This window comes from Chromobacterium sp. Rain0013 (assembly GCF_015291765.1).
Taxonomy (GTDB): Bacteria; Pseudomonadota; Gammaproteobacteria; order Burkholderiales; family Chromobacteriaceae; genus Chromobacterium; species Chromobacterium haemolyticum.
Map to the genome: position 1 here is coordinate 224178 of NZ_CP031514.1, position 57671 is coordinate 281848.

The 57671-nt window shown below is 63.6% G+C and carries 54 protein-coding genes (2 of these 54 cut by a window edge); 15 read left to right on the plus strand and 39 right to left on the minus strand.

Annotated elements, in window-relative coordinates; genetic code table 11:
- On the plus strand, positions 1-515 hold the 3' portion of the coding sequence (locus DXT74_RS01155; RefSeq protein ID WP_194427118.1) for a YceH family protein. 127 nt of this gene lie to the left of the window's left edge; the window shows 515 of its 642 coding nt (coding positions 128-642); its start codon lies beyond the left edge, outside the window; the stop codon is at positions 513-515.
- Positions 516-607: 92 nt separating this feature from the next.
- Positions 608-1144, plus strand: coding sequence for a YfaZ family outer membrane protein (locus DXT74_RS01160; RefSeq protein WP_043635523.1), 537 nt, complete (start codon positions 608-610; stop codon positions 1142-1144).
- 68 nt (positions 1145-1212) lie between these two features.
- On the opposite strand, the gene DXT74_RS01165 is transcribed toward DXT74_RS01160, so the two are convergent.
- Positions 1213-1593 (minus strand): cupin domain-containing protein, encoded by a 381-nt coding sequence (locus DXT74_RS01165; protein ID WP_194427119.1) that lies wholly within the window; start codon positions 1591-1593, stop codon positions 1213-1215.
- A 68-nt stretch (positions 1594-1661) separates the two neighbouring features.
- Positions 1662-2834, minus strand: a complete 1173-nt coding sequence (locus tag DXT74_RS01170; RefSeq protein WP_194427120.1) for an MFS transporter — start codon at positions 2832-2834, stop codon at positions 1662-1664.
- Between the two features lie 94 nt (positions 2835-2928).
- Here DXT74_RS01170 and DXT74_RS01175 point away from each other — a divergent pair, with 94 nt between their 5' ends.
- A complete protein-coding gene (locus DXT74_RS01175) occupies positions 2929-3705 on the plus strand; it encodes a helix-turn-helix domain-containing protein (RefSeq protein WP_194427121.1) in 777 nt (258 codons plus the stop codon).
- A 150-nt stretch (positions 3706-3855) separates the two neighbouring features.
- On the opposite strand, the gene DXT74_RS01180 is transcribed toward DXT74_RS01175, so the two are convergent.
- From DXT74_RS01180 to dsdA, 4 genes are all read right to left on the minus strand, one after another.
- Entirely contained in the window at positions 3856-5880 is a 2025-nt protein-coding gene (locus tag DXT74_RS01180; RefSeq protein WP_231138252.1) for a M13 family metallopeptidase, read from the minus strand.
- A gap of 51 nt (positions 5881-5931) precedes the next feature.
- Positions 5932-6630, minus strand: coding sequence for a glutathione S-transferase family protein (locus DXT74_RS01185; RefSeq protein WP_081574407.1), 699 nt, complete (start codon positions 6628-6630; stop codon positions 5932-5934).
- Between the two features lie 101 nt (positions 6631-6731).
- Positions 6732-7658 carry a DNA-binding transcriptional regulator DsdC gene (gene dsdC / locus DXT74_RS01190; protein WP_194427122.1) on the minus strand — a complete coding sequence of 309 codons (927 nt, stop codon included), beginning with the start codon at positions 7656-7658 and terminating at the stop codon, positions 6732-6734.
- A gap of 14 nt (positions 7659-7672) precedes the next feature.
- A complete protein-coding gene (gene dsdA / locus DXT74_RS01195; RefSeq protein WP_194427123.1) occupies positions 7673-9031 on the minus strand; it encodes a D-serine ammonia-lyase in 1359 nt (452 codons plus the stop codon).
- 171 nt (positions 9032-9202) lie between these two features.
- Here dsdA and DXT74_RS01200 point away from each other — a divergent pair, with 171 nt between their 5' ends.
- Positions 9203-10144, plus strand: a complete 942-nt coding sequence (locus tag DXT74_RS01200) for a bile acid:sodium symporter family protein (protein WP_114152707.1) — start codon at positions 9203-9205, stop codon at positions 10142-10144.
- A 30-nt stretch (positions 10145-10174) separates the two neighbouring features.
- On the opposite strand, the gene moaC is transcribed toward DXT74_RS01200, so the two are convergent.
- The 21 genes from moaC to gatC all read right to left on the minus strand — a co-directional run bounded on the left by moaC (position 10175) and on the right by gatC (position 32726).
- Complete coding sequence (moaC, locus tag DXT74_RS01205) at positions 10175-10654, minus strand: cyclic pyranopterin monophosphate synthase MoaC (protein WP_194427124.1); 480 nt, start codon at positions 10652-10654, stop codon at positions 10175-10177.
- Between the two features lie 167 nt (positions 10655-10821).
- Complete coding sequence (locus tag DXT74_RS01210; protein WP_019102328.1) at positions 10822-11004, minus strand: hypothetical protein; 183 nt, start codon at positions 11002-11004, stop codon at positions 10822-10824.
- A 2-nt stretch (positions 11005-11006) separates the two neighbouring features.
- Complete coding sequence (gene lpxC / locus DXT74_RS01215) at positions 11007-11918, minus strand: UDP-3-O-acyl-N-acetylglucosamine deacetylase (protein ID WP_043635701.1); 912 nt, start codon at positions 11916-11918, stop codon at positions 11007-11009.
- 111 nt (positions 11919-12029) lie between these two features.
- Positions 12030-13220, minus strand: coding sequence for a cell division protein FtsZ (gene ftsZ / locus DXT74_RS01220; protein ID WP_039755403.1), 1191 nt, complete (start codon positions 13218-13220; stop codon positions 12030-12032).
- Between the two features lie 232 nt (positions 13221-13452).
- The gene (gene ftsA / locus DXT74_RS01225) at positions 13453-14664 is read right to left on the minus strand and encodes a cell division protein FtsA (protein WP_196783868.1); all 1212 of its coding nucleotides are present in this window, start codon (positions 14662-14664) and stop codon (positions 13453-13455) included.
- A gap of 46 nt (positions 14665-14710) precedes the next feature.
- Positions 14711-15436, minus strand: coding sequence for a cell division protein FtsQ/DivIB (locus DXT74_RS01230; RefSeq protein ID WP_019102324.1), 726 nt, complete (start codon positions 15434-15436; stop codon positions 14711-14713).
- Positions 15426-16337, minus strand: coding sequence for a D-alanine--D-alanine ligase (locus tag DXT74_RS01235; RefSeq protein WP_194428022.1), 912 nt, complete (start codon positions 16335-16337; stop codon positions 15426-15428). Before DXT74_RS01235 ends, DXT74_RS01230 begins: the two co-directional genes overlap by 11 nt.
- A 23-nt stretch (positions 16338-16360) precedes the next feature.
- Positions 16361-17752 carry a UDP-N-acetylmuramate--L-alanine ligase gene (murC, locus tag DXT74_RS01240; RefSeq protein WP_043635495.1) on the minus strand — a complete coding sequence of 464 codons (1392 nt, stop codon included), beginning with the start codon at positions 17750-17752 and terminating at the stop codon, positions 16361-16363.
- A 37-nt stretch (positions 17753-17789) separates the two neighbouring features.
- Positions 17790-18872, minus strand: coding sequence for an undecaprenyldiphospho-muramoylpentapeptide beta-N-acetylglucosaminyltransferase (gene murG / locus DXT74_RS01245; protein ID WP_194427125.1), 1083 nt, complete (start codon positions 18870-18872; stop codon positions 17790-17792).
- Between the two features lie 134 nt (positions 18873-19006).
- Positions 19007-20164: a putative lipid II flippase FtsW gene (gene ftsW / locus DXT74_RS01250; RefSeq protein ID WP_052370435.1), complete on the minus strand. Its 1158-nt coding sequence runs from the start codon at positions 20162-20164 to the stop codon at positions 19007-19009.
- Positions 20161-21540 carry a UDP-N-acetylmuramoyl-L-alanine--D-glutamate ligase gene (murD, locus tag DXT74_RS01255; RefSeq protein WP_194427126.1) on the minus strand — a complete coding sequence of 460 codons (1380 nt, stop codon included), beginning with the start codon at positions 21538-21540 and terminating at the stop codon, positions 20161-20163. The genes ftsW and murD overlap by 4 nt, the downstream gene beginning before the upstream one ends.
- A gap of 8 nt (positions 21541-21548) precedes the next feature.
- Positions 21549-22634 carry a phospho-N-acetylmuramoyl-pentapeptide-transferase gene (mraY, locus tag DXT74_RS01260; protein WP_043635488.1) on the minus strand — a complete coding sequence of 362 codons (1086 nt, stop codon included), beginning with the start codon at positions 22632-22634 and terminating at the stop codon, positions 21549-21551.
- A 1-nt stretch (position 22635) separates the two neighbouring features.
- Positions 22636-23997, minus strand: coding sequence for a UDP-N-acetylmuramoyl-tripeptide--D-alanyl-D-alanine ligase (murF, locus tag DXT74_RS01265; RefSeq protein ID WP_194427127.1), 1362 nt, complete (start codon positions 23995-23997; stop codon positions 22636-22638).
- Positions 23994-25475 (minus strand): UDP-N-acetylmuramoyl-L-alanyl-D-glutamate--2,6-diaminopimelate ligase, encoded by a 1482-nt coding sequence (locus DXT74_RS01270; RefSeq protein WP_043635481.1) that lies wholly within the window; start codon positions 25473-25475, stop codon positions 23994-23996. The genes murF and DXT74_RS01270 overlap by 4 nt, the downstream gene beginning before the upstream one ends.
- A 7-nt stretch (positions 25476-25482) precedes the next feature.
- Entirely contained in the window at positions 25483-27231 is a 1749-nt protein-coding gene (locus tag DXT74_RS01275; protein WP_043635478.1) for a penicillin-binding protein 2, read from the minus strand.
- A complete protein-coding gene (ftsL, locus tag DXT74_RS01280) occupies positions 27231-27503 on the minus strand; it encodes a cell division protein FtsL (protein ID WP_019102080.1) in 273 nt (90 codons plus the stop codon). The genes DXT74_RS01275 and ftsL overlap by 1 nt, the downstream gene beginning before the upstream one ends.
- Positions 27500-28462 (minus strand): 16S rRNA (cytosine(1402)-N(4))-methyltransferase RsmH, encoded by a 963-nt coding sequence (rsmH, locus tag DXT74_RS01285; protein WP_194427128.1) that lies wholly within the window; start codon positions 28460-28462, stop codon positions 27500-27502. The genes ftsL and rsmH overlap by 4 nt, the downstream gene beginning before the upstream one ends.
- On the minus strand, positions 28459-28905 hold the full coding sequence (gene mraZ, locus DXT74_RS01290) for a division/cell wall cluster transcriptional repressor MraZ (protein WP_043635472.1): 447 nt from the start codon (positions 28903-28905) through the stop codon (positions 28459-28461). The genes rsmH and mraZ overlap by 4 nt, the downstream gene beginning before the upstream one ends.
- A 375-nt stretch (positions 28906-29280) precedes the next feature.
- Positions 29281-30708: an Asp-tRNA(Asn)/Glu-tRNA(Gln) amidotransferase subunit GatB gene (gene gatB / locus DXT74_RS01295; protein ID WP_194427129.1), complete on the minus strand. Its 1428-nt coding sequence runs from the start codon at positions 30706-30708 to the stop codon at positions 29281-29283.
- A 166-nt stretch (positions 30709-30874) separates the two neighbouring features.
- Entirely contained in the window at positions 30875-32326 is a 1452-nt protein-coding gene (gene gatA, locus DXT74_RS01300) for an Asp-tRNA(Asn)/Glu-tRNA(Gln) amidotransferase subunit GatA (protein ID WP_194427130.1), read from the minus strand.
- 112 nt (positions 32327-32438) lie between these two features.
- Entirely contained in the window at positions 32439-32726 is a 288-nt protein-coding gene (gene gatC, locus DXT74_RS01305) for an Asp-tRNA(Asn)/Glu-tRNA(Gln) amidotransferase subunit GatC (RefSeq protein WP_043592439.1), read from the minus strand.
- 366 nt (positions 32727-33092) lie between these two features.
- On the opposite strand from gatC, the gene DXT74_RS01310 reads away from it, so the two are divergent.
- From DXT74_RS01310 to DXT74_RS01335, 6 genes are all read left to right on the plus strand, one after another.
- Positions 33093-34136 (plus strand): rod shape-determining protein, encoded by a 1044-nt coding sequence (locus tag DXT74_RS01310; protein WP_043592385.1) that lies wholly within the window; start codon positions 33093-33095, stop codon positions 34134-34136.
- 139 nt (positions 34137-34275) lie between these two features.
- Positions 34276-35181: a rod shape-determining protein MreC gene (gene mreC / locus DXT74_RS01315; RefSeq protein ID WP_043635462.1), complete on the plus strand. Its 906-nt coding sequence runs from the start codon at positions 34276-34278 to the stop codon at positions 35179-35181.
- A 6-nt stretch (positions 35182-35187) separates the two neighbouring features.
- Positions 35188-35691: a rod shape-determining protein MreD gene (gene mreD / locus DXT74_RS01320; RefSeq protein WP_019101651.1), complete on the plus strand. Its 504-nt coding sequence runs from the start codon at positions 35188-35190 to the stop codon at positions 35689-35691.
- A gap of 15 nt (positions 35692-35706) precedes the next feature.
- The gene (mrdA, locus tag DXT74_RS01325; RefSeq protein WP_043635458.1) at positions 35707-37647 is read left to right on the plus strand and encodes a penicillin-binding protein 2; all 1941 of its coding nucleotides are present in this window, start codon (positions 35707-35709) and stop codon (positions 37645-37647) included.
- On the plus strand, positions 37628-38722 hold the full coding sequence (rodA, locus tag DXT74_RS01330; RefSeq protein WP_043635455.1) for a rod shape-determining protein RodA: 1095 nt from the start codon (positions 37628-37630) through the stop codon (positions 38720-38722). The genes mrdA and rodA overlap by 20 nt, the downstream gene beginning before the upstream one ends.
- Positions 38723-38911: 189 nt before the next feature.
- Positions 38912-41647 (plus strand): pitrilysin family protein, encoded by a 2736-nt coding sequence (locus tag DXT74_RS01335; protein ID WP_194427131.1) that lies wholly within the window; start codon positions 38912-38914, stop codon positions 41645-41647.
- A 40-nt stretch (positions 41648-41687) separates the two neighbouring features.
- On the opposite strand, the gene dinB is transcribed toward DXT74_RS01335, so the two are convergent.
- The 3 genes from dinB to DXT74_RS01350 form a co-directional block, all read right to left on the minus strand.
- Complete coding sequence (gene dinB, locus DXT74_RS01340) at positions 41688-42827, minus strand: DNA polymerase IV (RefSeq protein ID WP_194427132.1); 1140 nt, start codon at positions 42825-42827, stop codon at positions 41688-41690.
- Positions 42828-42840: 13 nt separating this feature from the next.
- Positions 42841-43146, minus strand: a complete 306-nt coding sequence (locus DXT74_RS01345; RefSeq protein WP_043635691.1) for a SelT/SelW/SelH family protein — start codon at positions 43144-43146, stop codon at positions 42841-42843.
- Between the two features lie 325 nt (positions 43147-43471).
- Positions 43472-43945: a copper chaperone PCu(A)C gene (locus DXT74_RS01350; protein WP_043592390.1), complete on the minus strand. Its 474-nt coding sequence runs from the start codon at positions 43943-43945 to the stop codon at positions 43472-43474.
- Positions 43946-44133: 188 nt separating this feature from the next.
- Here DXT74_RS01350 and DXT74_RS01355 point away from each other — a divergent pair, with 188 nt between their 5' ends.
- The 4 genes from DXT74_RS01355 to DXT74_RS01370 all read left to right on the plus strand — a co-directional run bounded on the left by DXT74_RS01355 (position 44134) and on the right by DXT74_RS01370 (position 46802).
- Positions 44134-44778, plus strand: coding sequence for a MarC family NAAT transporter (locus tag DXT74_RS01355; protein ID WP_043592391.1), 645 nt, complete (start codon positions 44134-44136; stop codon positions 44776-44778).
- A 21-nt stretch (positions 44779-44799) separates the two neighbouring features.
- Complete coding sequence (locus tag DXT74_RS01360; RefSeq protein WP_194427133.1) at positions 44800-45633, plus strand: AraC family transcriptional regulator; 834 nt, start codon at positions 44800-44802, stop codon at positions 45631-45633.
- 156 nt (positions 45634-45789) lie between these two features.
- A complete protein-coding gene (locus tag DXT74_RS01365) occupies positions 45790-46494 on the plus strand; it encodes an AzlC family ABC transporter permease (protein WP_194427134.1) in 705 nt (234 codons plus the stop codon).
- Positions 46491-46802: an AzlD domain-containing protein gene (locus tag DXT74_RS01370; protein ID WP_114152696.1), complete on the plus strand. Its 312-nt coding sequence runs from the start codon at positions 46491-46493 to the stop codon at positions 46800-46802. Before DXT74_RS01365 ends, DXT74_RS01370 begins: the two co-directional genes overlap by 4 nt.
- 79 nt (positions 46803-46881) lie before the next feature.
- On the opposite strand, the gene DXT74_RS01375 is transcribed toward DXT74_RS01370, so the two are convergent.
- The 3 genes from DXT74_RS01375 to DXT74_RS01385 all read right to left on the minus strand — a co-directional run bounded on the left by DXT74_RS01375 (position 46882) and on the right by DXT74_RS01385 (position 51518).
- Positions 46882-48195: a sodium-dependent transporter gene (locus DXT74_RS01375; protein ID WP_194427135.1), complete on the minus strand. Its 1314-nt coding sequence runs from the start codon at positions 48193-48195 to the stop codon at positions 46882-46884.
- Between the two features lie 216 nt (positions 48196-48411).
- Positions 48412-49788: an amino acid permease gene (locus tag DXT74_RS01380; RefSeq protein ID WP_043638128.1), complete on the minus strand. Its 1377-nt coding sequence runs from the start codon at positions 49786-49788 to the stop codon at positions 48412-48414.
- Positions 49789-50141: 353 nt separating this feature from the next.
- Positions 50142-51518: an amino acid permease gene (locus tag DXT74_RS01385; RefSeq protein WP_052052110.1), complete on the minus strand. Its 1377-nt coding sequence runs from the start codon at positions 51516-51518 to the stop codon at positions 50142-50144.
- Between the two features lie 514 nt (positions 51519-52032).
- On the opposite strand from DXT74_RS01385, the gene DXT74_RS01390 reads away from it, so the two are divergent.
- Entirely contained in the window at positions 52033-52755 is a 723-nt protein-coding gene (locus tag DXT74_RS01390) for a glycine zipper 2TM domain-containing protein (protein WP_081555196.1), read from the plus strand.
- Positions 52756-53047: 292 nt separating this feature from the next.
- On the opposite strand, the gene DXT74_RS01395 is transcribed toward DXT74_RS01390, so the two are convergent.
- The 6 genes from DXT74_RS01395 to bioH all read right to left on the minus strand — a co-directional run.
- Positions 53048-53905, minus strand: coding sequence for a sterol desaturase family protein (locus DXT74_RS01395; protein ID WP_043638130.1), 858 nt, complete (start codon positions 53903-53905; stop codon positions 53048-53050).
- 123 nt (positions 53906-54028) lie between these two features.
- Positions 54029-54682: a glutathione S-transferase family protein gene (locus DXT74_RS01400; protein ID WP_043638132.1), complete on the minus strand. Its 654-nt coding sequence runs from the start codon at positions 54680-54682 to the stop codon at positions 54029-54031.
- A 90-nt stretch (positions 54683-54772) separates the two neighbouring features.
- On the minus strand, positions 54773-55672 hold the full coding sequence (locus DXT74_RS01405) for a patatin-like phospholipase family protein (protein WP_043638134.1): 900 nt from the start codon (positions 55670-55672) through the stop codon (positions 54773-54775).
- A 15-nt stretch (positions 55673-55687) separates the two neighbouring features.
- A complete protein-coding gene (locus DXT74_RS01410; protein WP_114152694.1) occupies positions 55688-56233 on the minus strand; it encodes a GNAT family N-acetyltransferase in 546 nt (181 codons plus the stop codon).
- Between the two features lie 4 nt (positions 56234-56237).
- On the minus strand, positions 56238-57140 hold the full coding sequence (gene bioC, locus DXT74_RS01415; RefSeq protein ID WP_043638138.1) for a malonyl-ACP O-methyltransferase BioC: 903 nt from the start codon (positions 57138-57140) through the stop codon (positions 56238-56240).
- On the minus strand, positions 57137-57671 hold the 3' portion of the coding sequence (gene bioH, locus DXT74_RS01420; RefSeq protein WP_019101747.1) for a pimeloyl-ACP methyl ester esterase BioH. It continues 230 nt past the right edge of the window; only the last 535 of its 765 coding nucleotides appear in the window; the start codon falls outside the window, past its right edge; the stop codon is at positions 57137-57139. The genes bioC and bioH overlap by 4 nt, the downstream gene beginning before the upstream one ends.

Genomic DNA, 57671 nt, shown 5'->3' on the forward strand with positions numbered 1-57671 from the left:
CCAGCCGCGAGCCGGTGATGCAACTGTCCGAGGCCGACATCAGCGCGGCGCTGGACAGCCTGATCGCCAAGAAACTGGTGAACGAGCGGCTGCCCGCCGGCAGCCGGGTGGCCAAGTACGAACACAGGCTCAATTACGAATGGAATATCGAAGGCGCGCGGCTGGCCGCGCTGGCGCTGCTGATGTTGCGCGGGCCGCAGACAGCCGCGGAGATCCGCACCCGCTCAGGCCGCATCTACGGCTTCAGCGGCATGGAGGAAGTGGAAACCGCGCTCAACGCGCTGGCCGACAAATACCCGCCGCTGGTGCTGAAGCTTGAACGTCAACCCGGCGAGCGCGAAGCGCGTTGGGCCCACTTGCTCAGCGGCGAACCGCCGTCTTTGCCGGCCGCCGGCGACAACGGCTGCGGCGTGATCGAAGTGGGCATGGCCGGCCGCGTCGCCGCGCTGGAAGCGGAAGTGGCCGCCCTCAAGACCCGACTGCTGGAACTGGAAAACCTGCTCGCCAGCGAATGATTCGCGCGTGAATATTTGGCGGCGCGTCGAACTTGTTACTTAAAAAGCGGTCACTTCCCTTGTTGTCTAACTCACCCAAGAGAAGTGACCCCATGAAAACTCTGCAACTGGGCGCCGCCGCCGCTCTGCTCTCCCTGGCCGCCGCCGCCCACGCCGCCGACTACAGCTTCATCGCCGGCAAGGATTTCCAGCAATTCAGCCGCACCCCGCAAGGCCTGGGCCTGGGCCTTTCCATCGACTACCTGAACAGCGACCACAAAGGTAACGCCGGCGGCGCCGGCTTGGAGTTCGCCATTCCGCTAGGCCCCGTCACCCTGGCCGGCGGCGGCAAGCTGATGGGCCTGAACCCGGATAGCGGTTCCGGCACCGCCGCCTTGCTGGGCGGCCGCGCCAACATCCAGCTGGCGCCCAAGGTCAGCCTCTACGGCCAGGCCTATTACGCTGGCGACAGCATGGCCAGCGGCAGCGTCAAGAACGTGAGCGATCTCGCCGCCGGCGTGCGCTGGAATCCGATCGGCCCGTTCACCGTCGAAGCCGGCTACCGCTACTTCGATATTGAACGCAAAGACAACAACCGCAACCGCCGGCTGGCCGACGGCATGTACATCGGCGCCGGCTTCACTTTTTAAACTCAGCGTTTCCCCCACGAAAAACAGCCCCGCAACGCGGGGCTGTTTCGCCTTTCCGGGCAACCGCCCTATTCCCGGTCCCGCGGCTGCCGCGGCTCGAACACCGCATACGTCTTGCAAGCCGGCTCGAGCACTTGCCAGGTGCCTACAAAGCCGGCGGGGATCACAAAGTGGTCGCCCTGCGCCAACTCCACACTGTGCCCGGCCTCGTCGCTGACCCGCACCCGGCCTTGCAGCAAGGTGCAGAACTCATGTTCGCTGTAGCGCACTTTCCAGCAGCCCAGACCACCGCTCCAAATGCCGGCGTGAAACTGGCCGCTGGGATCGGAATAATGGTTGGCCACGCTTTGCCGGCACTCGCCGGCGATGCGGCGATCTTCGGCCGCCACAAACGATTCCAGCGCCACGTCGTGGCACTGGAACACAATGATATCGCTGGCCTGCTTCATCGCGCTGCTCTCCATTTGTGTTTGAAATATTTAACACAATGCCATGGATCACACGAAATATTCAACTCCTAGCGCTCCAATCGCCGCGTCGCCGGCCACATCGCCATGCAAAGCAGCACCATCGCCAAAGGCTGGTAACCAACATAAGGCTGGTAGGCCACACTGATCAAGGCCAACCCGCCGGCGATCAGCAGGTAATACATCAGGCCCAGCAAGGCGCCGGCCGTGCCTTGCACCTGGCGGTAGTCCCTCAACGCTTCAGCCAGCAAAGGCGGAATCGCGCAGCCGAAGGCCGCTGCGATCGCCAGTTGACTGGCCAGCAGTACGCCGACGGCCACAGGCGGAGACCATCCCGGCCAAGCGCTGGACAGTTGAACCAGCGCAGCCGCCCCGGCCGCAGCCAGCGCCGCGCGAGGCAAGCGTGCGCCGCCGCCGCGCGCCGCCAAGCGGCGGTTGACGAAGGCTCCGAACAAGCCGCCGGTGGCCACCAGCAAACCGCTGAGGCCGAACAGCCAGGCCGGCATGCCCAGCAACCGCAGCGTGAACGGCGCCAGGGTGTAAAAGCCGAACAACAACAGATTGAAACCCGCCACCAGCCACACTGTGGCCAATACCCGCGGATCGCGCGCCATTCTGACCGCCACCGCGCATAGCGCCGCCGGAGGCGGCAAATCCGCCGGCCGGGTCTCGCCGGCCAGCCTCCAGGACAGCAGCAGCAACCATGCCGCCAAGCCGCACAAGGCCGTGAACACGCCAAGATGACCGAAACCGGCCACCAACAGCGCCCCCAGCGGCGGGCCCAAGGCCGGAGACAGCGACAAGGCGGCGCTGACGGTGGCGAACACCGCCAGCAAGGCCGGGCCCTGATAGCGATCTCGCAACATGGTCTGCACCACCACCGAACCGGCGCTGGCGCCGAAAGCCAGCAATAGGCGCGCCAGCAACAGCACGGCGAAATCGCGGCTCAATACGGCCAGGACCGCGCCCGCGCCGTAGCACCCCAGAGCGGACAGCAAAGCCGGCCGTCTGCCATACACGTCGGCGCAGCGTCCCCAGCACACCACGCCGAAGGCGAAAGCCAGGAAGTAGACGCTCATCGTCAGTTGCGCCTGGCCTGGGCTGACGCGGTAAGCCTGGGCGATCTCGGTCAAGGCCGGCGCGTAAATGGTTTCGCTCAATTGCGGAAAACCCAGCAATACAATCAGCAGCGCCAGCGGCGCCGCCCGAGTCGCGGATCTCATTTTGTCCTCCTTCAAACATTGAGCACGGATTGTAGGAGGATGAAGACCTGACTATTATCGATGGATAGCCATGAAACATTGATAATCGGACAATATGCCGCGCTACCAGCCCGCCACGGCCCCGGACCCGGACCAGCTGGCCGACCCCATCGTGGGCATGGCCATAGACGCGCCGGCGCCGCACGATTCCGGCCTGCATCGCCATTGCCGCGCGCAACTGATGTACGCGGTCAGCGGCGTGCTGCAAATCCGCATCGGCCATACCCGCTGCGTGCTGCCCCCCACGATGGCCGCCTGGATTCCCTCGGGACTATGGCACCAGGCCGAAACCGGCAAGCCCTTCGCCTACCGCAGCCTGTATTTCGACCCTGCGGTCTATCCCTCTCTGCCGCGTCGGCCGCAGATCATCGCCGTCAGTCCATTGCTGCGGGAGCTGATCGTGCGGGTGGCGGAGTGGCCGTTGTCGCCGTTGGAGCCTGAGCAAGAACGGCTGGTGGAGGTATTGCTGGACGAAGCCGGCCGCGCGCCGGAGCAGGCGCTGAGTTTGCCGCTGCCGCAGGACCGACGGCTGCTGCGCATTGCCGAGCAGCTCTTGCAGCAGCCCGGCGGCGAAGCCACTTTGGAACAACTGGCGGCTCAGGCAGGCGCCAGCAGCCGCACCGTCAACAGGTTGTTCCAGCAACAGACCGGTCTTGGCTTCAGCGCCTGGAGGCGGCAACTGAAAATAATGGAAGCCAGCCGGCTACTAGCCGAGGGGGAAAGCGTAAGCAGGGTGGCGACGGAACTGGGCTATGCGCAGGACAGCGCCTTCATCGCCATGTTCCGCCGCCATGCCGGGCTCACACCCGGCCAACTCAAACGTTTACTCTGAGAATGTCTTAGAGCCTGTTCAAAATCTTGCGAGCAAGAGCGAGACAAGGCGAAAACGGCTGAGAAAGCGGAATGGTCAAGTGGTACATGAGCATTTCGAAGCGGTTTTTAACGCGGTATCGCCGCAGCGCAGCAGATTATGAACAGGTTCTTACCACCACAAATGGAAACGTTGCTTAGGCGGCAAATACATCTTGTCGCCCGGCTTGACGTCGAAAGCCTGGTAAAACGGCTCCATATTGCTGGCGGTGCCGATGGGGCGCCACAAGTCCGGCGTGTGCGGATCCGACACTAGTTGCTTGAGCGTGGCCTCGTCGCGGGTTTTGCTGCGCCAGGATTGGGCGAAGGCGATAAAGAAGCGCTGGTCGCCGCTCATGCCGTCCAGCACTGGAGCCTCCTTGCCACCCAACGCCAAATGGTAGGCTTTGTACGCCACTTCCAGGCCGGCGTTGTCGGCGATGTTCTCGCCCAGCGTCAGCTCGCCGTTGACGTAATGGCCGGTCACCGGCTGGTAACGGCCGTATTGCTTGACCAGCTTGCGCGTGGCGGCCTTGAAGCGCGCGTTGTCCGTGGCGGTCCACCAATTGCGCATATTGCCGTCGCCGTCGAATTGGCTGCCTTGGTCGTCGAAACCGTGGCTGATTTCGTGGCCGATGGTGGCCCCTATGCTGCCGTAGTTGACCGCCGGGTCGAAGCCGGGATCGAAATACGGCGCTTGCAGGATGGCGGCTGGAAACACGATCTCGTTATTGGCCGGGTTGTAATAGGCGTTGACCGTCTGCGGCGTCATGCTCCATTCCTTGCGGTCCACCGGCTGGCCTAGCTTGCCGATCATATACCGGTAGTTGAAGCTTGCGATGCGCCGCGCATTGCCGGCCAAATCGTCCGGGGACAGCTCCAGGCCCTCGTAACTCCTCCACTTGTCCGGATAGCCTATCTTCAAGGCGTATTTGGACAACTTGACATGAGCCTGCCGCTTGGTGGCCTCGCTCATCCAGTCCAGAGTGTCGATGGACTGGTCATAGGCTTTTAGCAGATTGCGCACCAGTTCGTCGGCCTGGCGCTTGGCTTCCGGCGTGAAATAGCGCGCCACGTAAAGTTTGCCCAGCGCCTCTCCCAGCCCGCTTTCCACCACGCTCACGCCGCGTTTCCAGCGCGGCCGGTTTTGCTTGCGGCCTTCCAGCGTCTTGCCGTAGAAATCGAAGTGGGCATCGACGAAGGCCGGCGTCAGGCTGGGCGCGTAGGCGTCCAGCGTGCGCGCCAGCAGATAATTGCGCAATGTGGCCGCCGATGTGGTCCGCAGCAGCGGCGCCAGCTTGCTCAGATAGCCGGGCTGATCCAAGTTCAATTGCTTGGCCGCGCCCAGGCCGGCGTCGCTCAACAAAGCCGACCAATCATAGCCCGGCTGCCGGCGAGCCAGCTCGGCCAGGCTCAGCTTGTTGTAGGTTTTCTGGATGTCGCGGTTCTCGACATTGGTCCATTGTATTTTCGCCAAGCGCGTTTCGAAAGCCAGCACATCGCGAGCGCGGCTTTGCGGCTGGTCCAGTTCAGCCAGCGCGAACAAGCGCTCCAGATACTTCAAGTAAGCCTGACGCGCGGCGGCGAAATCCGCGGATTTGCCCAGGTAGTAATCCTGGTCCATCGCCAGGCCTGACTGACCGACTCCGGCCAGATAGACGGCGGAGTCCTTGGGGTCCTGGCTGACATAGAAGCGAAACGGCGTATCCACTGGCTGATCCTGCAACCGACCCATATAACGCACCGCCTCCTCCGTCGAATTCAGGCCGGCCACCGCCCGCAGCGATTCGCGCAGCGGCTCCAGCCCGCGACGGACAATGGTGTCCTCGTCCATAAAGCTGCGGTACAAGGCGGCTATCTGACTCGCCTCCTTGCCGACGTCCGCGCCCTGACCGGCCTGCTCTATCAACTGTCGCAGCCGTTCCAGATTACGCTCCGCCAATACTTCCGCCACGCCGATAGAGGAACGCTCGGCCGGAATCTCCGCGTGCTTGAGCCAGCCCCCGTTAGCGTGCAGCGACAGATTATCCTGCACCCGCACCGCCGGATCGATGCCGTTCAAATCGATGCCGTAGCGGCCGTAGTCCAATCCGCTATCCGCCCATGCGCCGGCCGCGCACAACCAGGCCCCCAAAGGCAGCAGTCTGTTCATCTTCATGTTTTCCCCTTTGCTTTTATCGTGTTGCCTCGCGGCGGACCCTCTAACTTATCAAGGGTAAAACTCGGCCCGCAGCCTCTCCGCATACGCCACCAGATTGGGGCGCGCCGACACCAGCGCCCGCGACGGCGTTTCTCCCATGGCGTCGGTCAGCGCGCCGCTGACGAAGGCGTAGACGCTGGCGTCAATCCATGTGGCGGCGTCGCCCATGAAATAACGCCGCTCGCCCAACAAGGCTGACAGCGCCTCCACATCCGCTTCCAGCAGCCGCAAGCGCTCCGCCTCGCTGAAACGTCCCATGCCCTGCCCCCACAGATTGGCGCGCACTTTACGCCGCACCAGCGCCACCACCAATCCGCGCAGCAACGACGGCACGCCCTTGAAGAATACGCCGGGGCCGCGCTCGAAATGCGCGTCCACCATCCAACGCTCATGCACGATGCCCCAGTAGAAATGCTCTCCCAGCATACAGTCCACGCTCCAGGCCAGCGCTTTCTGCTCGGCGTTCAGGCCGGCGTCCAGCGTGATGCCATGCTTGTCCGCCAAGTGCAGGCGGATCAGCGTGGAGTCCGGCACCATCTGGCCGTCGTCGTCGATGCAGGGCAGTTTGCCCTTGGGGGCCTTGCGCATATCGCCGCGCACGCGGCGGTACGGGAGGCCGGACAGCTTAAGCAGCAGATCCGCCTTCACCACAAAGGGGCTGGGATCCATCAGGCCCATGGCCGGGCCAAACTGGTACAGGGTGATCATCAAGCGCCTCCCGCGGCCAACATGACATTGAACTGAGGCAGACTAGCACGCCGTCGGGAGCCCGCGCGAGAGGGCTGCGTGAAAAGGGGGAAGGAAGAGAGTTAATCCGCCGCGCAACGACGCAGCCAGTCCATGACCGCCCGCACCCGAGGGGACGGCGCTTGCGGCGCGCGCACCAGATAATACGCCTGTGGTCCCAGCGGCTCGAACGGCCCTAGCGGCAGCATCAGTTCGCCGCGCTCCACCCGCTCTTGAACCAGACGCCGCCGGCCCAGCGCCACTCCAGCGTGATGCGCGGCCGCCTGCGCGCACAAATCGGAACGGTCAAAACTCATGCCGCGCGACGGCAGCGCCACGCCGCGGCGGCGCGCCCACTCGCGCCATTCAGCATCGTGAGCCGCCCGCTCCCAAGCCTGGGCGTCGTGCAGCAGCAAACAATCGGCCAGGGCCGCCGGATTGCCGCGCAGGCCATGCCGGTCCGCGTACTCCGGGCTGCACACCGGCGCCACTTGCTCGTCCATCAGGCGCTGCGCATCCAGGCAGGGAAACTCGCCGGCGGAGTAATACAGCGCCAGGTCGATGTTCCAGGTGCGAAAATCCACCATCTCGTTGCCGCTGCGGATATCCAGCGCGATGCGCGGGTGGCGCTCGGCGAAATCCGCCAGCCTCGGAGCCAGCCAGCATTGCGCCAGCGAGGGCCGTGCGTACAAGGCCACCGCGCCAGCCGGTTCGGTCTCGTCCCGCGGGTTCAAAGCCGCCTCCAGTTGCGCCTGGCCGGCCAGCCAAGCCTGGTAGATGCGTTCGCCGTCCTCGCTCAAGCGCAGACTACGGGTCAGCCGCAGGAACAAGCGGGTGCCCAGCGCCCGCTCCAGCCTGGCGATGCGATGACTGACCGCGCTGGCGCTCAGGCACAATTCATCGGCGGCGCGGGCAAAGCTCAAATGCCTCGCCGCCGCCGCGAAGGTGTGCAGGTTGGACCATTGTGCGCCGTCCAGCCGAACGCCGGCGCGTGGGGGAAGGTTCAGCATGCCGCCATTATCGTTCACGCAGGCAGCCGCCGCCGGCCTTCCGCCAGATAGGCGTCCATTTCCGCCGGCGGCACCATGCCGCCGCCGGTGCCCCATACCAGATGCGCCGCGCGCGCCAGCCTCTCCGCGTTCAAGCCCATCCGCTGGCGGTAGCCCTGGGACTCGCCTAGCACCCTCAGCGGGCCCGGCATGCCGGCCAGCGCCGACGGCTCCAGCTTCAACCCCTGCTCCCGCTCCAATAAGGCCAGTAAACGGTACAGCTCGCCATCGTCCACCGTGTAATAGCCGTCTATCAAGCGTTGCATCGCCCGGCCGACAAAACCGGATGGACGCCCCACGGCCAAGCCATCGGCTGCGGTCAGATTGTCGATGCCGAAATCCTGCACCGCCACCGCCTCATGCAGCCCGGTGTAGACGCCCAACAGCATGCAGGGCGCCTGAGTGGGCTCAGCGAACAGGCAATGCACGGCGTCGCCGAAAGCCAGTTTGAGGCCGAAGGCCACCCCGCCCGGCCCGCCACCCACGCCGCAGGGCAGATACACCAGCAACGGGTGTTCCGCGTCCACCCGGACGCCCTGCTCCGCCAATTGGCCGCGCAGGCGCTCCGCCGCCACCGCGTAGCCTAGAAACAGGTTCTTCGAATTCTCGTCGTCGACAAAATGGCAGCGCGGATCGGACGCCGCCTGCTTGCGGCCTTCGGCCACCGCCACGCTGTAATCGGACGGGTACTCAACCACATTGACGCCGTGGCTGCGCAGCAAGTCTTTCTTCCACTGCCGCGCGTCCGCCGACATATGCACGCTGGCCTGGAAACCCAGCTTGGCGCTGATGATGCCGATGGACAGGCCCAAATTGCCGGTGGAGCCCACCGCCACCCGATAGCCGCTGAAGAAGGCTCGCGCCTCATCGCTGTCCAATCCGGCATAGTCGTCGCCCTCCCGCAGCAGGCCGTGACTGAGCGCCAAGGCTTCCGCGTGTTTCAGCACCTCGTAGATGCCGCCGCGCGCCTTGATGGAGCCGGAAATCGGCAGCAAATTGTCCGCCTTCAGCCACAGGCTGCCGCCCGCCTCCAAGCCGGCCTCGGCCCATAGCGCCGCGCGCATCGCCGGAATCGGCAACAGCGGCGACTCTATGATGCCGCCGCTGGCGGCAGCGTCCGGGAACACCCGCGCCAGATAGGGCGCGAAGCGGCGCAGCCGCGCGTCGGCGTCCTCGACGTCGGCCCGGCTCAAGCCCACGTCGGCCAATGCTTCCGCCGCCGGCGCCCGTGCGGGATTGAACCAGCTCAAAGGCTGCAAGGCCATCAAGGGCGTCAATAAGGGGTGGCTGGCCTGCCAGTCGGCCACGGTCTTGCCGGCAATCGTCGCTTGCATCGCGCGCTCCATGGAATCGAAGACCCGATTAAACCGCGCCGCGCCGCCGCTGGCAAAAGACGATTGCGCAAGCGACGGCTGACGCTGGATCAGCCATGCGGACTCGGGGACTTGCCACGCGCCGGGGTCCATCGCCTATGATGTGCGGATTATCCGCCGTCAGGAGTCGCCGTGCTCGCCAAGATCACCCGCCTGTTTCCGCTATGGGCCTTGCTGCTATCCGCCATCGCTTACCAGCGGCCGGCGGCGTTCACCCCCTTGCTGCCACATACCGGCCTGATGCTGGCGGTGATCATGTTCGCCATGGGACTAACGCTGACGCTGGACGATTTCAAACGGGTGCTGAGCCGGCCGGCGCCGGTATTGGCCGGACTCGGTCTGCACTATCTGGTGATGCCGCTGGCGGCCTGGGCGCTGGCGCGGCTGTTCCAGATGCCGCCGCAACTGGCCATCGGCATGATTCTGGTGGGCAGCGTCGCCAGCGGCACCGCGTCCAATGTGATCATCTATCTATCGCGCGGCGATGTGGCGCTGTCGGTCACCATCTCTTCGCTGTCCACGCTGGTGGGCGTGGTGGCCACACCCTTGCTGACCCGGCTGTACGTGGACGCGGCGATCAAGGTGGAAGTGGCGGCGATGCTGCTGAGCATTCTCCAAATCGTCATCCTGCCGATAGGGCTGGGCCTGCTGGCCCACCGTTTCTTCGCGCCTCAGGTCCGCCGGCTGGAGCCGCTGCTGCCGCTGTTGTCGATGCTGGCCATCGTCGCGCTGATCGCCGCCATCGTCGCCGGCAGCAAGAACCACATCGCCGCGGTGGGCGCGCTGACCATTGCGGCGGTAATGCTGCACAACGCCATCGGCCTGTTGGGCGGGTATTGGGGAGGACGCTTGCTGGGCTTCGACGAATCGGTATGCCGCACGCTGGCGATTGAGGTGGGCATGCAGAACTCCGGCCTGGCCGCCCAGTTGGGCAAGGCCTACTTCAGCCCGCTAGCGGCGCTGCCGGGGGCGCTGTTTTCGGTCTGGCACAATATTTCCGGCTCGCTGCTGGCCGGCTATTGGCGGGACAAGCCCGCCGAGCGGACGCCGGCCGGTGCGGAACAACACGGGTAACGATGAGACTGCGCGCGACATCGCGCCGGATCAGCTTTCCACCCGCCAATGCCCGCTCTTGCCGCCCTCTTTCTCCAGCAGCCGCACGCCGTCGATGACCATGCCGCGGTCCACCGCCTTGCACATATCGTAAATGGTCAACAGGCCGACGTTGGCGGCGGTCAGCGCCTCCATTTCCACCCCGGTCTGGCCGCTGCATTCCGCGGTGACTTCGATGCGCACGGTGTTGTCGGCCTCCAGCAGTTCGAAGTCCACCGCCACGCGGGTCAGCGCGATCGGGTGGCAGAGCGGGATCAGGTCGGCGGCTTTCTTGGACGCCATGATGGCGGCGATGCGAGCGATGCCGAGCACGTCGCCTTTTTTATGGCCGCCGCCCTTCACCAGAGCGAAGGTGGCGGGCAGCATGCGGATATGGCCTTCGGCCACCGCGCGGCGGCGGGTGTGCGCCTTGGAGCCGACGTCGACCATATGGGCCTGGCCGCCGGCATCGAAATGTGTCAATTTGGACATGGGTTCATCACTCCTCCGGCCCGCTTAGAACCTGTTTACGATCTGCTGCGCTTCGGCGATACAGCGTTGAAAACTCCCTCAAAATGCTCATGTACCACGAGTACATTCCGCTTTTTCGCTAGTTTTCGCCTTGTCTCGCTCTTGCTCGCGAGATCGTAAACAGGCTCTTAGGACAGTAGCCGGTAAATCAGCCAGAAGGCGCTGACCAGTACCACCAGGCCGCCGCTCCAGCGGGCGATTCGGCCAAGGTAGCGCAGGTAGAGCGGATTGCGGGTCAATAGATAACAGACGCCTGCCCAGCCCAACAACAGGATGGTGACGAGCAGCCACAAGCGCCAGAAGCCGAACACCGCTAGGCCACCTCCGGCAGCCGGTGGAAGCTGGACGGCGCGTCCAGCGGATCGTCGTAGCTGACGTATTCCCAGGCTTCCGGCGTTTCCAGCAGCTTGCGCAACAGCTTGTTGTTCATCGCGTGGCCGGATTTGTGGCCGGAGAAGGCGGCGATCAACGGGTGGCCGATGATGTAGAGGTCGCCGATGGCGTCCAGGATTTTATGGCGGACGAATTCATCCGGAAAGCGCAGGCCTTCCGGGTTCAGCACGTATTCGTCGTCGATGACGATGGCGTTGTCCAGGCTGCCGCCACGGCCCAGCCCGTGGTTGCGCATGTATTCTACCTCGTGCATGAAGCCGAAGGTGCGCGCGCGGCTGATCTCGTCGGTATAGGAATGGCGCGCGAAATCCACCGCCACGGTCTGCGGCGCCAGATTGAAGGCCGGATGGTTGAAGTCTATGGACAGGGTGACCTTGAAGCCGTCATGCGGCTCCAGCTTCACCCAGACGCCGCGCTCTTCCACCTCCACCGTCCGGGTGACGCGGATGAAGCGCTTCTTGGCGTTCTGCTCGGCCACGCCCGCGGTCTGCAGCAGGTAAATGAAAGGGGCGGCGGATCCGTCCATGATGGGGATTTCCGCCGCCGTGACCTCAATCACGAGGTTGTCGATGCCAAAGCCCGCCAGGGCCGACATCAAATGCTCGATCGTGCCGACACGCACGCCGGTGTCAGTCACCAGCGTGGAGGAGAGTCGCGTGTCGTTGACGAGCGATGGATCCACTTTCACCTCCACCGGCTCGGGCAAGTCGGTGCGGCGAAAGACGATCCCGGTGTCGGGCGCGGCCGGCAGCAGGGTGAGTTTCACCCGCTCGCCGGAGTGCAAACCCACACCCGTGGCGCTTATCGCTTGTTTCAGCGTGCGCTGCAATATCATGTCGGACTTCTCAAACGGATGGGAATGCCCGATTCTAGCACAGTCAAAAACCGCACTTTATTGATTGATTTGCAGTATTAAATAGCTTTCTTCTATAGCGACTCCGCCTCAGTCCGCCTGCTTGCGCAGGAAGGCCGGGATATCGTAGCTTTCGCTCACTTCCGGATTGGAGAAGTCCATGGACGGCGCGGCGCGGCGACGGCCCTGGCGCATGATGGCCGGGGTGTCGAAGTCGTCGTAGCTGACCACTTCCACCGCGCGGTCGTCGGTGCCGGTCTTCACGATCTTGATGTACTCCGGACGCTCCTCGGTGTTGCGCGCGGTCTTCTTCTGGCCCAGACCAGTAGCGATCAAGGTCACGCGGATGGTGTCTTCCGGCATGTCTTCCACTTCGGCGGTGCCGAACTTGATCTGCGCGTCTTCGTCCGCGTACTGGCGCACGATGCCCATGATTTCGCGATACTCGCTCATCTTCAGGCAACCCGGCGCGGTGGAGATGTTGACCAGCACGCCGCGCGCGCCTTCCAGAGTGATGTTGTCCAGCAGCGGGCTGGCCACGGCCTGCTCGGCGGCCACGCGGGCGCGGTCGATGCCGGAAGCGTAGGCGGAACCCATCATCGCCAGGCCCATTTCGCTCATCACGGTGCGCACGTCGGCAAAGTCGACGTTGATCAGGCCCGGGCAAGTGATGACTTCGGCAATGCCGGCCACCGCGCCCTTGAGCACATCGTCGGCGGCGCGGAAGGCTTCGCGCATGGTCACGTCGTCGCCCAGCACTTCCATCAGTTTTTCATTGGGGATCACGATCAGCGAATCGACGTGCTTTTTCAGGTCCTCGATGCCGTTCTGCGCCACTTTCATGCGCTTGCCTTCGTGCTCGAACGGACGAGTGACCACGCCCACGGTCAGGATGCCCATTTCCTTGGCCACTTCCGCCACTACCGGCGCCGCGCCGGTGCCGGTGCCGCCGCCCATGCCGGCGGTGACGAACACCATATTGGAGCCGCGCAGCATCTCGGCGATGCGCTCGCGGTCTTCCAGCGCCGCGCTGCGGCCCACTTCCGGATTGGCGCCCGCGCCCAGGCCGCGGGTCAGGTTGTTGCCCAACTGCAGTTTCTGCGGCGACTTGTTGCGCAGCAGCGACTGAGCGTCGGTATTGGCGCAGATGAATTCCACGCCGTGCACATTGCCGTCGATCATGTTGTCGATGGCGTTGCAACCGCCGCCGCCAACGCCGATGACTTTGATGATCGCCACATTGGCGGTTTCTTGCATAACTTCAAAGACCATTCCGCTCATTTTCCTCTCCTCAATAAAGATGAGCTACCTACCCGATACATCTGCCCGATCGCTATCGTGGCCAGCGTGTGCGCCGGCTGCGTAGCGCTTAGTAAAATGTTCACGATCCTGCGAGCTAAAGCGAGACCAGGCGAAAACAGCTGAAGAAGCGGAATGTACATACGGTACATGAGCATTCTGAAGCCGTTTTCAACGCCGTATCGCCGACGCGCAGCGGATCGTAAACAAACTCCTAGAAATTGCCAGCGAACCACGCCTTCATGCGCGAGAACATCTGGCCCACGCCCGCCGACTCCACCTTGGGGCCGGTATGCGTTTGAATCTGATCCTTGCCGTACAACAGCAGGCCGACGCCGGTGGAGAAGCGCGGGGTCTTCACCACTTCCGCCAGGCCGCCCACATACTTGGGCACGCCAACGCGCACCGGCATGTGGAACACTTCCTCCGCCAGCTCCACCATGCCCGGCATCAGGCTGGCGCCGCCGGTCAGCACGATGCCGGAGGACAGCAAATCCTCAAAACCGCTGCGGCGCAGTTCCTGCTGCACCAGTTGGAACAGCTCTTCCACCCGCGGCTCCACCACTTCGGCCAGCGTGGCGCGCGACATTTGACGCGGCCCGCGCTCGCCCACGCCCGGCACTTCTATCATCTGGCTGGGGTCGGCCATCGCCACCAGCGCCACCGCGTGCTGGATCTTGATGTCCTCGGCCTCCTTGGTGGGCGTGCGCAAGGCCATGGCGATGTCGTTGGTGATCTGGTCGCCGGCGATCGGTATCACCGCGGTGTGGCGGATCGCGCCGTTGGCGTACACCGCGATGTCGGTGGTGCCGCCGCCGATGTCGATCAGGCACACGCCCAGGTCTTTTTCGTCCTCCGACAGCACCGCGATGGCGGAAGCCATCGGCTGCAATACCAGGTCGGACACTTCCAGGCCGCAGCGGCGCACGCACTTGGTCACGTTCTGGGCGGCGGACACCGCGCCGGTGACGATGTGCACCTTGGCTTCCAGCCGCACTCCGCTCATGCCCAGCGGTTCGCGCACGCCTTCCTGACCGTCGATGCTGTATTCCTGAGTCAGGATGTGCAGCACCTGATGGTCCGGCGGGATGGTCACCGCGCGCGCGGTTTCAATCACGCGGTCGATGTCCATCTTGGTGACTTCGCGATCCTTGATCGCCACCATGCCGTGCGAGTTCACGCTCTTGATGTGGCTGCCGGCAATGCCGGCGAACACTTCGTGAATCTTGCAGTCGGCCATCAGCTCGGCCTCTTCCAGCGCGCGCTGGATGGCCTGCACCGTGGATTCGATGTTCACCACCATGCCGCGCTTCAAACCGCGCGACGGGGTGTGGCCCATGCCGACGATATTGAGTTGGCCGTCCTCCAGGACTTCTGCGACGATCGCCACGATCTTGGATGTGCCGATGTCGAGGCCAACCAGCATGTTCTTGCTTTCCTTTGGTTTGCTCACCTGTCGCTCCAACTGCTAATTACTTGTTTCCCTTGGCCGGCGGCGCCTTGTAATCGGGCATCCGCACGGCGAATCCATTCGGGTAGCGCATATCCACGTATTCCACGTGATACGGCAACGCCGCCAATTTGCTCTTCCAGTACTGGGCGAAGCGGCGGGCGCGCGGACTTACGTCGTTGCGTCCCAACTCCAGCTGCACCTGGTTGTCCAGCCCCACTTTCCAGGCGCGGCGGCTGGACAGCCACAGCGCCGCGGGCTTGACGCCCGCCGGAGCCAGATCCTGGCGCAGCCCGCCCAGCATTTCGCTCATGTCCTTCTCTGCCCCCGCCGGCCCGTAAAACACCGGCAGGTCCTGATCGCTGGCGGCGTCGAACCGCTCTCCTCGGGTATTGACCAGGCCGTTCTCTCCCCAGCGCGCAAGCGCCACATGCTCTTCCACCGAAATGTCCAGCGCGTCCGGCCAGCGCCGTCGCACCTGGGCATCCCGCACCCACGGCAATTTGCCGAAGGCCGCCCGCGTCTTGTCGATGTCCAGCGTGAAGAAGGTGCCGGACAGTTCATGCTCGGCAATGAACTTCAGCTGTTCCGGCGTCACGCGTTTCATGTCGCCGCGAATCTGGATCTTCTTCACCGGAAACACCGGAGCGTGCGTCAACCAGAACCCTCCTGCATACAGCAACATCAGCGCTGCGGCGGCCAGCATCAAATTGGCCAGGCCTCTTAGCAACCGATGGTTATCCCACATGCACCATATCCAGCACCTTGAGGCACAAATCCTCGTAACTGATGCCCATCGCCCGCGCCGCCATCGGCACCAGGCTGTGGCTGGTCATGCCCGGATTGGTGTTGGCTTCCAGCAAGTAAATGCCTCCGGCCTCGTCCATCAGGAAATCCACCCGGCCCCAGCCGCGGCCGCCCAATACGCGGAACGCCGCCAGCGACAGTTCGCGCGCGCGCTGTTCCAGCGCTTCGCTCAGGCCGGACGGGCAACGGTAGACGGTGTCGTCGCGGAAATACTTGGCGTCGTAGTCGTAGAACTCGGTCGCCGGCTCGATCTTGATCGTCGGATAGGCCGTGTCGCCAATCACCGCACAGGTGTACTCGCCGCCGCCGATGAATCGCTCGGCAATCACGATGCTGTCGTATTTGCGCGCCTCTTCGAACGCGGCTTTCAGTTCGCCCGGCTGCTTGACCTTGGTCACGCCGATGCTGGAGCCCTCAGTGGCCGGCTTGACGAAGATGGGCAGACCAAGCTTGGCCTCCACCGCTGCGAAGTCGCTGTTCTCGTCCAGCAGCTCGAATTCCGGGATCGGCAGGCCGGCGCCTTGCCACAACAGCTTGGTGCGCCATTTGTCCATGCAGATCGCCGCCGCCATCACCCCGCAGCCGGTATACGGCAGGCCCATGCTTTCCAGCACGCCTTGCAAGGTGCCGTCTTCTCCGAAAGGGCCGTGCAGGATGTTGAACACGCGGTCGAAGCCTTCTTCCTTCAACGCGCTCAGCGGTTGTTCCGACGGATCGAACTTGTGAGCATTCACGCCGCGGGACTGCAGGGCCTTGAGCACGCCGGCGCCGCTCATCAGCGACACTTCGCGCTCGGAGGAGCTCCCGCCCATCATCACCGCCACCTTGCCGTACTGCGTCATTGCCTTGTCCTTGTCATTCATCATCACGCGCCCGCCGCCACTTTGGCCGGCACCGCGCCGATGGAGCCCGCGCCCATGGTCACCACCACGTCGCCGTCGCGAGCCTGATCGAAAATGGTCTGCTGCATCTCGACGATGTCCTCGACGAACACCGGCTCCACCTTGCCCAAAACCCGCACCGCGCGCGCCAAGGCGCGGCCGTCGGCGGCCACAATGGGCGCTTCGCCGGCGGCGTAGACTTCGGACAGCAACAAGGCGTCCACGCTGGACAGCACTTTGACGAAGTCTTCAAACAGATCCCGGGTGCGGGTGTAGCGGTGCGGCTGGAAGGCCAGCACCAGACGCTTGTCCGGGAAGGCGCCGCGCACCGCGGCCAGCGTGGCGGCCATTTCCACCGGGTGATGGCCATAGTCGTCCACCAGGGTGAAGCTGCCGCCGTCCTTGGCCGGCACTTCGCCATAGCGCTGGAAGCGGCGGCCGACGCCGGCGAACTCGGCCAGGCCTTGCTGGATCGCTTCCACGCTGGCTCCGCACTCCAGACCGATGGCGATGGCGGACAGCGCGTTCAGCACGTTGTGGCGGCCCGGCATGTTCAGCACAACAGGAAAGCGCACTTCCTTGCCGTTCTTCACCACCACGTCGAAATGCATCTGGCCGGCCGCGGCGCGGATGTTCTCCGCGTAGATGTCGGCGGAATCGTCCAGGCCATAAGTGGTCACCGGCTTGGTGATGCGGCCTCGGATCTCGCGCACATTGGGATCGTCCACGCACAGCACCGCGCGGCCGTAAAACGGCAAGCGCTGTAGGAAGTCCACGAAAGCCTGCTTGAGCTTGTCGAAGCTGTGGTCGTAGGTGTCCATGTGATCGGCGTCGATATTGGTCACCACCGCCATCACCGGAGTCAGGTGCAAGAAGGAGGCGTCCGATTCGTCGGCCTCGGCCACCAGGAATTCGCCGGACCCCAGGCGCGCGTTGGTGCCGGCCGCGGTCAGCTTGCCGCCGATGACGAAAGTGGGATCCAAACCGGCCGCGCCCAGCACCGAGGCGGTCAGGCTGGTGGTGGTGGTCTTGCCGTGGGTGCCGGCGATGGCGATGCCCTGCTTGAAGCGCATCAGCTCAGCCAACATCAGCGCGCGAGGGATCACCGGAATTTTGTTGGCGCGCGCTTCCAGCACTTCAGGATTGTCGGACTTGACCGCAGTGGAGGTCACCACCACGTCGGCGCCATGCATATAAGTGGCGTCGTGGCCGTAGAACACGCGTATGCCCTGATCGATCAACCGCTTGCTGGTGGCGCTTTCCGCCATGTCGGAGCCGGACACGGTAAAGCCCAGGCCGTGCAGCACCTCCGCGATGCCGCACATGCCCACGCCGCCGATGCCGACGAAATGTATGTGTTTGACCCTGTGTTTCATGTCTGTGTCTCTGCTTGAGCGCTCATATGACGCCCTGTCATTCCCTGGCCAGCTGCTGGCACAGGTCGGCCACCCGGCCGGCCGCGCCGGAATGGGCCAGCGCGCGCGCGCGTTCGGCCTTGTCCAGCAACTGGTCTCTATCCAAACCCGCCAACAAGCCCGCAAGCCCATCGGCGTTCAATTCTTTCTGCGGCAGATGCCAGGCCGCGCCGGCCTTCGCCATCCACTCGGCGTTGTCGCGCTGATGGCCGGTGGTGGACACCACCAGCGGCACCAGCACGCTGGGGACCCCGGCCGCGCACAATTCGCTGACCGTGATCGCGCCAGCGCGGCAAATCACCAAATCGCATTCGGCCAGGCGCTTTGGCATGTCGTCGACGAAGGGCAACAATTCCACCTGATCCCGCAAGCCAGCGGCCTTATAAGCCGCTTCGACCGCGGCGAAATTCGCCTCGCCGGTCTGATGCGTCAATTGCGGCCGCTTGTCCGCCGGTAACTTGGCCATCGCCTGCGGCAAGGTGTCATTCAAAACCTTGGCGCCCAGGCTGCCCCCCACCACCAACACCTTCAGCGGGCCGCCGCGGCCGGCAAAACGCTCAGCCGGCGCGGCGATGCTCTCGATCTCGCCTCGCACCGGATTACCGGTGACCAGCGCCTTGCCGTTGCGCGCCGCGTCCCCATCGAAACCGCAGACCAGTTTCTTGGCGAACGGCAGCAAGGCTTTATTGCTCAACAACAGGCCGGCGTCGGCGTTGACCAAGACCAGCGGCTTCCACAGCAGGCCAGCCATCACGCCGCCGGGCAGGCAGACATAGCCGCCCATGCCCAGCACCACGTCCGGGCGATGGCGGAAAATCTGCGCCGCGCTGCTGAAGAAAGCGCCAAGCAGCTGCAAAGCGCCCTTGGCAGAACCCAACAGGCCCTTGCCGCGCACGCCGTGGAAATTCAGCCGTTCCAGCGGAATGCCGGTGGGCGGCACCAACTTGTTCTCCATGCCGCGCCGGGTGCCCAGCCACACCACATTCCAGCCCCGGCTTTGCAATTCCTTGGCCACGGCAAGGCCGGGGACGATGTGTCCACCCGTACCAGCCGCCATCACCATGACCGTGCGATTCGCCATCTCTAATCCGTTCCGTTAACTCTCGTTGCCGCGCATCGTGCGCCGGTTTTCGCTTCGCCCTTCGGGCTTGCAGAAACCGAAGGAGACGGCGCCAAGGCGCCTGGAAAGGCTTACCGCCTTTCCTGAATGCGGGGCTAAACCTTATAGCCCCGCATAATCCTTCGGTTTTCATAATCAACCCGCAGCAGCACCGCCACCGCGATCAAATTCATCAACATCGCCGAGCCGCCGAAGGACATCAGCGGCAAGGTCAAACCCTTGGTCGGCAGCAGGCCCATATTCACCCCGATGTTGAAAAACACCTGGATGCCGAGCCAGATGCCCAGACCCTGCGCCACCAGCGACTGGTAATAGCGCTCCAGCTTTTTCGACTCCACGCCGATGTGGAAGGCGCGCCGCACAATCCAGGCGTACAGACCCACCACCACGCAAATGCCGGCAAAACCGAACTCTTCCGAAATCACCGCCATGATGAAGTCGGTATGCGCCTCCGGCAGGTAAAACAGCTTCTCTATGCTGCCGCCCAAGCCGACGCCGAACCACTCGCCGCGACCGATGGCGATCAAGGAGTGCGACAACTGATAGCCCTTGCCGTACGGGTCGTCCCACGGGTCCATGAAACCCAGCACCCGCTTCAAGCGATACGGCGAGGAGATGATCAGCACCACGATGGCGCCCACCGCCATCACCGCCAGCCCGCTGAAGATGCGCATATTGATGCCGCCAAGGAAAAGCAGGCCCATCGCGATGCTCATCACCACCATCAGCGCGCCGAAGTCCGGCTCGCGCAGCAGCAGGAAGGCCACCACCACCATGGCGGCGAACATCGGCGCGAAGCCTTCTTTCAGGCTGTGCAGCAGATGGCTCTTGCGCACGGTGTAATCCGCCGCGTACAGCACGGTGGCGAACTTCATCACTTCTGACGGCTGCAGGTTCAACACAAACAAGTTGATCCACCGCCGCGAGCCGTTGACCATCTTGCCGATGCCGGGAATCAGCACCAGCACCAGCAACACCAGCCCAATCAGGAAAATCTTGCCGGAGTACTTCTGCCAGAACGCCGTCGGAATCTGGAAGGCGATATAGGCCGCGCTCAGCCCTATCGTCATGAAGATCATGTGGCGGATCAGGTAGAAGTAACGGTTGTGCGTGGCCGCGTCGGCCTCGGCGTAGGCGATGGACGCCGAGTACACCATCACCAGGCTGATCGACAACAGCAGGGCCAGCGCCCAGGACAGCGCTTCGTCGAACGGCTTGATGGCGGCGTAGCGCCGGGCTCCGTGCACGATCATGGCCGCGTCGCCTCGGTTTGCCGCGCCTTCAGTTCGCGCACGGTGTCGATGAACACCTGGGCGCGATGCGCGTAGTTGCGGAACATGTCCAGGCTGGCGCAAGCCGGCGACAGCAGCACCACATCGCCGGGCCGCGCCAGCTCAGCCGCGCGGCGGGTGGCTTCTTCCAGGGTCGCGCAGTCGTGCAGCGGAAGACCGGAGTCCGCCAGCGCGGCGCGAATCTTGCCGGCGTCGCGGCCAATCAACAGCACGGCGCGGGCGATGCGGCGGCAGGCCGGCGCCAGCGGCGCGAAGTCCTGTCCCTTGCCGTCTCCGCCGGCGATCAACACCACCGGACGGGTCATGCCGTTCAGGGCCGCCTCGGTGGCGCCGACATTGGTGCCCTTGGAATCATCGATAAACGCAACCGAACCGATTTCGTCCACCAACTCGACGCGATGTTCCAGACCCTGAAAGGTTTTCAGCCCTTGCAGCAGCGCCGCGCGCGGCGCGCCCACGGCTTCGCACAAAGCCAGCGCGGCCAGCGCGTTGGCGGCGTTGTGCAGGCCTTGCAGACGCATTTCGGCGCAATCGAAGGCCCGCTCTCCGTCCAGGCTCAGCCAGTAGCGGCCGTCATCCTGCTGCAACGCGAATGCGGCATTCTCTGTCAGCGAAAACCATTTGACCACGCGGCCGGGCCGCGCCATCGCGCGCACCAGCGCATCGTCTCGGTTCAGCACTTGAACGCCGCCGCCGCGGAACACCCGGGTCTTGGTATGGGCGTAGTCCAGCAGATCGTCGTAGCGGTCCAGGTGGTCTTCGGAAATGTTCAGCACCGTGGCGGCATCGGCCTCCAGCGTAAGTGTGGACTCCAGTTGAAAGCTGGATAGCTCCAGCACCCACACGTCCGGGCGCTTGCCGCTTTGTTCGCGTTCCAGTTGCGCTTCCAGCACCGCCAGGCCGATATTGCCGGCCACTACCGCGTCCAGGCCGGCGGCGGCGCACAAATGGCCCGCCAGGCTGGTGACGGTGCTCTTGCCGTTGGAGCCCGTGATGGCGATCACCTTGCTGCCGTCGCCGCGAATCGCCCGCGCCAGCACTTCGATATCGCCTATCACCTCGCCGCCGGCTTGGCGGAAGGCGGCAACGACCGGGTTCTTCAGCGGCACGCCCGGACTCAGCACCAGCAAGTCGGCGTCGGCGAAGGTCTGTTCGTTGAAGTCGCCGCCGCGCACTTCCGCCTGCGGCAGGAAGGCGCGCAGTTCGGCCACGCGCTCGGCCGACGGTTTTGCGTCGGCCACGCTCACGCGCGCGCCGTGCGCGGCCAGGTAGCGCGCGGCCGCCAGGCCCGAGCCCCCCAAGCCCACTACCACGACGTGACGATTCGCGTAATCCATGTTCTTCCTCAACGCAGCTTGATGGTGGACAGGCCGGCCAACACCAGCATCATGGTGATGATCCAGAAACGCACCACCACTTGCGTTTCCTTCCAGCCTTTCAATTCATAGTGGTGATGCAGTGGGGCCATGCGGAACACCCGTTTGCCGGTGAGCTTGAACGAAGCCACCTGAATCATCACGGACAGCGCTTCCACCACGAACAGGCCGCCCATGATCAGCAATACAATCTCCTGGCGCACAATCACGGCCACGGTGCCCAGCGCCGCGCCCAGGGCCAGCGCGCCCACATCGCCCATGAACACCTGGGCCGGATAGGCGTTGAACCATAAAAAACCCAAACAGGCGCCGCACATCGCGGCGCAGAACACCACCACCTCGTGCGCGCCGGGAATGAAGGGCAGGCCCAGATATTTGGAAAACACCGCGTGGCCGGCAACGTAGGCGAAGATGGACAGCCCGGCCGCCACCAGCACGGTGGGCAAGGCCGCCAGACCATCCAGGCCATCGGTCAGATTCACCGCGTTGGAGGTGCCGACGATGACGAAGTAGGTGAGCACGCAAAAACCGATGGCGCCCAACGGGTAGGCGACGGTCTTGACGAAGGGCACGATCAGCTCGGTGGACGCCGGCAGCTTGGCGGTGGCGATCAGGAACACGCCGGCGCCGATGGCGATGGCGGACTGCCAAGCCATCTTGAACTTGGCGGACACGCCTTTCGGGTCCTTGTACACCACCTTGCGCCAGTCGTCGTAAAAACCCAGCGCGCCGGTGCCGAACATGACAGCCAACAGCAGCCACACGTATTTGTTCGACAGGTCGGCCCACAGCAGCGTGGTCAGACCGATGGCCAGCAGGATCAGCGAACCGCCCATGGTCGGAGTCCCCGCCTTGATCAGATGGGTCTGCGGGCCGTCGTTGCGCACCGCCTGGCCCACTTTGAGTTCGGTCAACTTGCGGATCACCCACGGTCCCAGCAGCAGCGAGATCGCCAGCGCGGTCAGCGCCGCCATCACCGCGCGCAGCGTGATGTAGTTGAAGACGTTGAAGGCCCGGATGTGGGAGCCCAGCAGTTCAGCCAGCCAGAGCAGCACGTTATTGTTCCTCTCTTAATTGTTGCATCAGGTGTTCCACCACCCGTTCCATGCGCATGAAGCGCGACCCCTTGACCAGAACGGAGGCACCCGACGGCAACTGCCGGTCGAGGAACTCGTACAACTCGTCAATCGAATCAAAATGTTTGCCGCCCGCGCCGCAGGCGACGGCGGCGTGACGCGAGGCTTCACCCAAGGTCAGCAGCAGATCGATGCCGCGCGCCTGGGCGTACTCGCCCACTTCCGCGTGCAGCGCATCGGCGGCTTCGCCCAATTCGCCGATGTCGCCCATCACGAAGCAGCGCGGCGCAGGCAAGCGCGTCAGCACGTCGATTCCGGCCTTCATCGAGTCCGGGTTGGCGTTGTAACTGTCGTCGATCACGCTCAAGCCGCGCGGACTTTGCTTGAGCTGCAAACGGCCCTTGGCCCCGCCGAAGGCCGCCAAACCGGTGGCGATGCCATCCAACGGCACGCCGGCGGCCAGGGCCAGGCTGGCGGCGGCCAGCGCGTTGCGCACATTGTGTTCGCCCGGCGCCGGCAGTTCTATCCGCCGCTCGCCGTCGGCGCAACGCAGGGTGAAACGGCTGCTGAGCGCGCCCAGCTCGATGTCGGCGGCGTGAACATCAGCCTCGGCGTTCAGACCGAAGACGATCTGACGATGGCCGTCCGCCGCGCGGCGGAACAGCGCCAGATTGGCATCGTCGACATTCAGTACCGCCACGCCGTCGGCGTCCAGACCTTCGAAGATTTCCGCCTTGGCGCGCGCCACCTCCTCGGTGGAGCCGAAATAACCGAAGTGAGCGCGCATCGCGTTATTGACCAGCGCGATGCGCGGCCGGGCCAGGCCGGTCAGGTAGCGCAGCTCGCCATGATGGTTCATGCCCATTTCCAGCACCGCGTAGCGATGCGCCGGCGTCAGTTGAAGCAGGGTCAGCGGCAGGCCGATATCGTTGTTGAAATTGCCGGCGGTAGCCAGCACCGCGTCGGCCCCGGCATGGCGACGCAGAATCGCCGCCAGCATTTCCTTGACCGTGGTCTTGCCGTTGGAGCCGGTGACGCCAATGCGCAGCGCCGGCAGGCGGAGCGCCCAGCCGGAGGCCAGCCGGCCCAGGGCCAGGCGGGTGTCCTCTACCTGGATCAGGCTCGCGCCGGGCAAGTCAAAATCCGCGCGCACCAGCGCGGCCGCGCCCTTGGCGACAACCTCGGCGACAAAGTCGTGGGCGTCGAAGCGTTCGCCCTTCAAGGCGACGAACAGATCGCCGGGACCGGCCTCGCGGCTATCGGTCACTACGCGCAGGATGTCGCCGTCCGGGCCGCTCAAAGCGCCCCGGGCCAGTTCGGCGGCCTGCAGCAGCGTCATCATGCGCGTTCCCCCCAAGCGGTCAGCGCCTCTTCCGCCACGCGGAAGTCGGAGAACGGCCGTTTGACGCCGGCGATGTCCTGGTATTCCTCATGGCCCTTGCCGGCCACCAGCACCACGTCGCCGGCGCGCGCCTGGCCCACCGCCCAGTGGATGGCCGCTTCGCGGTCTACCTCAACGTGAGTGCGCGCGGCGTCCATGCCGGCCAACACGTCGCGCAGAATGGCTTGCGGGTCTTCAGTGCGCGGGTTGTCGCTGGTCAGCACCGCCACGTCGGCGATTTTCTCGGCGATGGCGCCCATCATCGGGCGCTTGCCCGGATCGCGGTCGCCGCCGCAGCCGAACACGCAGAACAGGCGGCCGCCTTCCGGGCGAATCTCGGCCAAGGTGGACAAGGCTTTTTCCAGCGCGTCCGGAGTGTGGGCGTAGTCGATCACCACTAGCGGTTCGTGCGCGCCGCCCACGCTCTGCATGCGGCCTCGCGCCGGCTGGATGCGCGCCATCACCGCGGCGGCGTCGCGCAGGCTGACGCCGTTGACGCACAAGGTGGCCAGACAGGCCAGCAGATTAGCGGCGTTGAAGCGTCCCACCAAGCCGGTGCGCACATCGGCGATGCCCCAGGGGGTGGTCACCGTCAGTTGCAGGCCGTCCAGCGTCGCGGCCAGCGCCAGCGGACGCACATCGCCCTGCTCCAGGCCGTAAGTCACCACTTGGGTCTGGGCCGGATCGATTTCGGCGGCCAATTGCCTGCCGAATTCATCGTCGGCGTTGATCACCGCGTGTTTCAGGCCTTCCCAGAAAAACAGCTTCTTCTTGGATTCGCCGTAGGCTTCCATCGAACCGTGATAGTCCAGATGATCGCGAGTCAGATTGGTCAGCACCGCCGTGGCGAAGTCCACGCCGTTGACGCGGCTTTGATCCAGGCTGTGGCTGGATACCTCCATCGTCACCACATGCGCGCCCTGACGGCGGTATTCAGCCAGTTTCTGCTGAATGGTCACCGGGTCCGGCGTGGTGTGGGTGGTTTCGGTCAGTTCGCCGTAAAAACCATTGCCTACGGTGCCGATCAGCGCCGCCTTCTGGCCCAGCAGCGAAAAAGCCTGCGCCAGCCAATGGGAAATAGAAGTCTTGCCGTTGGTGCCGGTGATGCCGATTACGCGCAGCGCGCGGCTGGGGTAACCGTAGACCTCGGCCGCCAGCATGCCGATGCGGTCGCGCAGATGCGGCACCGGCAGATTGGGCGCTTGCCACAGCGGGTTCCAGGCGAAGCCGCCGGCATCGTCCCACAACACCGCGGCCGCGCCTTTCGCCAACGCCGCCTGGATGTAGTCGCGGCCGTCGGAATGCAGGCCGGGGCACGCCAGGAACACATCGCCGGGCAGCACGCGGCGGCTGTCGGTCTCCACCCGCTTGACGGGCAGTCCCAACTGCTTGATGTCGGCCGGATTCCAATCCGGCATGGGGGTCAAACGGCTTTTCATGATTTGATCAAAAATCCACCGGCACCGGGGTGGATTCCGGTAATAAAGTGTTGTTGGAGGGCTCGTCCGGCTGCACGTTCAGCACTCGCAGCGCGCCGCCGGCGATCTGCGAGAACACCGGCGCAGCCACCGCGCCGCCGTAATATTTGCCCGCGGAGGGCTCGTCTATCATGACCGACACAATCACGCGCGGCGATTTGCCCGGCGCGAAGCCCATGAACAGCGCGCGGTGCTTGTTGGCCACGTAAGTGCGGCCTTCCAGCTTGCGCGCGGTGCCGCTTTTGCCGCCGATGCTGTAACCGATGATGCGGCCGCCTACGGCGCCGCCGCCCGGCTGGCTGTTGGCGACCAGCAGGTCGCGCATTTCATGCGCGGTCTTTTCCGCCAGCACGCGCTTGCCCGGCATCGGCGTATTGGTCTTGTACAGCGAGATAGGCAACATCACGCCGTCGTTGGCGAACACGGTGTAGGCGCGCGCCATCTGGATCAGGCTGACCGAGATGCCGTAGCCGAAGGACATCGTCGCCTGCTCGATGGGCCGCCAGTTGTGCCAGTCGCGCAGCCGGCCGCCGGCTTCGCCGGGAAAACCGGTTTCCGGCGCGCGGCCAAAGCCCAGCGCGTCGTAATGCTTCCACGATTGTTCCGGCGAGCTCATCAGCGCCAGCTTGCTGGTACCGACGTTGGACGATTTCTGAATGATGCCCAGGATGTCCAGGCTGGGGCGCGGCGCCACGTCGCGAATGGTGGCCGGGCCTATCATGTAAGTGTGAGTGTCCAATACCGTGTTGAGGCCGGCCTTGCCGTTTTCCAGCGCCAGCGAGATCGACAGCGGCTTCATCGTCGAACCCGGTTCGAACAAATCGATCACGCCGCGGTTGCGCATCATTTCCGGCGTTACGCCGCTGCGGTTATTGGGGTTGAACGACGGATAATTCGCCAGCGCCAACAACTCGCCGGTATGAGCGTCCAGCACCACCACGCTGCCCGCCTTGGCCTTGTTAAGCTCCACAGCCGCCTTCAGCTCGCGGTAAGCCAAATACTGGATGCGGTGATCCACCGCCAACGCCAGCTTCTGGCCGTCTCGCGGCGGCTCGATGGCGGCGACGTCTTCAATGATGTGGCCGCGGCGATCCTTCAGCACCACGCGGCGGCCATCCTTGCCCGCCAGCATCTTCTCGCGCGCCAGTTCCACGCCTTCCTGGCCTTTGCCGTCCACGCCGGTGAAGCCGATGATGTGGGACACAATCTCGCCGGCCGGGTAGAAACGGCGGAATTCCTGCTGCTTGGCGATGCCGGGCACGCCCAGCGCCATCACTTTGTCGGCCAGCTCCGGGCTGATCTGGCGCTTGATGTAAACAAACTCTTTCTTGCGGTCGGACAGTTTGGCCGACAACTCTTCCGGCGACAGATCCAGCATCGCGGCCAGTTCGCGCAGCTTGGCCGGCGGCACCGGCTCCATGTCCGCGGGGCTGGCCCAAATCGTCTGCACCGGCGAGCTGATCGCCAGCGGCTCGCCGTTGCGATCGGTGATCACGCCTCGGTTGGCTTCCAGCGTCATTGCGCGGCGGAAGCGAGCCTCGCCCTGGTTTTGCAGAAAATCCTGCTGCATCACTTGCAGGTAAACCGCGCGGCCGATCAGCGCCAGGAACAGCAGCGCCAGCATCAGCAGCACGAAACGCACGCGGCCCGGCTTCATGCGCAGCGCGGGGCTGGCGTCCGGGATGCGTTGCTGGTGGCGCGGTGAGTAAGTGCGCATCACATCCCCTTTCCAGGTGAAACCACCTGGATCTGACGCGGATCCGGGGTATGCATGTCGAGGCGGCTGGACGCGGCTTTCTCAATCACCGCGTGCGCGCCCCAGGTGCTCTGCTCCAGCTGCAGCTGTCCGAACTCGATCTCCAGCTGCTGCGCGGATTTGCGTTCTTTCTGCAAATCGCTGTAGAGCTTGCGCGACACATGGGTCGAGGTGACCACCGACCAGGCGGACAGCACCACGATGACCAGCAGTATCGCGTTGAGCTTGTTCATGCGTCGATCTCCCGCCACGGCGCTGCGGTGCGTTCAGCCACGCGCATGATGGCGCTGCGGGAGCGCGCATTGGCGCGCACCTCTTCATCGCCCGCGCGCACCGGCTTGCCCACGGTGGACATCGGCGGCTGCGCCATGTCGGAAGCGCGCACCATCGCCCAAGCCGGCAGCTTTTCCTCGCTGCTGGCTTCGCGCAGGTATTGCTTGACGATGCGGTCTTCCAGCGAATGGAAGCTGATCACCGCCAGACGGCCGTTTTCCGCCAGACGGCGCGCCGCCTGCGGCAGCACCGCCTTGAGTTCGTCCAGCTCGCGGTTCACAAAGATCCGGATCGCTTGGAAGGTACGCGTTGCGGGGTCCTGACCCGGTTCCCGAGTACGGACGTTTTGCCCAACGAGCACGGCGAGCTCACGCGTGGTCTGGAGGGGGGCGTCAGCCCTTTGCGCAACAATGGCTGCTGCGATCTTGCGAGCAAACCGCTCTTCACCATAAGTCTTGATGACCTCTCTGATATCGGCCTCGTCTGCCGTCGCCAACCATTCGGCCGCGGTGATGCCGCGGGTGGTATCCATACGCATGTCCAGGGGCGCGTCGAAACGGAAACTGAAACCGCGCCGCCCGTCGTCGATCTGCGGCGAGGACACGCCCAGATCCATCAACACGCCATCCACCTGAGGCACGCCCAGGCGGTCCAGTTCCTGCCCCAGCGCTTCAAAACCGTTGTGCACGATCTGAAAGCGCGGGTCTTCCTCCGCCAGCCGCGTGGCCACGGCGATGGCTTCGGGATCCTTGTCGAAGGCGATCAGGCGGCCTTGCGGCCCCAGTCGCGACAGGATCAAGCGGCTGTGGCCACCTCGACCGAAAGTGCAATCGACGTAGGTGCCATCCGGCCGGATGGCAAGCGCGTCGACCGCTTCGGTCAAGAGCACCGTCAGGTGCACGAAAGGGGTGGTGCTCACAGCGTAAAGTCTCCAAGGTGTTGGGCCAGATCGGTTTGATCGATGGCCAGGGCGTCAGCGGTCTGACTGTCCCATTCCTCGGCATTCCACAGCTCGAAGCGGTTGCCCATGCCCACCAGCGCGACGTCTTTGTCGAGTCCGGTGAGATCGCGCAAGCGCGCGGGCAACAGAATGCGTCCGGCACTGTCCATTTCCAGGGTTTCCGCGTGGCCGAGCACGAGGCGCTGGTAACGTTTCAGAGTGGGATTGCCGGTGGGAAGGGCTAACAGGCGGGCTTCGACCGGACGCCAGTTGGGTTCGGGGTAGATCAGCAAGTGGTCTTGGGATTCAAGGGTGACGATCAGTTTGTGCCCGAAAGCGGACAGCAGTGTCTCGCGGTGTTTAGCCGGAATAGCCAAACGCCCCTTGCTATCGAGAGACAAGATGCTGACGCCACCAATCATGATTTCGAGCCCGCTGACCGAATAAACCTAAGGGGCCGTCGCCCCCTGGGACAAATGCCCCACTTTCACCCACTTCGCCCCACTTTCCGCCACTATAAGAAAGAACTTCCCCACGGTCAACATCGAGAAGTTCTAATTCACCTTTTGAGACAATGACTTAGCGGATAGCGCAAAAAGCGGATTCCTTGTCAAATCAGAGGCTTAAAAACATCAGTCAAAGTGAGCTGTTAACACTCGAACTATTCCCGAAACACCACACCTCGAGCCTGGGAATATTTCCAAGGACAGTCCAATGCAAGACCACTTTCCGCGCCGCAACACAAAAACAGGACGGCGGCGCCACATTCGGCGCCGCCGTCCCGGAGTTCCGCCGGATTAGGCCAGCTTCTGTCGCAGAATATCCTGCACCTGGGCCGGATTGGCCTTGCCCTTGGAAGCCTTCATCACCTGACCGGCCAAGGCGTTGAGCGCCTTTTCCTTGCCGGCGCGGAATTCTTCCACCGCCTTGGGATTGGCGGCGATCGCGTCTTCCACCATCTTCTCGATGGCGCCGACGTCGGACACCTGCTTCAGGCCGTCGCGCTCGATGATGTCGTCGGCGGAGAGTTCGCTGTCCCACAAGGCGTCGAACACCTGCTTGGCCAGCTTGCTGGACAGGGTGTTGTCGGCGATGCGCGCGATCAGGCCGGACAGACGCTCGGCCGAAATCGGGCAATCGGCGATCTCCTTGCCGTCGCGGTTCAGCCGCGCGGCGATCTCGCCATTGATCCAGTTGGCGGCCAGCTTGCCCTGACCGGAGGCCTTGGCCGCGGCTTCGAAGTACTGAGCCAAGGCCAGGCTGGAAGTCAGCAGCGCCGCGTCGTAGGCGGACACGCCGTAAGCCTCGGCCAGACGGACTTGCATCGCCGCCGGCAGCTCCGGCATCTCGCCGCGGATGCGGGCGATCTGCTCGTCGGAAATGCGCACCGGCAGCAGGTCCGGGTCCGGGAAGTAGCGGTAATCGTGCGCGTCTTCCTTGCTGCGCATCATCCGGGTTTCGCCGGTGTCCGGATCGAATAGCACGGTGGCCTGCTGCACCTTGCCGCCGTCTTCCAGGGTGTCAATCTGCCACTGGATCTCGTACTTGGCGGCCTGCTCCAGGAAGCGGAAGGAGTTGAGGTTCTTGATCTCGCGGCGGGTGCCGAATTCCTTCTGCCCCTCCGGGCGCACCGACACGTTGACGTCCATGCGGAAGCTGCCTTCCTGCATATTGCCGTCGCAGATGCCCAGCCAGGTCACCAGCGCGTACAGCGCCTTGACATAGGCCAACGCCTCGTCCACAGAGCGCATGTCCGGTTCGGACACCACCTCCAGCAGCGGCGTGCCGGCGCGGTTGAGGTCGATGCCGGACAGGCCATGGAAGTCTTCGTGCAGGCTCTTGCCGGCGTCCTCTTCCATATGGGCGCGAGTCACGCCTATCACCTTCTCTTGCTCGCCCACCAGGATTTTCAGCTGGCCGTGCTCAACAATAGGCAGGTCCATCTGGCTGATCTGGTAGCCCTTGGGGAGGTCCGGATAGAAGTAGTTCTTGCGCGCGAACACGTTTTTCTGGTTGATCTTGGCGTTCAGCGCCAAGCCCAGGCGGATGGCCTTGTCCACCGCGGCCTTGTTCAGCACCGGCAACACGCCGGGGAAGGCCAGTTCCACCGCGGAGGCCTGAGTGTTCGGCTCGGCGCCGAAGGCGGTGCTGGAGCCGGAGAAAATCTTGGAGACGGTATTGAGCTGCACATGCACCTCGATACCGATGACGACTTCCCATTTCATGGTCGGAAAATCCTTTTTGATGCCAGGACGGAGCTAAAACGCCGCCCTCGTAAACGTAAACTTAGCCGGCCTGCGAGCGGCGCTTGAAGACAAGGCGCGCGCAGGCAGTACATTTAAGTGCGGCAAGCGCGCCCAACGTCGTATTCGCGTTGCGCAGCGGCGGGCTTCACAGCACCGGCGCGCGGCTATGCCAATCGGTGGCCAACTGGAACTGATGCGCGACATTCAACATCTTGGCTTCGCCGAAGTAATTGCCGATGATCTGCAAGCCGATAGGGCGGCCATTGGCGCTGAAGCCGGCTGGCACGCTCATGCCCGGCAGACCGGCCAGGTTCACCGACAGCGTGTAGATGTCGGACAGATACATCTGCACCGGATCGTCGTTCATCGCGCCGATGTCGAAGGCCGCGGTCGGCGCCACCGGCCCCAGGATCACGTCGCACTGCTCGAAGGCGGCCTTGAAATCGTTGGCGATCAGACGGCGGATCTTCTGGGCCTTGAGGTAATAGGCGTCGTAATAGCCGTGCGACAGCACATAGCTGCCCACCAGGATGCGGCGCTTGACCTCGCTGCCGAACCCTTCGGCGCGGGTCTTCTCGTACATGTCCACCAGGTCCTTGTACTCTGCGGCGCGATGGCCGTAGCGCACGCCGTCGTAGCGCGACAAATTGGTGGAGGCCTCGGCCGGCGCGATCACGTAGTAGGCCGGAATGGACAGCTCGGTATTGGGCAGGCTGATTTCCACCACCTGCGCGCCCTGCTTCTTCAACACCGCCACCGCCTCGTCCACGGCGCGCGCCACGTCGGCGCTCAGGCCGGCGGCGAAGTATTCGCGCGGCAGGCCCACTTTGAGGCCGGCCAGCGGCTGATTCAGATCGCGGGCGTAGTCTTCGCGGGCGCGCTCCAGGCTGGTGGAATCGCGCAGGTCGAAGCCGGCCATCACGTTCAACATCAACGCGCAGTCCTCGGCGGTCTGCGCGATCGGGCCGCCCTGGTCCAGCGAGGAGGCGTAGGCCACCATGCCGTATCGGGACACCACGCCGTAAGTCGGCTTGATGCCGGTAACGCCGCAATGGGAAGCCGGCTGGCGGATGGAGCCGCCGGTGTCGGTGGCGGTGGCCACCGGCGTCAGCCGCGCGGCCACCGCAGCGGCGGAACCGCCGGAACTGCCGCCCGGCACCGCCTTCTGGTCCCAGGGGTTTTTCACGGCGCCGTAGAAGGAGTTCTCGTTGGACGAACCCATCGCGAACTCGTCCATATTGGCGCGCCCCAGCGTCACCAGACCGGCGGCCTGGCATTGCTCAACCACGTGAGCGCTGTACGGCGACACGAAGTTGTCCAGCATCTTGGAGCCGCAGCTGGTTCTCCAGCCCTGCTGACAGAACAGATCTTTGTGGATGATGGGCACGCCGGTCAGCGCATGGGCGTCGCCGGCGGCGATGCGCGCGTCGGCGGCCGCGGCCTCGGCCAGAGTCTTGGCCCGGTCGACGGTGACCAGCGCGTTGAGCGCCGGGTTCAGCGCCTCGATCCGATCCAGATATTGGGTGGCCAGCTCAACGCTGGAGACTTCCTTGGCCGCCAGCTGCCGCGACAGTTGCTTTAAAGTAGACTGTGTCATTTCAAATGGAATCTTTAGCTATCCGGGAATGGCGCCGCCGTCCTTTCAGACAGCGACCGGCGCCGGCCTCCCGCGCGGGAGGGAACCTAAACCGGCGCAGGCAATCAGAGCATCACTCGATGACCTTGGGAACCAGGAACAAGCCCTTTTCCACTTGCGGGGCCACGGCCTGGAAAGCTTCGCGCTGATTGGTTTCGGTAACGATATCTTCGCGCAAACGCAAAGAGACATCCTGCGGATGGGCCATCGGCTCGATGCCGTCGGTGTTCACCGCTTGCATCTGTTCGATCAGGCCAAAAATATTATTGAGTTGCTTGCTTGTCGCGGCAATTTCCGCTTCATTGACATTGATGCGGGCAAGCTTGGCAATTCGTGCGACATCCTGATGCGTCAGCGACATGGTGTCCTCGTTCAAAACCTTTAATATTTCAAGCGTTATAGGGTATCATAGCCCGCTTGATTCTCCCAAGATCGACATCACGCCACGGCGTTATTTCGGCAGCGCTTTCACCACGCGGCCGACAGGCGGCAAGCCGCCGCGCCGGGGCCGGATCGTGCAGGCCTCATCAACCCGACACAGCGTCGGAAAATGATGCGCAAGGCCAGCCGGGCGAAGCCGCTTAGCCGGTGTCGCCCAGTGGGCGCCAAGCGTCGTTTTGCCACGCGGCGGGTAGACTCGGGTCGTACGAGTAGACAACAAACAACAGATTAAACGCGGACGCGACGGCGCGTCCGCCACATGACGAAAACTGACCAGGATCGCCCAATGTTTCGTTCGCTGACCGGATACTTCTCCAACGACCTCGCCATTGACCTTGGCACAGCCAACACCCTCATCTACATGCGCGCCAAAGGCATCGTGCTGGACGAGCCCTCTGTTGTCGCCATTCACAGCGACGCGCCCACCAACAAGAAATCCATCCTGGCCGTGGGCCTGGAAGCCAAGCGCATGCTGGGCCGCACCCCGGGCAGCATCCAGGCGATCCGCCCGATGAAGGACGGCGTGATCGCCGACTTCACCGTCACCGAACAGATGCTCAAGCAGTTCATCAAGAAGGTGAACCCCAACCGCTTCTTCGCCGCCAGCCCCCGCATCGTGATCTGCGTGCCCTGCGGCTCCACCCAGGTGGAGCGCAAGGCGATCCGCGACTCGGCGCTGGCCGCCGGCGCGCGCCGCGTGGAACTGATCGAAGAGCCGATGGCGGCCGCCATCGGCGCCGGCCTGCCGGTTGAGGAACCCACCGGTTCCATGGTGGTGGACATCGGCGGCGGCACCACCGAGGTCGGCGTGATCTCGCTGGGCGGCGTGGTGTATTCCAACTCCGTCCGCGTGGGCGGCGACAAGTTCGACGAAGCCATCATCAACTACATCCGCCGCAACTACGGCATGCTGATCGGCGAAACCACCGCCGAGGAAATCAAGAAGACCATCGGCTCCGCCTTCCCGGGCGCCGAAGTCCGCGAAATGGAAGTCAAGGGCCGCAACCTGGCCGAAGGCATTCCGCGCGCCTTCACCGTGTCGTCCAACGAAATCCTGGAAGCGCTGACCGAGCCGCTGAATCAGATCGTGTCCGCGGTGAAGATCGCGCTGGAACAAACTCCACCGGAACTGGGCGCCGACATCGCCGACAAGGGCATGGTGCTGACCGGCGGCGGCGCGCTGCTGAAAGACATCGACCGCCTGCTGGCCGAAGAAACCGGCCTGCCGGTGTTCGTGGCCGAAGAACCGCTGACCTGCGTGGTGCGCGGCTCCGGCAAGGCGCTGGAGAAAATGGACAAGATTGGCACTATTTTCACCAACGTCCCTTAAACCGGAACGGCCGACGCCCGCCTGAGCCCGGCTCCTGCGGCGGCGGTCGCTCGTAACGCAAGCGATGATGGCGGGCGCGCGGCAAGCGCGCCCGTTTTTGAAGCACAGCGCCCCGTGTCAAGGGGCGAGGTCTGAGCCGATGGACTTTGCCAACACCCCCAGCTTTTTTCGCTCCGGGCCGCCGCCCGGCGCGCGCTTGGCCATGGCCGTGGCCGCCTCGGTGGCGCTCCTGGTCGGCGACAGCTATTTCGGCCTGATGGAACAGGCGCGCGAAGCCACTTCGCTGGCGCTCTACCCCGTACAGCGCGCAGTGAACATGCCCGCGCAGGCGATGCGCCACGTCAGCGACTTTCTCAGCTCCCAAACTGAACTGAAACAGGAAAACACCGCCTTGCGCGTGCGCCAGCTGGAAATGTCGGCGCAACTGTCGCGGCTGCAAACCCTGCAACGGGAACTGGACGAAGTGCGCAAGCTAAACGGCATCAAGTCCAGCTATCACCAACAGGCGCAGATGGCCGAAACGCTGTATACCGGCCGCGATCCGTTTTCCTACAAAATCATCATCGACAAAGGCAGCGACGCCAACCTGAAGGCCGGCCAGCCGGTCGTGGACGCCACCGGCCTGCTAGGCCAAGTCACCCGGGTGCAGCCGCTGACCGCGGAAGTCACTCTGGTCATAGACAAGAACCAGATGGTGCCGGTCATGGTGGCCCGCACCGGCCAGCGCGCCATCCTGTACGGCTACGGCGGCGGCGTGGAAATCCGCTATCTGCCGCAAAGCGCCGACATCAAGGACGGCGATCACATCGTCACCTCCGGCGTGGACGGCGTTTATCCCGCCGGCATCCCGGTGGCCCGCGTGACCCGGGTGGAGCGAAACCAAGGCGCCACCTTCGCACGCATCGCCACCTCGCCCCTGGCCGGCGTGCAGCAAACCCGCTACATGCTGGTGCTGGGCGAAAAGCAGGCGCCGCCGCGCCCGCCGGAACCGGCCCCCATCGTCAAAAAGAGCAGGGGCGGCAAGAAAGCCGCCGCCGAGGAGTAAGCCCCGATGACGTTCGAGCGCCCCAAGGAACTGCTCAAACCGGTGAAGCGCCGCTTCATCCTGTTCACCTTCATCTTCGCCGTCCTGATCGAACTGATCCCGCTGCCGCACGGCAGCACGCGCTGGCTGCCGGACTTCATCGGCATGCTGATCCTGTACTGGGTGATCAACCAGCCGCGCCGGGTCAATATCGGCACCGCATTCTTGCTGGGCCTGGTGGCCGACATTTCCACCGCCGGCCTGTTCGGCCAACACGCGCTGGCCTATTCAATCACCGCTTACCTGGCGCTCGCGCGCCAGCGCCAGGTGGTGATGTTCAACCTGGGCCAGCAAACGCTGGTGGTGCTGGGCCTGTTGCTGACCAACCAGATCATCATGGTGGTGGTGCGCATGCTCACCGGCTCCGCCTTCGTCGGCTGGGGTTACTTCCTGCCGCCCTTGATCGGCGCCCTGCTATGGCCGTTGCTGACCAAGCTGATGCTGATGCCCTACCGCCACAACGCGGTGTAGCGCCGCGGACCGTCCATGCCTCAACCCACCCGTTTCAAGAACCCGCAGGCCGAAGATAGCCAGTTCCAGCTGCGCTTGATCGTCGCTTACGCGTTGATCGTGCTGATGTTTCTGGTATTGCTCACGCGTTTCATCTGGCTGCAAGTGCTGCAGCACGAACACTTTTCCACGCTGGCTCAGAACAACCGCATTTCGCTGGTGCCCATCCTGCCCAACCGCGGCCTGATTCTGGACCGCAACGGCGTGGTGCTGGCGCAGAACTACTCCGCCTACACGCTGGAGCTGACGCCCAGCAAGATACCGGACCTGGCCGCCACCGAGGCCGAGCTGCGCAAGCTGGTGGAGATCACCCCGCGTGACGAGCGCCAGTTCAAACGCCTGCTGATTGAAAGCAAAAACTTCGAATCCATCCCGCTGAAAACCAAACTCAGCGAAGAAGAAGCCGCTCGGGTCGCCGCCCAGGCCTGGCGCTTCCCTGGCGTGGAAGTCAAGGCGCGGCTGTTCCGCGACTATCCGTTCAAAGAAATGACCAGCCATGTGCTCGGTTATATCGGCCGCATCAACCAGCGCGACAAGGAAAGGTTGGAAGAAGAAGAAAAAACCGCCAATTACAAAGGCTCCAATTACATTGGCAAGACGGGCCTGGAGGCGGTGTACGAGGACGATCTGCACGGCAAGGTCGGCTTCGAGGAAGTGGAAACCGATTCCGGAGGACGCGCGGTGCGTTCGCTGCGGCGCACGCCGCCGGTCAACGGCAACACCCTGAAACTAGCGCTGGATATTCGGCTGCAGGAGATGGCGGACAAGCTCTTCGGCAACCGCCGCGGCGCGCTGGTGGCGATAGAGCCGTCCACCGGCGGCGTGCTCGCCTTCCTGTCCAAGCCGGGCTTCGATCCCAATCTATTCATCGACGGCATCGACACCCAGACTTGGACCAACCTGAACAACGACTGGCAGAAACCGATGATCAACCGCGCGCTGCGCGGCACCTACCCGCCCGGTTCCACCTTCAAGCCCTTCATGGCGATGGCCGCGCTGGAAAACCACGCCATCGGCATGCGCGACATCCGTCCCGCGCCGGGCTATTTCACCCTGCCCGGCTCCAGCCACCAGTTCCGCGACAGCAAGAAAGCCGGCAACGGCATGATCAATCTGCAGCGCGCGATCGAAGTCTCCAGCGACACCTTCTTTTACAAGCTGGCCTGGGACATGGGCATAGACAAGATCCACCCGGCGCTGGCGCAGTTCGGCCTGGGCAGCAAGAGCGGCATCGACCTGGACGGCGAGTCCATCGGCGTGCTGCCATCCAAGGAATGGAAAGCGCGCCGCTTTGCCCGCTACAAGGAAGAATTCCGCCGCTGGTATCCGGCCGATGTGGTCAGCATCGGCATTGGACAGGGTTTCAACGCCTACACTCCGCTGCAAATGGCCAACGCCACCGCCATCATGGCCAACGACGGCCAAGTGTTCAAACCGCACTTGGTGCAGCAGGTGGTGGATACCCGCAGCGGCAAAGCGCGCATCATTGAACCGATGCCCACCCGCCAGGTTCCGTTTAAACCGGAAAACTTCGAATACGTGAAGCGCGGCATGGAGGGCGTGATGACGCGCGGCACCGGCGCGCGGCTGGGCGTGGGCCTGCAGTACTCGATGGCGGGCAAGACCGGCACCGCCCAAGTCGTGCAAATCAAGCAGGGCGCCAAGTACAACGCCTCCGCCCTGGCCGAGCAATACCGCGACCACAGTTGGTTCATCGCCTTCGCCCCGGTGGACAAGCCCCGCATCGCCGTGGCGGTGATCGTGGAGAACGCCGGCTTCGGCGCCGCCGCCGCCGCGCCCATCGTGCGCGCGCTGTTCGATTACTACTTGCTGGGCAAGGTGCCGAAAGACATCGAAGGCACGCTGAAGACCATGCCCACCGACACCGCCAACGACAATGCAGACCTCTCTAATTAAACGCGTCTGGCAACAGATCCAAGAACCGCTGGACGGCTGGCTGATGCTGTTCCTGGGCATGATCTTCGTGGTCAGCATGGTGCTGCTGTACTCGGCCAACAACCAGTCCTTCGACAAGATAGACAACAAACTGATCTACACCAGCCTGTCGCTGATCATCATGTGGATCATCGCCCGCATGCGGCCGCAAAGCATCATGAACTTCGCGCCGCCCATCTACGGGCTGGGCGTGCTGCTGCTGCTGGCCGTCCACTTCAAGGGCGTCACCGTCAACGGCTCCACCCGCTGGCTGGAGCTGGGCATTACCCGCATCCAGCCGTCCGAAATCATGAAGATCGCGTTGCCGATGATGCTGGCCTGGTTCTTCCAGAAATACGAACTATCAATGCGCTGGTGGCACTACCTAGTGGCCGCCTTGCTGATGGCCGTGCCCAGCGCGCTGGTGCTGAAGCAGCCGGATCTGGGCACCACGCTGCTGATCGCCGCCGCCGGCCTGTTCGTGCTGTTCTTCGCCGGCCTGCCGTGGAAGGTGATCTTCGCCGGCATCGGCCTGGGCGCCGCCAGCCTGCCCATCGTCTGGAACCTGCTGCACGACTACCAGCGCCGCCGGGTGCTGACCATGATAGACCCCACCACCGACCCCTTGGGCGACGGCTACCACATCATCCAGTCCATGATCGCCATCGGCTCCGGCGGCCCCTGGGGCAAGGGCTGGCTCAACGGCACTCAGACCCACCTCGATTACATCCCGGAGCGGACCACGGACTTCATCTTCGCCGTGTACTCAGAGGAGTTCGGCCTGGCCGGCAATGTGCTTCTGCTGGTGCTCTATCTGCTGGTGCTCAGTCGCGCGATGATGATCACCGCCAGCGCGCAAACACTGTACGGCCGACTGATGGCCGGCTCCATCACGATGTCCTTCTTCGTCTATGCCTTCGTCAACATGGGCATGGTGTCCGGCATCCTGCCCGTGGTGGGCGTGCCGCTGCCCTTCATGTCCTACGGCGGCACCGCCACCGTCACCCTGTTCGTCGGCATGGGCATGCTGATGAGCATCAGCAATCTGAAACGCTGAGAACCTTTCCTTTCCAAACCCCGCGGCGGGAACCAATTCCCCGCCGCGCCGGCCTATTCTGTCTGCACGCGACTGACGTCATGCCAGAAATGCTTCCGGCTTGACGAAAGCAAGCAAAATCGCAAGCCTATAGAATTCCGGCGCCGCCGCGCGCCGCCGCCCTCATCTACGCAGAGGAAACGCCAACGCATGCGCATCAAGACCCTGAGCCTGCTGCTCGCCCTGTCCCTGGGCCACGCCCTGCCGGCCATCGCCGCCGAACCCGTCTCCGCCAGCCAAAGCCAGCTGCAAGCCTACACCAGCGTGGAAGGCATCACCGAATACCGGTTGCCCAACGGCCTGCGGGTCCTGCTGGCCCCGGACGCCTCCAAGCCCACCACCACCGTCAACATCACCTATCTGGTGGGCAGCCGCCACGAAAGCTACGGCGAAACCGGCATGGCCCATTTGCTGGAGCACATGCTGTTCAAGGGCACGCCCACCAGCGGCAACCTGATGCAGGAACTGGGCAAGCGCGGCATGCAGTTCAACGGCACCACCTTCCTGGATCGCACCAACTACTACGAAACCTTCCCGGCCAACGACGACAACCTTCGCTGGGCGCTGGAGATGGAAGCAGACCGCATGGTCAACAGCAAGATCGCCAGAAGCGATCTGGACACCGAGTTCTCGGTGGTGCGCAATGAAATGGAAATGGGGGAGAATAATCCCCGCCGCGTGCTGTGGAAGCAGATGACCGCGGTCAGCTACGACTGGCACAACTACGGCCACAACACCATAGGCGCGCGCACGGACGTGGAAAAAGTCCGCATCGACAATCTGCAGGCCTTCTACCGCAAGTACTACCAGCCGGACAATGCGGTACTGATGATCAGCGGCAAGTTCGACCCGGCGGCGACGCTGGACGTCGTCCGGCAGACATTCGGCAAAATCGCCAAGCCGCAGCGCCAACTGACGCCAACCTGGACCGAGGAACCGCAGCGCGACGGCGCGCGCGAACTGACGGTGGAGCGCGTCGGCGACACCCAACTGGCCGCGGTGCTGTACCCGATCTCCGCCGGCAGCCACCCGGACGCGGCGGCCATCCTCGTCCTGGCCGACATCCTGGCCAGCACCCCCAACGGCCGGCTGTACCAGGCGCTGGTGGGCGGCAAGAAAGCCGTCGGCGTCGAGGCCTGGCCGTTCGCGCTGGCAGAACCCGGCTACATCATTTTTTGGGCAGAGTTGAACAAGGGCCAGAAACTGGCCGATACGCGCCAGGCCATGCTCGCCGCCATCGAGGGCTTCAAGAACAAGCCGGTGACCGAAGCCGAACTCAAGCGCGCCAAGGCCAGCCTGCTCAACGATATCGACAAGACCCTTAACGACCCGCAGCAGCTGGCGGTGGAAATGTCCGAGGCTATCGCCAAGGGAGATTGGCGGCTATTCTTCCTGACACGCGACCGCATCGAGGCGCTAAGCGCCAAAGACGTGGAACGGGCCGCAGAGAACTACTTCAAGCCGTCCAACCGCACCTACGGCCAGTTCGTGCCCACCGCCAAACCGGACCGCAGCGTGATCCCGGCCACGCCGGACGTGGCCAAGCTGGTGGACGGCTACAAGGGCCGCGCAGCAATCAGCCAGGGCGAGGCCTTCGATCCCAGCCCAGCCAACATCGACGCCCGCACCGTGAAAACGACGCTCGCCAACGGCGCCAAACTGGCCTTGCTGGCCAAGAAAACCCGCGGAGAAACCGTTAACGGCAGCTTCAGCCTCGCCTTCGGCGACGAGAAAAGCCTGTTCGGACTCGGCGCCGTGCCCAGCCTCGCCGCCGACATGCTGGAACGCGGCAGCGGCAAGCTCAGCCGCGCCGAAATCAGCAATCGCCTGGACCAATTGAAAGCCAAGCTCAGCATCTCCGGCTCCGGTCAAGAGGTGAACGTGGACTTTGAAACCACCCGCACGCATCTGCCGGCCTTGCTGGACCTGATCGCCGACCTGCTAAAACAGCCCAGTTTCCCGGAACGGGAGTTCGAACTGCTGCGCAAGGAGGGGCTGACCGCCATCGACGCCCAACGCAACGAGCCGCAGGCCATGGCCACCCAGGCTGTTGGCCAGGCGCTCAACATCTATCGCAAGGGCGATCTGCGCTACCGTCCGACGCTGGACGAGGCCGCAGCCGAATTGAAAACCGCCAAGCTGGACGATCTCAAGCGCTTCCACCGCCAGTTCTACGGCGCCAACCACGCCCGCTTCGCCCTCGTCGGCGACTTCGACGCCAAAGCCGCGCAAAGCCAGCTGCAAAAGCTGTTCGGCGGCTGGAATAGCCCCGTGACGTACAGCCGCGCGCCCAGCTTGCTGCCGCCGGCCAAGCCGGGCCAACAACAACTGCAGGCCAAGGACAAAGCCAACGCCTTCTACCTGGCCACCGCGCCATTGGCGATGCGGGACAGCGACGCCGACTACCCGGCAATGCTGGTCGCCAACAAGATCCTGGGCGGCGGCGTCAAATCACGGCTGCTGGATCGCCTGCGCCAAAAGGACGGCATCAGCTACTACGCCGGCAGCCAGTTCAAGGCAGGCAGCTTCGAACCGGTGGCCAGCCTGAGCCTGGTGGCCATTTACGCGCCGCAGAATCTGGAAAAATTGAAACAGGGGGTGACGGAGGAGTTGACGCGCTTCATCCGCGACGGCGTCAACGCCACCGAGCTGGCCGACGCCAAGAAGGCGCTGCAACAGGAAAGGGAAATCGCCCGCGCTCAGGACGGCGCACTGAGCGGCGCGCTGGACGGCCAGTTGCAAATCGGCCGCGGCATGGAGTTCAACGCCAAGGTGGATGCCGCCATCGCCGCGCTGACGGTGGAGCAGGTCAACGCCGCGCTGCGCAAACACATCAACCCGGCCCAACTGCTCCAGGTCTACGCCGGCGACTTCAAGCGCCCCTGATCCAGCCTTGCGCCGGCTGGCCTCAGCTGTTCTGCGGGGGCTAGTCGGCGTCTATCATAGGCGGCTCCGCCTCGCCCGCGGCAGCGTCCGCCGGCTGGTCCGGCAGCGGACGGCCGTCGCGGCCGAACAGGCGCAACTGACGCGGCAGGTCGTGCTCGTCCGCCAGCTTGACGCCGACGCCCACCAAGCGCACCGGCCGCCGGCCCCGCTCGAACCCCACCCGCAACAACTCTCCAAAACGCGCCGGCGACAACTGTCCGCCGGCGTGCTCCACCGTGGTCTGGCTGAAATCGTCGAACTTGAGCTTGACCGACAAGCCTTTGAACGCGGGGTTGCCGCTGCGCGCGATGCGCGCGCTCAGCCGGTCTATCAGTTCCGGCAGCTTGGACAGACAGGCGGCGGCGTCGGGCAGGTCCACCGCGTAGGTCTCCTCAACGCTGATCGATTTGCGGCTGCGGTCAGTGGACACCGGCCGCGGGTCCACTCCACGCGCCAACTCGTAGAGGCGCTCGCCGAAACGGCCGAAGTGGCGCAGCAGATCGGCCAGCTCCCAGGCCAGCATGTCGCCGCAACGCCTGATGCCCAATTCGTTCAGCCGCTGCGCGGTGACCCGGCCCACGCCGTGTATCTTCTCCACCGGCAAGGCGGCGACGAAGCCGGCCACATCCTGTGGTCGGATCAGGAATTGCCCGTCCGGCTTATTCCAATCACTGGCCACCTTGGCCAGGAATTTATTAGGCGCGATGCCGGCCGAGGCGGTGATGCCCACCTCCTCGCGAATCTGACGACGGATCGCCTCCGCCATTCGCGTGGCGCTGCCCTGCTCGTGCGACTGTCCAGTCACATCCAGATAGGCCTCGTCCAGCGACAAGGGCTCAATCAAGGGCGTGTAGCGCTCGTAGATGCGCATGATCTGCTGGCTGGCCTCGCGATAGCGCGCCATGTCAGGCGGCAAGATCAACAAATCGGGACACAAGCGCAGCGCGCGCGCGGACGACATCGCCGAGCGCACGCCGTAGCGTCGCGCGATGTAATTGCAGGTGGCGATGACGCCGCGGCTTTCCGGCCGGCCGCCCACCGCCAGCGGCAAGGGACGCAAGGCGGGATCGTCGCGCATCTCGATCGCGGCGTAGAAACAATCGCAATCGACGTGGATGATCTTGCGCAGCGGCTCGCTCATGGCGATAGCCGAATCAGGAAACGGCGCCGTCGCTATGACCCAGCGAACGCTGCGGCGCCACCCGGTCGCGCACCCGCTGCTTCAGCAGCTTAATGTCGGGAAAGCCACCGTCGGCCTTGCGGTCCCACAACAGCTCTCCGTCCAGCTCCACGCGGAACACGCCGCCGCTGCCGGGCCGCAAGGCTACTTCAGCCAATTCCTTCTCGAAGGTGGTCAGCAGCTCCTGCGCCATCCAGGCGGCGCGCAGCAGCCAGCGGCATCCGGTGCAGTACTCAATGCTCAGGCGCGGAGTTTTGGCGGGGGAAATAGAGGAAGTCATGCGGGGAAAAGCAGTCGGCAACAAGATGGCTGACAGCATACATCATGGAAGGGGAAAGGAACTGCCGGCGTCCCTGGATTTTGTTGTGTGCGGGCGCAAGCGCCCGCTCCTCCATCGTTTCTCTCTTTGTGCAGACTTGGCGTTTTGACCTTGTTCAGGGCGCCGGCAGTGGCAATGACGTCTTGTTCGCAACACATTCCCGAGGCCAAGTCTGCCCAGTAGCTGGCTCGGGGTAAAGCATTTACTCCAGCCCGCGCCGATTGCTGCGCTGCACGATGTAACTTCGGCGCAACGTTACCGGTAGCAAACGATCGCGCCTAGCGAATCAATGCGCGTGTTCGGCCGGGGCGGCCGCCGCGACGCCGTCTTCCACCACCACTTCAACGGTTACGCTGCCAGCCTTCTCGAAACGCAAGGTCAGCGGGAAACGATCGCCCACGCGCAGCGGCTGCTTCAGCCCCATCAACATCACGTGATAGCTGCCGGGCGCGAATTTGACTTCCTGGCCCGCGGCCACGGCCACGCCGCCGGCCACTTCGCGCATGCGCATCACGCCCTTGTCGTTGAGATGGGTGTGCAATTCGGCCTTGGCCGCGCGCGGCGTGCTGGCCGACAGCAGCTTGTCGGCGGTCTTGCCCTGATTGTTCAACGACAGATAAACGCCGCCGGTGGGGCTGCTTTCCGGCATTGCCCGGCTCCACGGATGGCCGATCTTGATATCGCCCAGCTTGAATTCGTGCGCCATCGCTCCGGCGCTCAGCAGGCACAGGCCCAGCAGGGCGCTCAATGTCTTTCGCATAATCAACTCCTTGGGTTTTCCGCACTCTAGCACAGCCGCCCACAGCAGCCGTGCGGCATAATGCCACAGCCAATGTCATGCCGCGCGCGCGCCGCGGGGCCCCTAGCAGAATTTCCCTTGTCACCGGCCCGCGGCCTCAGGCAGACTGCGTCCATCCATTGTAATGTTCGCTTCATCAGCGTAGTGCCATGCTCAAGACGTTGTCGCTCCAATTCCTGTTCGGCGGGCTACTCAGCCTGATCACCATCACTAACCCGCTGTCCAAAATTCCGCTGTTCATCACCCTGACCCGCGAAATGACGGATTCTGCGCGCGACAACCAGGCGCGCCGCGCCTGCGTGTTCGCGGCGGCCATCATGGTGGTCAGCCTGCTGGCCGGCAACGTGATCATGTCCGCTTTCGGTATTTCCTACGGCGCGCTGCGCATTTCCGGCGGCTTCGTCGTCGCCGTGCTCGGCTACCGCATGCTGTTCCTGTCGCAAGATCCGGGCAACGCGCCCAAGACCGGCGAGCGCGAGGACTACGCTTTCTTCCCGCTGGCCATGCCCGGCATCAGCGGGCCCGGCACCATTGCCGTGGTCATCGGCATTTCCACGGAGATTGCCGAACTGACGACTCTGCCAGCCAAGGCGCTGGCCTTCGCGATGACCTTCGCCGCCATCGGCGGTACTTGCTTCGGCATGTGGTTGACGCTGCAATCCTCGCAGTTGATCGCCCAGCGCCTAGGCCGGGGCGGCCGCGAGGTGATGACGCGGCTGATGGGTTTCTTGCTGATCTGCATTGGCGTGCAATTCGTCGGTTCCGGCATCCGCACCTTCATGGCCGGTTCCTGAGGCCGGCCGCGACGCCCTGCCATGTCTTATCAGGCGTCCGACCGTTCCGACTTCTTCCGCGCCGACGACATCGGCCAGTTGGAATGCCTGGACGCCAGCTACGCCCAGCGCGTGTTTCCGCCCCATTTCCATGAAGAATACGTAGTCAACGCATTAACCCTGGGCGCACAGTCTTACCGCCACCGCGGCGGCACCCACCGCGCCGGCGTCGGCGCGCTGGTGCTGATCAATCCCGGCGAAGTGCATACCGGTGAAACCGCCGATGCGCGCGGCTGGGCCTACCGCGGCTTCTATCCATCAGCGGACTTCCTCCAGCGGCTGGCCGCCGACATCAGCGGCGACGCCCACGCCCGGCCTTATTTTCGCGACACCGTGGTGCTGGACGCTACGCTGGCCGTCGGCCTGGACCAGTTGCACCGGCTACTGCGCGGCAGCCAAGACCGGCTGTTGCGCGAATCCGCCTTACAGCGAGTATTCGGCGCGGTGCTGCAACGCCATATGCAGGTGCGCGGCCAGATGCACGCCGCCGCTCCGCGCGCGGTGGAGCTGGCGCGGCAAATGCTGGCCGACGCCATCAACGAGAACCTGTCTCTGCAAACGCTGGCGGAAGCGGCCCAGCTCTCGCCTTGGCAACTATGCCGCCAGTTCCGCCAGCACTTCGGCCTGCCGCCGGTGGCCTGGCGCAATCAGTTGCGCGTCAACCGCGCGCGCCAGCTATTGGCTCAGGGCCAGACGCCCGGCGCGGTGGCGCTCAGCCTGGGCTTCGCCGACCAGGCTCATCTCACCCGCTCCTTCCGCCACACCGTGGGGCTGGCGCCGGCGGCTTATCAACGCGCGCTGGGTCTGCGCCGCTGAACGTCTGTTCACGCTTTTCTCCACCGCAGCGCCCCATCTCGCGCTAGTGCGCAAGCGCCAGGCCACAGCGCAAACCCATCCTGCAAAATCGTTCAAGACGACGACTGGTTTCGGCGGCATGATGAATGGACTTCGTTTCCGCAAGGACCCGTTCCGATGACGAGCTCCACCCCCGTCGCCTGGGCACTGCAAGGCGCGCGCGACAGCCTCCCCATGCTGATAGGCGCCGCGCCCTTCGGCGTGATCTTCGGCACCCTGGCCATCGCCGCCGGCCTCAGCCCGCTGACGACCCAAGCCATGTCCCTGCTGGTTTTCGCCGGCTCCTCGCAATTCATCGCCGTCAGCCTGGTGGCAGCCGGCGCCGCGCTACCGGTACTGTGGCTGACCACTTTCGTGGTCAATCTTCGCCACGCGCTGTACAGCGCCACCCTGCTGCCTTACGCGCGGCAATGGCCGCTGGCCTGGCGCTGGCCGCTGGCGTTCTGGCTCACAGACGAAACCTTCGCCGTGGTCGAGCACCGCTTCCGCACCCAGGGCGTGGCCGGCGGCCAGTGGTATTGGCTGGGCTCTTCGCTGGCGATGTACGGCAACTGGCAGGCATGGACGCTGGCCGGCGTGCTGCTGGGACGTTCAGTGCCGGGGCTGGCGCAACTGGGGCTGGACTTCGCCATGGTGGCCACCTTCGCCGCCATCGTCGCGCCGCAATTGAAAAAACGGCCCACGCTGGCGGCCGCGACGGTAGCCGGCCTGACCGCGCTGTTGGCGCGCGGTCTCCCCTACAAACTGGATCTGATGCTGGCGGCGCTGCTGGGCGTCGGCGCCGGATTCTTGCTGGAAGGCAAGCGCAAGGAGGCGGCATGAATCATTGGTGGATGATACTCGGCATGCTGGCGGCCACCTTGCTGATCCGCGCCAGCTTCCTGGTGTTCGGTCAGCGGCTGGCTTTCCCGGACTGGCTGAACCGCGCGCTGCACTATGTCCCGGCGGCGGTACTGTCGGCGCTGGTGGTGCCGATGGCCCTGGCTCCCGCCGGACGCATCGACCTGTCGCTGGGCAACGCCTACCTGATCGGCACCTTGGTTGCCGTCGCGGTGGCGTGGAAAAACGGCAAGACTCTGCTCGCCATTGTGGTCAGCTTCATCGTCTATGGCTTGCTGCGCTGGCTCTAAGAACCTGCTCGGAGCCTGCATGCGCCGCTTCGCGGCGCGCGGCCGGCAATGGGCAGCGGGCCGCGCGCGGAACCTCGGCTCAGATATTGTAGACCAGCACCAAGCCGATCAGGACCGGAGCCGCCCAGCAATAAATAAAGCGCACGCCGGAGGCCAAGGCGCTGGGCAATTTCAACTCGGCTCGCATGGTCGGCCAGATCACCCAGCCGGCGAAGCAGGCGGTGCCGATGCCGCCCAGCGGCAGCAGGATGTTGGACGCGGTGTAGTCCATCAGCTCGAACACATTGCGGCCGAACAGCTTCCAACCCGCCAGCGGCCCAAAGGACAACGCCGCCGGCACCCCGGCGCAAAACACCAGCAGACAAATGAGCAGCGTCGCCTTGCGTCGACCAACGCCCCACTCATCGATGGGAAACACCGCCACCAACTCCAGCAGAGACACCGAAGAAGTCAGCGCCGCCATCAGCAACAGCAGAAAGAACGCCGCCGCCAAGCCTTGGCCGAAAGGCAGGTGGTTGAACACCACCGGCATGGTCATATAGGTCAGGCCCGGACCGGCCTGCGGATCCAGACCGAAAGCGTAGATCGCCGGGAAGATCATCAGGCCGGCCAGGACCGAGGTCAGCGTGGTCAGGCCGGTGACCCACAATGCCGCGCCCGCCAATTTCGCGTCCCTGCCCAGGTAGGAACCGTAGGCGATCATGCAGCCGGCGCCCACCGACAAGGAGAAGAAGGCCAAACCCAAGGCCTCCACCAACATGCCCGGCGTCACTTTGGCGAAATCCGGCGTCAGCAGGGCCGCCACGCCGGCCTCCGCGCCCGGCAAAGTCAGCGAGCGCGCAATCAAGCCCAGCATCAGCAGGAACAATAGCGGCATCAACACCTTGCCCGCCCGCTCAATCCCCTTCTGCACCCCGCACATCACCACTAGCAAGGTCAGCCCGGTGAACAAGGCGTGAGTCAGCAGCGATTCGAAGGGATTGGACACGTAATCGCCGAACAGCCGCGCCAGCGCCGCCGGGTCGTTGCTCATCACCCGGCCGTCGAGGGCGCGCAGCAGATAACCCAGAGTCCAGCCGCCCACCACGCTGTAGAAGGAAAACACCAGGAAGCCGCACAACACGCCGGCATAGCCCACCAGCTTCCAGCGGCGCGAGCCCAGCCGGGCGAAAGCGCTCACCGCGCCGCAAGCGGCCGCGCGGCCGATGGCGATCTCGGCCAACAGCAAGGCGATGCCCAAGGTGAAGGTGAGCAATAGATAGATCAGTAGAAAGGCGCCGCCGCCGTTCATCGCGGTGACGTAGGGAAACTTCCAGATGGAGCCCAGGCCGACCGTGGCGCCGGCCGAAGCCAGGATGAAACCGAGGCGGGAACCCCATTGCGTGCGAGACATGACAACTCCTGAGTCAGAACAATTTGCCGCCGCACGGGGTAACGCTGGATACAACAAGGCCGCCCATGACGGCGGCCCGGAAAATAGATGCTAAAATCCCTGGCGCGCCGATTAGCTGCGCCACCACCACGATTTGGTCTGGAATGGGATCTTCTGCTTCATAAGTTCGCCAGCATGCCGGTTTACGCCCCAGTACGTCAAGCCCGGCATGCGCGCTCACGCCTTGTCGACAGCCAAGCCGGCCTCCGCCATCCCCGCCTTCTTCAGCCGAAAACCCAGCCACAACGCCAGCAACCAGGCCGGCAGCACATACACCGACACCGCGATGCCCGGCGTGAACAACATCACGCCCAGAATCATCAGCATGAAGGCCAGGCACAGCCAGTTGGCGAACGGATGCCACAGGGAAGCGAACACCAGCTTGCGACCGCCCTGGGCGCGGCGAAACTTCAAATGCGTGAGGCTGATCATCGCCCAGTTGATCACCAGCGCGGTTACCACCAGCGACATCAGCAGCGCCAGCGCGCCGTTGGGCAACAGGTAGTTAAGCACCACGCCGGCGAAAGTCGCCAGAGCCGAGAACAAGGTGGCGTTGACCGGCACCCCCCGCTTGTCCAGCTTGGCCATGCGCGTGGGCGCGTTGCCCTGCTGAGCCAGGCTGAACAACATGCGGCTGGTGGCGTAGACGCCGCCGTTGTACACCGACAAGGCTGCGGTCAGCACCACGAAATTAAGCCCGTGCGCGGCGAAACCGGCCCCGATCTGCTCAAAAATCATCACAAAGGGGCTGCCGCCGGCAGCCACCTTGCTCCACGGATACAAAGACAGCAGCACCAACAGCGAGCCGATGTAAAAAATCAGCACGCGGTAGATCACCTGATTCACCGCCTTGGGGATGGTTTTCTGCGGATCCTGGGTCTCCGCCGCCGCCATGCCTATCAGTTCCAGGCCGCCAAAGGAGAACATGATCACCGCCATCGTCATGAACAGGCCTCCGACGCCGTGCGGGAAGAAGCCGCCATCGCGCCACAGATTGCTCACCGAGGCCTGCGGACCGCCGTTTCCGGACAAGAGCAGATAGCCGCCGAACACGATCATCGCGATGACCGCGCCCACCTTGATCAGCGCGAACCAGAACTCCGTCTCGCCGTAATATTTGACGCTGCTCAGATTGACGCCGGTGATCACCGTGAAGAAGACCAGCGCGGTGACCCAAGTGGGCACATCCGGCCACCAGTAGCGCACGTATTCGCCGGCGGCCGTCAGTTCGGCCATGCCGGCCAGCACATACAGCGCCCAGTAATTCCAGCCGGACAGGAAGGCGGGAAACTTGCCCCAGTAGCGATCGGCGAAATGGCTGAGCGAGCCGGCCACCGGCTCCTCGGCCAACATCTCGCCCAATTGGCGCATGATCAGGAAAATGATGAAGCCGGCGACGGCGTAGCCGAGAATCATAGCCGGTCCGGCCGCTTTCAACACGCTGGCCGAGCCCAGGAACAGACCAGTGCCGATCGCGCCGCCCAGCGCGATCAACTGAATATGGCGGTTTTTCAGCTCGCGCTTCAAACCGGTGGAAGTGGGGGTAACGCTCACCTTGGCGCCTCCTGCTGATTGAGTGAATGGAACGGTATTGCTTCATCAATGCAGCAAGGCCCTTACCACTCAAAATTGGACAATAAGTCCAATAAAACCAGCAAGACATCCCTATTACATACATCAACTTCAAACAAACCACGGCCAGATTAAACAAAACAAGACATAAGGTCAAAAAGCATTTCACTGCATTTAGCAAAGAATTGCCGACCAATGCTACAGCTTCAAACTATCGGACAATTTGTCTAAAAACATTTTAATATCGGAGAAGCCGGCGTAAAAGAGCAGGGCCGCCTGCGGAGGCGGCCCTGCCGATTACGGTCTCGCCAGAGCGGCGACCGATGAAGTCATCCTCAAGGCGTTTGACGCGCGGGCTCCGCCGCCGGTGTGCCCTTGGCGCGATAACCCACCCACAACAGCCCCAACCATATCGGCAACACATAGACCGATACCGCGGCACCCGGCGTCAGCAACAGGATCAGCAAAATCATCGCCATGAAGGCCAGGCAGACCCAGTTGGTCAGCGGGAACCAGAAGGATTTGAACACCAGCTGTTCGCCGGCCTCAATCTTGGCGCGACGGAACTTCAAGTGCGTCAGACTGATCATCGCCCAGTTGGTCACCAAGGCGGCCACCACCAGCGACATCAAGATGCCCAGCGCCTCGCCCGGCAACACATAGTTGAGGATCACGCAGGCGAAAGTCGCCGCCGCCGACACCAGGATCGCCATTACCGGCACGCCGCGCTTGTCCACCTGCATCAAGGCCTTGGGCGCGTTGCCTTGCTTGGCCAGCCCGTACAGCATGCGGCTATTGGCGTAGACGCTGCTGTTGTACACCGACAGCGCCGCGGTCAACACCACAAAGTTAAGCAGGTTGGCGGTGAGGCCGGAGCCAATCTGCTGGAAAATCATCACGAAAGGGCTGCCGCCGGACGCCACCTTGCTCCACGGATACAAGGACAGCAGCACCACCAGCGAACCGATGTAGAAGATCAGGATACGGTAAATCACCTGATTCACCGCCTTGGGGATGGTGGTGCGTGGATTGTCCGCCTCAGCCGCGGTCAAGCCAATCAGCTCCAGACCGCCGAAGGAGAACATGATCACCGCCATCATCATGAACAAACCGCCAAAGCCGTGCGGGAAGAAGCCGCCGTCGCTCCACAAATTGCTCACCGAGGCCTGCGGACCGCCGGTGCCCGTCAGCAGCAGATAGCCGCCAAACAGAATCATCGCGATCACCGCCACCACTTTGATCAAGGCGAACCAAAACTCCGCTTCGCCGTAAACCTTGACGTTGGCCAGATTGATGCCGTTGATACAGACGAAGAACACCAGCGCTGACACCCAGGTGGGCACATGGGGCCACCAGTACTGGACATAGGCGCCTACGGCGGTAAGCTCGGCCATGCTGACCAAGATGTACAACACCCAGTAGTTCCAGCCGGACAGGAAGCCGGCGAAATCGCCCCAGTAACGATAGGCGAAGTGGCTGAAAGAGCCGGCCACTGGCTCCTGTGCCACCATTTCGCCCAGTTGGCGCATGATCATGAAGGCGATCAGGCCGGCGATGGCGTAGCCCAGAATCATTGACGGGCCGGCGGCTTTCAGCACGCTGGCCGAACCGAGGAACAGGCCAGTGCCTACCGCGCCGCCCAGCGCGATCAATTGTATGTGGCGGTTTTTCAAGCCGCGTTTCAAACCGGCTTCAGTGGAGATATCAGTCAAGGCTGCCCCCTCAAATCATCATTTTCCAGCAACATTAATACCAACAGCATGACAATTCAGGCAAGCCGCGTCGTTCCTGTTGCAAACATCGACAAGCTGAACATTAAGCACCTAAGCGCAGACTGAGTCAAACGACGACATTGGAGTTTTATGCCTCGATCACGTCATATATTGAATACAATGAAATTAAATTCGATTATTTAAACAAATACTTTGCTCAAATTGCTCAACAAGCTGCAGACTACTGCAAATTTCTGCCACGCGCCCTCTCCTCCGCCCGTATCAGTACAATGACACATAAGCAAGCGTTTGCTTGCCGATATCTTGATTTAAATCAAACCGCTATCGATAGTCGCTCCCCGCCCTCGCTCCCGTAAACGCTAACGACTCGCCACTTTTAGTAACAAATGGAAAACATTTAATTTGCAACTGTCTGCCACCATAAAGTGTCTGAATTTCATCTCACTCATCATGATTACGGCCGCATAGACGGCCTGCTTTTTGGAGACGAACCATGAAACAATCCTTGTTGATCGCCAGCGTGCTGGGCGGCGGCATTGCCCTTGGCGGCCTGGGCGTGGCCGGCTATCAGGCCGTGAAATCCAACCCGCAAACCGCGGCCGCGCCTCAGCAAACCGCCAGCGCGCCGGCCGCAGCATCCGCCGCCGCGGTTCTGCCGCCCACGGTGGCCTCCGCTCCGGTTACCGTCGCGGCGGCCGCGCCGGCCGCCGCTCAAACGGCTCAAGCCGTTGCGAAGCCCGCCGAACCAAGCGCGCCGGCCAAGCCGGCGGCGCCGGTTCACGCCACGCATGCCCGCATTCTGGCGGTGACGCCGATCAAGGAAACCGTCAATGCGCCGAAGCAGGTATGCCATCAGGAGCAAGTGACCCATCAGGCGCCGGTTCAGGATCAAAACCGCATCGCCGGCTCCGTGATAGGCGGCGTGCTCGGGGGCGTGCTGGGCAATCAAGTGGGCGGCGGCAACGGCAAGAAAGCCGCCACCGTGATCGGCGCATTGGCCGGCGGCCTGGCTGGCAACAAGGTGCAGGAAGGCATGCAGCAACGCGATCAGGTCAACAGCACCCAGACTATTTGCAATGAAGTGAACGAAAGCAGCGAGAAGGTCGTCGGCTACGACGTCAAATACTCGCTGGACGGCAAGACCGGCACCGTACGCATGGATCGCAAGCCCAAGGGTAAAACCTTGCCGGCCAAGAACGGCAAGGTGCTGGTTTAGAGCGGCTAAAATCCTGATGTTGCATTGCACCGACTTGCCGCGCGACTTGCTTCAGCCGTAAAAGCTGAATTTTTTGGCCGCGCTTACCCCCAAGCCTTGCCACGCAAAAGCGGACCTCCCGGTCCGCTTTTTTTCATACCCTCAGGGCCTGTTCAAAGTCTCGCGAGCTAAAGCGAAGCAAGGCGCTGCCGCAGCGCAGCCCGCTTTACTCAATACGGTATACGAGCATTTCGAAGCCGATACGCATCGCGCCATGTCACCACCGACGCGGAGGCCGATTACAAACAGGTTCTCAGCGCCAACGCGCAGCAACCGCCTCCGCCTCTTCTGGCGGGCCGAACAAGACCGTCCAACGGTCTTTCCAGTTGGGCGCGCGCCAGGCTTCGCGCAGCATGTCGCGCCATTCCACCACGCTGACCCACAGCGGATTGAAGCTGTTCACCGGCTTGACCGTGCCGTAGTCGCAGGGATCTTGCTCGCACTCTTCCACATAGGTGCCGAACAGGCGGTCCCAAACTACCAACACGCCTGCGTAGTTATGGTCGATGTAGCGCGGATTCTTGGCATGATGGCCGCGATGGATGGACGGAGTGTTGAGCACGTACTCCAGCCAGCCCAGCTTGGGGCAGGCCTGGGTATGCACAAAGAACTGGAACGCCAGGTTCAGCAACACCACGCCCACCACCTGCTCCGGCGGGAAACCCAGCCAGGCCAGCGGCAGCCAGAACGCCCACATGCCGGCCAATGGATACATCAGACTTTGACGGAAGGCAGTGGTGAAATTCATGCGGGTGGAGCTGTGATGAACGCTGTGCGCCGCCCACAGCCAGCGCACGCGATGACTGACGCGGTGGAACCAGTAGTAGAGAAAATCCTGACCGATGAACAGCAGCAGGAAGCTGAGCCAGGAATCGGAAAACTGAAACAAGCGGTGCTGCTGATAAATCCATGCGTACAAGGGCAGCACCAGCACCCAGGCCAGCTTGTCCGCGCCCTGATGCAACAAACCCAAACAGGCGCAGCACACCGAGTCGCGCCAGTCGTAAAGGCTGAGCCGGCCCTGGCGGCGCAAATACCACAGCTCGCCGGCAACGCAGGCCAGGAATACCGGCGCCAAAGCCAGCAGCAGCAGTTGAATGTCGAACTTCATCACCGCCTCCCGCTTGGGAACTGTGTCCACGCGCTAACGCAAACACTTGATTGGAGTTTGAGCTCTATAATTACTCAAACGCCGAATGCCGGCAAGCGGATCAGCCCTGTCCTGCGGTCTACCCTACTGCTGCTGACGCGCGCGGAACGCGGTCAAGGCCGCCTCCCTCTCGCTCCAGGTCCGGTTCACGCTCCTGCGCCCGGACAGGCGCTGCAGATAGGCCTCGCGGTCGGGAAAACCGGCGGTGACGTCTTCGCCCAGCAAGGCTTTGCTCATCTGCTCCAGCGCCGGCAGGATGCAGGCGGCGCTGATGTCGGCGCTGCTGAAATCTTCGCCACAGGCCCAAGGCCCGTAATCCAGCAACTGCGCGCAGGCCGCCACGCCTCGAGTGATCTGCTGGCGAGCGGCGTCAATGGCGCCGGCTTCCAGCGGGCTGCCAAACAGCCAATGGCGGTACAGCGGCAGCGCCGGAGACAACACGTATAAATCCAGCATCGCGCTCAATTGGCGCGCATGAGCGCGGCCGTTCGGCGTAGGCGGCAGCAAGGAGGCGGTGGGATAGGCATCCTCCAGCCATTCCAGGATCACCGATGACTCCGCCATGGCGTGGCCGCCCACTTCGACAAAAGGAATCTTGCCCATCGGGCTCTTCGCCAGCAGTTCTTCCTGCTGCGAAGGGGCGGTGAGGATTTCTTGGAAGTTGACGCCCTTTTCCAGCAAGGCGATTTTGACCTTGTTGTAATAAGGGGACAGCGCAGCGCCGTAAAGCTTGATCATTCAGGTCTCCAGGCAGGCCGTGCCTGCGGTTGCTGATGGAAGGCGGCCGGCCATGCTGCGATGCAGGACCAGCCCGGCAGCATTATGCCATTACTTATTCATGGCAATGGCTTTTTGCTGCAGCAACTGCCGGATCTGCGGCAGCGCCGCTTGTGCCGCGCGCTCGCCCTCCAGAATAGCCTGATGACGCGCGTCGAATTGAGCGGATCCGATATCCTGCACTTGCGGGCGTATCACCACGTCGGCCTGCTTCAATTCTTGCGCCAGCGCCGGCCCGTTCATGATGTTCAGGCTTTGGTCCAGCATGGACAGAAAGCCGGTGGCGGCGCCCTTGCGCGGCCGCGCCGAGATATCGACGGCGATGACGAAGTCCGCGCCCATCTCGCGCGCGGCGCTGACCGGCACCGGGCTGACCAGGCCGCCGTCCACATAGCTCTTGTTGCCTATCTTCACCGGCAGAAACACATTAGGAATGCTGGCCGAGGCGCGCACGGCCTGGCCGGTGTTGCCCAGGCGAAACACCACTTTGCGGCCGCTGTCCAGTTCGGTGGCCACCGCGCCAAACGGCCGTGGCAGTTGTTCCATGGTCTTGTTGGCCACCTGGGCGTTAATCCAGTTCTGTAGCTTCTCGCCTTTGATCACGCCCTTGCTGGACAAGGTCCAGTCGGTGAGATTGGATTCATCCAATTGAATCGCCCGGCTCTGCAACTGCATGCCGCTAAGACCGGATGCGTACAGGCTGCCGACCACGCTGCCGGCGCTGGTGCCGGTCACCAGGTCCGGCGTGAGGCCGGCGGCTTCCAATACCTTGATCACGCCGACATGGGCGAAGCCCTTGGCCGCGCCGCCGCCGAGCGCCAAACCGATCTTGGGCTTCAGCACCGGCTTGGGCGTCACCGCCGCGGGGGGGGAAGACAAGGTGGAGCAGGCAGCCAGCAGCGCGGCCATGCTCGCCAGCAACCAGGGCCGGAGTGTATGTTTGCTAATCATGATTCCATCAGGCTTTCAGACATCGGCGGCAATCAACGCCGCCCCAACGGACGCGGAATCCAGCATCACATAGTTCAGATGCCGCGCGCCCTCCAATTCGAAATAGCATTCGCCGTAGACATCCATTTCCAACCGGCGGTAGAACGCGATCGCGCGCTCATTGCCGTGCCACACCGTCAGCCACAGGCGGGCGGGCTCTGGAAGGGCGAACGCCCAACGCCGCCCCGCTTCAAGCAAGCGCCGGCCCAGTCCTTCCCCTGTACGGCTCTCCACCAGATAGAGCCGCTCGACTTCCGCGGTGGCGAAGTCACAGCCCTGGCATGGGCTGTCCCGCTTCAACTGTACGTAGCCAATCAGGAAATCATCCTGCTCCATCACCAGCAGATGATGCGCGGAATCGACAATCAAGGCCTCGAAATTCGCCGGCGTGAATTCGCTCAACACATAGTTGGCCATGTCCCGGCGGACGCCGTCGGTCACGTAGGTGCTCAGCCACACTTGAATCGACAAGGCGGCTAGGCAAGCGGCATCTGTCTGCGTCGCCGGGCGGATGGTCGGCATCGCCTTATTCCGGCCGTTTCTTGACGAACTCGATCACCTGACGGCCATCGTCGCTGAACTTGGCCAGTTTCTTGTCGCCGCCCTTCCAGGCATGGCCGTACACCACCTCGTAGGTGGCCGGCAGCTTGCCGTCGCGGCGCAGATCCTCATACGCCGCCTCCACCCGCTGCCAGGCGTGCTTGCCCATCAGGCCGCGGCCGCGGCCGCTGGTGGCGTTGTGCGCGCCGATGGCTTTCAGGTCCGCCATCACGTCGCGGGCGCGGCCATAGGTCAACACGATTTTTTCCATGTCCATCACCGGCTCGGCGAAACCGGCGCGCATCAACGCGTCGCCCAGATCGTGCATGTCGATGAATTGGTTGACGTGGGTGGCGCGGTCCACTCCGGCAAAGGCGCCCCGCAATTCATGCAGGGTGTCCGGGCCCAGGGTGGAAAACATCAGCATGCCTTCGGGCTTCAACACACGGCGGAATTCGGCGAACACGCTATCCGGCACATTGACCCACTGGATGGTGAGGCTGGACCAGATCATATCCACGCTGGCGTCCGCCAGCGGCAAGCGCTCGACGTCGGCCACCACCTGCCACGGCAAGCTGGGGCGAAACAGTTTCTTCAACAGGCCGTCGCCGCTCTGCTGCTTGGCGCGGGAGGCTTGCAGCATCGCCTGGGCCAGGTCCAGCTCCACCACGCGCGCATCTGGATAACGGGCGCGTAATTGGGCCGAGCCGTAGCCGGTGCCGGCGCCGGCGTCCAGCACCACTTGCGGCTGAAACTTGATGTAGTCCAGCCGCTCGGACATCCGGTCGGAGACTTCGCGCTGCAAGACCGCGGCGGAGTCGTAGCTGGCGGCGGCCTTCTCAAACGAGGCGCGCACGCGCGCCTTGTCGGTGTAAAACGCTTCAGTCATGCATGGGTTTCCAAATGCTGGGCAAGCGCGGCGACGAATTCGGCTTCGTGCGACAGAAACGGCGCATGCGACGCTTGCGGAAATTCATAAAGCCGGGCATCGCCCAGCGCGTCGGCCAGCCAACGGCCGGCGCCTATCGGCGTGATGGCGTCGCGGGCGCCGTAGAACAGGCCCACCGGGCATTGAATGCGACCGGCCAGCGCGCGCGCGTCGGCCATAAGCAACAGTTCCAGCGCAGGTAGCAGGCCTTGCGGCCGGCCATGGGCGAACAGGTCCGCGCGCAAGGCCTTCAGCGTGTCGCGGGCGGACGGCGCGCCCATCATCTGCAAGGCCAGGAAACGCTCAAGCGTCTGCTCGAAGGCGCCGTCCAGACTGGCGGCCACGGCTTCAATGGATTTGCGCTCCTGCGCGTGCGGCCAGCCCTCCTCGCGCACGAAGCGCGGGCTGGTCGCCACCAAGGCCAGGCTCTTGATCTTGTCGGGATGACGGGCCGCCCAATGCTGGGCGATCAGCCCGCCCAGCGACCAGCCC

Coding starts and splice junctions, on each gene's coding strand:
- DXT74_RS01160 (WP_043635523.1), top strand. CDS start 608: ATGAAAACTCTGCAACTGGGCGCCGCCGCCGCTCTGCTCTCCCTGGCC.
- DXT74_RS01165 (WP_194427119.1), bottom strand. CDS start 1,593: ATGAAGCAGGCCAGCGATATCATTGTGTTCCAGTGCCACGACGTGGCG.
- DXT74_RS01170 (WP_194427120.1), bottom strand. CDS start 2,834: ATGAGATCCGCGACTCGGGCGGCGCCGCTGGCGCTGCTGATTGTATTG.
- DXT74_RS01175 (WP_194427121.1), top strand. CDS start 2,929: ATGCCGCGCTACCAGCCCGCCACGGCCCCGGACCCGGACCAGCTGGCC.
- DXT74_RS01180 (WP_231138252.1), bottom strand. CDS start 5,880: ATGAAGATGAACAGACTGCTGCCTTTGGGGGCCTGGTTGTGCGCGGCC.
- DXT74_RS01185 (WP_081574407.1), bottom strand. CDS start 6,630: ATGATCACCCTGTACCAGTTTGGCCCGGCCATGGGCCTGATGGATCCC.
- dsdC (WP_194427122.1), bottom strand. CDS start 7,658: ATGCTGAACCTTCCCCCACGCGCCGGCGTTCGGCTGGACGGCGCACAA.
- dsdA (WP_194427123.1), bottom strand. CDS start 9,031: ATGCAAGCGACGATTGCCGGCAAGACCGTGGCCGACTGGCAGGCCAGC.
- moaC (WP_194427124.1), bottom strand. CDS start 10,654: ATGTCCAAATTGACACATTTCGATGCCGGCGGCCAGGCCCATATGGTC.
- ftsZ (WP_039755403.1), bottom strand. CDS start 13,220: ATGAGCGGAATGGTCTTTGAAGTTATGCAAGAAACCGCCAATGTGGCG.
- ftsA (WP_196783868.1), bottom strand. CDS start 14,664: ATGCTGGTTGGCCTCGACATCGGCACATCCAAGATCGTGGCGATCGTC.
- DXT74_RS01230 (WP_019102324.1), bottom strand. CDS start 15,436: ATGTGGGATAACCATCGGTTGCTAAGAGGCCTGGCCAATTTGATGCTG.
- DXT74_RS01235 (WP_194428022.1), bottom strand. CDS start 16,337: ATGACGCAGTACGGCAAGGTGGCGGTGATGATGGGCGGGAGCTCCTCC.
- murC (WP_043635495.1), bottom strand. CDS start 17,752: ATGAAACACAGGGTCAAACACATACATTTCGTCGGCATCGGCGGCGTG.
- murG (WP_194427125.1), bottom strand. CDS start 18,872: ATGGCGAATCGCACGGTCATGGTGATGGCGGCTGGTACGGGTGGACAC.
- ftsW (WP_052370435.1), bottom strand. CDS start 20,164: ATGATCGTGCACGGAGCCCGGCGCTACGCCGCCATCAAGCCGTTCGAC.
- murD (WP_194427126.1), bottom strand. CDS start 21,540: ATGGATTACGCGAATCGTCACGTCGTGGTAGTGGGCTTGGGGGGCTCG.
- murF (WP_194427127.1), bottom strand. CDS start 23,997: ATGATGACGCTGCTGCAGGCCGCCGAACTGGCCCGGGGCGCTTTGAGC.
- DXT74_RS01270 (WP_043635481.1), bottom strand. CDS start 25,475: ATGAAAAGCCGTTTGACCCCCATGCCGGATTGGAATCCGGCCGACATC.
- DXT74_RS01275 (WP_043635478.1), bottom strand. CDS start 27,231: ATGCGCACTTACTCACCGCGCCACCAGCAACGCATCCCGGACGCCAGC.
- ftsL (WP_019102080.1), bottom strand. CDS start 27,503: ATGAACAAGCTCAACGCGATACTGCTGGTCATCGTGGTGCTGTCCGCC.
- mraZ (WP_043635472.1), bottom strand. CDS start 28,905: ATGATTGGTGGCGTCAGCATCTTGTCTCTCGATAGCAAGGGGCGTTTG.
- gatB (WP_194427129.1), bottom strand. CDS start 30,708: ATGAAATGGGAAGTCGTCATCGGTATCGAGGTGCATGTGCAGCTCAAT.
- gatA (WP_194427130.1), bottom strand. CDS start 32,326: ATGACACAGTCTACTTTAAAGCAACTGTCGCGGCAGCTGGCGGCCAAG.
- gatC (WP_043592439.1), bottom strand. CDS start 32,726: ATGTCGCTGACGCATCAGGATGTCGCACGAATTGCCAAGCTTGCCCGC.
- DXT74_RS01310 (WP_043592385.1), top strand. CDS start 33,093: ATGTTTCGTTCGCTGACCGGATACTTCTCCAACGACCTCGCCATTGAC.
- mreC (WP_043635462.1), top strand. CDS start 34,276: ATGGACTTTGCCAACACCCCCAGCTTTTTTCGCTCCGGGCCGCCGCCC.
- mreD (WP_019101651.1), top strand. CDS start 35,188: ATGACGTTCGAGCGCCCCAAGGAACTGCTCAAACCGGTGAAGCGCCGC.
- mrdA (WP_043635458.1), top strand. CDS start 35,707: ATGCCTCAACCCACCCGTTTCAAGAACCCGCAGGCCGAAGATAGCCAG.
- rodA (WP_043635455.1), top strand. CDS start 37,628: ATGCAGACCTCTCTAATTAAACGCGTCTGGCAACAGATCCAAGAACCG.
- DXT74_RS01335 (WP_194427131.1), top strand. CDS start 38,912: ATGCGCATCAAGACCCTGAGCCTGCTGCTCGCCCTGTCCCTGGGCCAC.
- dinB (WP_194427132.1), bottom strand. CDS start 42,827: ATGAGCGAGCCGCTGCGCAAGATCATCCACGTCGATTGCGATTGTTTC.
- DXT74_RS01345 (WP_043635691.1), bottom strand. CDS start 43,146: ATGACTTCCTCTATTTCCCCCGCCAAAACTCCGCGCCTGAGCATTGAG.
- DXT74_RS01350 (WP_043592390.1), bottom strand. CDS start 43,945: ATGCGAAAGACATTGAGCGCCCTGCTGGGCCTGTGCCTGCTGAGCGCC.
- DXT74_RS01355 (WP_043592391.1), top strand. CDS start 44,134: ATGCTCAAGACGTTGTCGCTCCAATTCCTGTTCGGCGGGCTACTCAGC.
- DXT74_RS01360 (WP_194427133.1), top strand. CDS start 44,800: ATGTCTTATCAGGCGTCCGACCGTTCCGACTTCTTCCGCGCCGACGAC.
- DXT74_RS01365 (WP_194427134.1), top strand. CDS start 45,790: ATGACGAGCTCCACCCCCGTCGCCTGGGCACTGCAAGGCGCGCGCGAC.
- DXT74_RS01370 (WP_114152696.1), top strand. CDS start 46,491: ATGAATCATTGGTGGATGATACTCGGCATGCTGGCGGCCACCTTGCTG.
- DXT74_RS01375 (WP_194427135.1), bottom strand. CDS start 48,195: ATGTCTCGCACGCAATGGGGTTCCCGCCTCGGTTTCATCCTGGCTTCG.
- DXT74_RS01390 (WP_081555196.1), top strand. CDS start 52,033: ATGAAACAATCCTTGTTGATCGCCAGCGTGCTGGGCGGCGGCATTGCC.
- DXT74_RS01395 (WP_043638130.1), bottom strand. CDS start 53,905: ATGAAGTTCGACATTCAACTGCTGCTGCTGGCTTTGGCGCCGGTATTC.
- DXT74_RS01400 (WP_043638132.1), bottom strand. CDS start 54,682: ATGATCAAGCTTTACGGCGCTGCGCTGTCCCCTTATTACAACAAGGTC.
- DXT74_RS01405 (WP_043638134.1), bottom strand. CDS start 55,672: ATGATTAGCAAACATACACTCCGGCCCTGGTTGCTGGCGAGCATGGCC.
- DXT74_RS01410 (WP_114152694.1), bottom strand. CDS start 56,233: ATGCCGACCATCCGCCCGGCGACGCAGACAGATGCCGCTTGCCTAGCC.
- bioC (WP_043638138.1), bottom strand. CDS start 57,140: ATGACTGAAGCGTTTTACACCGACAAGGCGCGCGTGCGCGCCTCGTTT.